This window comes from Pseudovibrio flavus, assembly GCF_009711345.1.
Lineage (GTDB): Bacteria > Pseudomonadota > Alphaproteobacteria > Rhizobiales > Stappiaceae > Pseudovibrio > Pseudovibrio flavus.
This window is the reverse complement of the sequence record NZ_SMMA01000051.1, coordinates 1-57,671: the sequence shown is the minus strand read 5'-3', so window position 1 is coordinate 57,671 and position 57,671 is coordinate 1. Positions and strand designations below refer to the sequence as shown.

The 57,671-nt window shown below is 52.2% G+C and carries 56 protein-coding genes (1 of these 56 running past the window's edge); 23 read left to right on the top strand and 33 right to left on the bottom strand.

Translation table 11 applies throughout. From position 1 onward, the window contains the following. The 11 genes from paaC to E1162_RS03140 form a co-directional block, all read right to left on the bottom strand. Nucleotides 1-278, bottom strand: partial view of a 1,2-phenylacetyl-CoA epoxidase subunit PaaC gene (paaC, locus tag E1162_RS03190; protein WP_155126694.1) — the 5' portion only. The gene continues 478 nt to the left of window position 1, outside the view; 278 of the gene's 756 nt are visible here — the first part of the coding sequence; its start codon is at nt 276-278; its stop codon lies off the left edge, out of view. A 6-nt stretch (nt 279-284) separates the two neighbouring features. After that, nucleotides 285-572: a 1,2-phenylacetyl-CoA epoxidase subunit PaaB gene (paaB, locus tag E1162_RS03185; protein ID WP_155126691.1), complete on the bottom strand. Its 288-nt coding sequence runs from the start codon at nt 570-572 to the stop codon at nt 285-287. A gap of 18 nt (nt 573-590) precedes the next feature. After that, the gene (gene paaA / locus E1162_RS03180) at nt 591-1,592 is read right to left on the bottom strand and encodes a 1,2-phenylacetyl-CoA epoxidase subunit PaaA (protein ID WP_155126688.1); all 1,002 of its coding nucleotides are present in this window, start codon (nt 1,590-1,592) and stop codon (nt 591-593) included. Between the two features lie 265 nt (nt 1,593-1,857). Then, the gene (locus E1162_RS03175) at nt 1,858-2,241 is read right to left on the bottom strand and encodes a nuclear transport factor 2 family protein (RefSeq protein WP_155126685.1); all 384 of its coding nucleotides are present in this window, start codon (nt 2,239-2,241) and stop codon (nt 1,858-1,860) included. Nucleotides 2,242-2,401: 160 nt separating this feature from the next. Beyond that, nucleotides 2,402-3,883: an NAD-dependent succinate-semialdehyde dehydrogenase gene (locus E1162_RS03170; RefSeq protein WP_155126682.1), complete on the bottom strand. Its 1,482-nt coding sequence runs from the start codon at nt 3,881-3,883 to the stop codon at nt 2,402-2,404. Nucleotides 3,884-4,047: 164 nt separating this feature from the next. After that, complete coding sequence (torD, locus tag E1162_RS03165; RefSeq protein WP_155126679.1) at nt 4,048-4,674, bottom strand: molecular chaperone TorD; 627 nt, start codon at nt 4,672-4,674, stop codon at nt 4,048-4,050. Nucleotide 4,675: 1 nt separating this feature from the next. Beyond that, nucleotides 4,676-7,147 (bottom strand): trimethylamine-N-oxide reductase TorA, encoded by a 2,472-nt coding sequence (torA, locus tag E1162_RS03160; RefSeq protein ID WP_155126676.1) that lies wholly within the window; start codon nt 7,145-7,147, stop codon nt 4,676-4,678. 11 nt (nt 7,148-7,158) lie between these two features. Next, the gene (gene torC / locus E1162_RS03155; protein ID WP_371311790.1) at nt 7,159-8,310 is read right to left on the bottom strand and encodes a pentaheme c-type cytochrome TorC; all 1,152 of its coding nucleotides are present in this window, start codon (nt 8,308-8,310) and stop codon (nt 7,159-7,161) included. 75 nt (nt 8,311-8,385) lie between these two features. Continuing rightward, a complete protein-coding gene (locus E1162_RS03150) occupies nt 8,386-8,562 on the bottom strand; it encodes a periplasmic nitrate reductase, NapE protein (RefSeq protein ID WP_155126673.1) in 177 nt (58 codons plus the stop codon). Nucleotides 8,563-8,888: 326 nt separating this feature from the next. Further along, nucleotides 8,889-9,629 carry an amino acid ABC transporter permease gene (locus tag E1162_RS03145; protein ID WP_155126670.1) on the bottom strand — a complete coding sequence of 247 codons (741 nt, stop codon included), beginning with the start codon at nt 9,627-9,629 and terminating at the stop codon, nt 8,889-8,891. 8 nt (nt 9,630-9,637) lie between these two features. Continuing rightward, nucleotides 9,638-10,393, bottom strand: coding sequence for an amino acid ABC transporter ATP-binding protein (locus E1162_RS03140; protein WP_371311788.1), 756 nt, complete (start codon nt 10,391-10,393; stop codon nt 9,638-9,640). A gap of 122 nt (nt 10,394-10,515) precedes the next feature. Between E1162_RS03140 and E1162_RS03135 the strand changes: the two genes are divergently transcribed. Together E1162_RS03135 and E1162_RS03130 are read left to right on the top strand one after the other, a co-directional pair. After that, a complete protein-coding gene (locus tag E1162_RS03135; RefSeq protein ID WP_371311787.1) occupies nt 10,516-11,292 on the top strand; it encodes a transporter substrate-binding domain-containing protein in 777 nt (258 codons plus the stop codon). A 400-nt stretch (nt 11,293-11,692) separates the two neighbouring features. Beyond that, nucleotides 11,693-12,937, top strand: coding sequence for a SulP family inorganic anion transporter (locus E1162_RS03130; protein WP_155126667.1), 1,245 nt, complete (start codon nt 11,693-11,695; stop codon nt 12,935-12,937). Between the two features lie 7 nt (nt 12,938-12,944). On the opposite strand, the gene E1162_RS03125 is transcribed toward E1162_RS03130, so the two are convergent. Then, nucleotides 12,945-14,468, bottom strand: coding sequence for a cryptochrome/photolyase family protein (locus E1162_RS03125; protein ID WP_155126664.1), 1,524 nt, complete (start codon nt 14,466-14,468; stop codon nt 12,945-12,947). A 204-nt stretch (nt 14,469-14,672) separates the two neighbouring features. Here E1162_RS03125 and E1162_RS03120 point away from each other — a divergent pair, with 204 nt between their 5' ends. The 4 genes from E1162_RS03120 to E1162_RS03105 all read left to right on the top strand — a co-directional run bounded on the left by E1162_RS03120 (nt 14,673) and on the right by E1162_RS03105 (nt 17,559). Continuing rightward, on the top strand, nt 14,673-15,149 hold the full coding sequence (locus E1162_RS03120; RefSeq protein WP_257098622.1) for a BA14K family protein: 477 nt from the start codon (nt 14,673-14,675) through the stop codon (nt 15,147-15,149). Between the two features lie 144 nt (nt 15,150-15,293). Further along, nucleotides 15,294-15,743, top strand: a complete 450-nt coding sequence (locus E1162_RS03115; RefSeq protein WP_155126661.1) for a BA14K family protein — start codon at nt 15,294-15,296, stop codon at nt 15,741-15,743. Between the two features lie 229 nt (nt 15,744-15,972). Continuing rightward, nucleotides 15,973-16,872, top strand: coding sequence for a DMT family transporter (locus tag E1162_RS03110; protein ID WP_155126658.1), 900 nt, complete (start codon nt 15,973-15,975; stop codon nt 16,870-16,872). Nucleotides 16,873-17,325: 453 nt separating this feature from the next. After that, a complete protein-coding gene (locus E1162_RS03105) occupies nt 17,326-17,559 on the top strand; it encodes a hypothetical protein (RefSeq protein WP_155126655.1) in 234 nt (77 codons plus the stop codon). Between the two features lie 126 nt (nt 17,560-17,685). Here the strand turns inward: E1162_RS03105 and E1162_RS03100 are convergent, their stop codons facing one another. Continuing rightward, the gene (locus tag E1162_RS03100) at nt 17,686-18,432 is read right to left on the bottom strand and encodes a hypothetical protein (RefSeq protein ID WP_155126652.1); all 747 of its coding nucleotides are present in this window, start codon (nt 18,430-18,432) and stop codon (nt 17,686-17,688) included. Between the two features lie 147 nt (nt 18,433-18,579). Between E1162_RS03100 and E1162_RS03095 the strand changes: the two genes are divergently transcribed. Both E1162_RS03095 and E1162_RS03090 read left to right on the top strand, forming a co-directional pair. Then, nucleotides 18,580-18,858, top strand: a complete 279-nt coding sequence (locus tag E1162_RS03095; protein WP_155126649.1) for a metal-sensing transcriptional repressor — start codon at nt 18,580-18,582, stop codon at nt 18,856-18,858. 34 nt (nt 18,859-18,892) lie between these two features. Next, nucleotides 18,893-20,212: an MFS transporter gene (locus E1162_RS03090; RefSeq protein WP_155126646.1), complete on the top strand. Its 1,320-nt coding sequence runs from the start codon at nt 18,893-18,895 to the stop codon at nt 20,210-20,212. A gap of 43 nt (nt 20,213-20,255) precedes the next feature. Here E1162_RS03090 and E1162_RS03085 read toward each other — a convergent pair whose 3' ends face one another. The 4 genes from E1162_RS03085 to E1162_RS03070 form a co-directional block, all read right to left on the bottom strand. Continuing rightward, a complete protein-coding gene (locus tag E1162_RS03085; RefSeq protein ID WP_155126643.1) occupies nt 20,256-21,071 on the bottom strand; it encodes an SDR family oxidoreductase in 816 nt (271 codons plus the stop codon). Between the two features lie 160 nt (nt 21,072-21,231). Continuing rightward, the gene (locus E1162_RS03080; protein WP_155126640.1) at nt 21,232-21,678 is read right to left on the bottom strand and encodes a GNAT family N-acetyltransferase; all 447 of its coding nucleotides are present in this window, start codon (nt 21,676-21,678) and stop codon (nt 21,232-21,234) included. Nucleotides 21,679-21,748: 70 nt separating this feature from the next. Then, entirely contained in the window at nt 21,749-24,436 is a 2,688-nt protein-coding gene (locus E1162_RS03075; protein ID WP_257098621.1) for an autotransporter domain-containing protein, read from the bottom strand. A gap of 261 nt (nt 24,437-24,697) precedes the next feature. Further along, the gene (locus tag E1162_RS03070; protein ID WP_155126633.1) at nt 24,698-25,195 is read right to left on the bottom strand and encodes a DUF411 domain-containing protein; all 498 of its coding nucleotides are present in this window, start codon (nt 25,193-25,195) and stop codon (nt 24,698-24,700) included. Between the two features lie 571 nt (nt 25,196-25,766). On the opposite strand from E1162_RS03070, the gene E1162_RS03065 reads away from it, so the two are divergent. Beyond that, complete coding sequence (locus E1162_RS03065) at nt 25,767-26,915, top strand: iron-containing alcohol dehydrogenase (RefSeq protein ID WP_155126630.1); 1,149 nt, start codon at nt 25,767-25,769, stop codon at nt 26,913-26,915. Nucleotides 26,916-27,013: 98 nt separating this feature from the next. Here E1162_RS03065 and E1162_RS03060 read toward each other — a convergent pair whose 3' ends face one another. The 3 genes from E1162_RS03060 to E1162_RS03050 form a co-directional block, all read right to left on the bottom strand. After that, complete coding sequence (locus E1162_RS03060) at nt 27,014-28,291, bottom strand: TRAP transporter large permease (protein WP_155126627.1); 1,278 nt, start codon at nt 28,289-28,291, stop codon at nt 27,014-27,016. Then, complete coding sequence (locus E1162_RS03055; protein ID WP_155126624.1) at nt 28,291-28,791, bottom strand: TRAP transporter small permease; 501 nt, start codon at nt 28,789-28,791, stop codon at nt 28,291-28,293. Before E1162_RS03055 ends, E1162_RS03060 begins: the two co-directional genes overlap by 1 nt. 133 nt (nt 28,792-28,924) lie before the next feature. Continuing rightward, nucleotides 28,925-29,905: a TRAP transporter substrate-binding protein gene (locus tag E1162_RS03050; RefSeq protein WP_155126621.1), complete on the bottom strand. Its 981-nt coding sequence runs from the start codon at nt 29,903-29,905 to the stop codon at nt 28,925-28,927. 822 nt (nt 29,906-30,727) lie between these two features. Between E1162_RS03050 and E1162_RS03045 the strand changes: the two genes are divergently transcribed. Beyond that, complete coding sequence (locus E1162_RS03045; protein WP_155126618.1) at nt 30,728-31,969, top strand: alpha/beta hydrolase family protein; 1,242 nt, start codon at nt 30,728-30,730, stop codon at nt 31,967-31,969. Between the two features lie 60 nt (nt 31,970-32,029). On the opposite strand, the gene E1162_RS03040 is transcribed toward E1162_RS03045, so the two are convergent. The 3 genes from E1162_RS03040 to E1162_RS03030 form a co-directional block, all read right to left on the bottom strand. Further along, entirely contained in the window at nt 32,030-32,704 is a 675-nt protein-coding gene (locus E1162_RS03040; RefSeq protein ID WP_155126615.1) for an outer membrane protein, read from the bottom strand. A 131-nt stretch (nt 32,705-32,835) separates the two neighbouring features. After that, entirely contained in the window at nt 32,836-34,068 is a 1,233-nt protein-coding gene (locus E1162_RS03035) for an HlyD family secretion protein (protein WP_155126612.1), read from the bottom strand. Nucleotides 34,069-34,071: 3 nt separating this feature from the next. Continuing rightward, nucleotides 34,072-34,425, bottom strand: a complete 354-nt coding sequence (locus tag E1162_RS03030; RefSeq protein ID WP_155126609.1) for a hypothetical protein — start codon at nt 34,423-34,425, stop codon at nt 34,072-34,074. A 523-nt stretch (nt 34,426-34,948) separates the two neighbouring features. Between E1162_RS03030 and E1162_RS03025 the strand changes: the two genes are divergently transcribed. Next, nucleotides 34,949-35,230: a TraK family protein gene (locus E1162_RS03025; RefSeq protein ID WP_155126607.1), complete on the top strand. Its 282-nt coding sequence runs from the start codon at nt 34,949-34,951 to the stop codon at nt 35,228-35,230. A 473-nt stretch (nt 35,231-35,703) separates the two neighbouring features. On the opposite strand, the gene E1162_RS03020 is transcribed toward E1162_RS03025, so the two are convergent. Then, on the bottom strand, nt 35,704-35,955 hold the full coding sequence (locus tag E1162_RS03020; RefSeq protein ID WP_155126604.1) for a protein kinase family protein: 252 nt from the start codon (nt 35,953-35,955) through the stop codon (nt 35,704-35,706). An 85-nt stretch (nt 35,956-36,040) separates the two neighbouring features. On the opposite strand from E1162_RS03020, the gene E1162_RS03015 reads away from it, so the two are divergent. The 3 genes from E1162_RS03015 to nrdG all read left to right on the top strand — a co-directional run bounded on the left by E1162_RS03015 (nt 36,041) and on the right by nrdG (nt 40,096). Beyond that, nucleotides 36,041-36,946, top strand: coding sequence for a DMT family transporter (locus E1162_RS03015; protein WP_155126601.1), 906 nt, complete (start codon nt 36,041-36,043; stop codon nt 36,944-36,946). 509 nt (nt 36,947-37,455) lie between these two features. Beyond that, nucleotides 37,456-39,573, top strand: coding sequence for an anaerobic ribonucleoside-triphosphate reductase (gene nrdD / locus E1162_RS03010; protein WP_371311786.1), 2,118 nt, complete (start codon nt 37,456-37,458; stop codon nt 39,571-39,573). A 28-nt stretch (nt 39,574-39,601) separates the two neighbouring features. Continuing rightward, complete coding sequence (gene nrdG, locus E1162_RS03005) at nt 39,602-40,096, top strand: anaerobic ribonucleoside-triphosphate reductase-activating protein (protein ID WP_155126598.1); 495 nt, start codon at nt 39,602-39,604, stop codon at nt 40,094-40,096. 60 nt (nt 40,097-40,156) lie between these two features. Here the strand turns inward: nrdG and E1162_RS03000 are convergent, their stop codons facing one another. Continuing rightward, on the bottom strand, nt 40,157-41,281 hold the full coding sequence (locus tag E1162_RS03000; protein WP_257098620.1) for an alpha/beta hydrolase fold domain-containing protein: 1,125 nt from the start codon (nt 41,279-41,281) through the stop codon (nt 40,157-40,159). A 429-nt stretch (nt 41,282-41,710) separates the two neighbouring features. Here E1162_RS03000 and E1162_RS02995 point away from each other — a divergent pair, with 429 nt between their 5' ends. Beyond that, entirely contained in the window at nt 41,711-41,896 is a 186-nt protein-coding gene (locus E1162_RS02995; RefSeq protein ID WP_155126592.1) for a hypothetical protein, read from the top strand. A 197-nt stretch (nt 41,897-42,093) separates the two neighbouring features. After that, entirely contained in the window at nt 42,094-42,351 is a 258-nt protein-coding gene (locus E1162_RS02990; protein ID WP_155126589.1) for a hypothetical protein, read from the top strand. A gap of 292 nt (nt 42,352-42,643) precedes the next feature. Here the strand turns inward: E1162_RS02990 and E1162_RS02985 are convergent, their stop codons facing one another. Beyond that, nucleotides 42,644-43,582, bottom strand: coding sequence for a LysR family transcriptional regulator (locus E1162_RS02985; protein WP_155126586.1), 939 nt, complete (start codon nt 43,580-43,582; stop codon nt 42,644-42,646). Nucleotides 43,583-43,718: 136 nt separating this feature from the next. Here E1162_RS02985 and E1162_RS02980 point away from each other — a divergent pair, with 136 nt between their 5' ends. Then, the gene (locus E1162_RS02980) at nt 43,719-44,270 is read left to right on the top strand and encodes a cytochrome b (protein WP_155126583.1); all 552 of its coding nucleotides are present in this window, start codon (nt 43,719-43,721) and stop codon (nt 44,268-44,270) included. Nucleotides 44,271-44,321: 51 nt separating this feature from the next. Here E1162_RS02980 and E1162_RS02975 read toward each other — a convergent pair whose 3' ends face one another. After that, nucleotides 44,322-45,128, bottom strand: coding sequence for an HNH endonuclease (locus tag E1162_RS02975; RefSeq protein WP_155126580.1), 807 nt, complete (start codon nt 45,126-45,128; stop codon nt 44,322-44,324). A gap of 106 nt (nt 45,129-45,234) precedes the next feature. Further along, a complete protein-coding gene (locus E1162_RS02970; RefSeq protein ID WP_371311785.1) occupies nt 45,235-46,614 on the bottom strand; it encodes a methyl-accepting chemotaxis protein in 1,380 nt (459 codons plus the stop codon). 284 nt (nt 46,615-46,898) lie between these two features. Between E1162_RS02970 and E1162_RS02965 the strand changes: the two genes are divergently transcribed. Next, a complete protein-coding gene (locus E1162_RS02965) occupies nt 46,899-48,326 on the top strand; it encodes an MATE family efflux transporter (protein WP_155126574.1) in 1,428 nt (475 codons plus the stop codon). Between the two features lie 160 nt (nt 48,327-48,486). On the opposite strand, the gene E1162_RS02960 is transcribed toward E1162_RS02965, so the two are convergent. Continuing rightward, nucleotides 48,487-49,989: an NCS1 family transporter gene (locus tag E1162_RS02960; protein ID WP_155126571.1), complete on the bottom strand. Its 1,503-nt coding sequence runs from the start codon at nt 49,987-49,989 to the stop codon at nt 48,487-48,489. Nucleotides 49,990-50,468: 479 nt separating this feature from the next. On the opposite strand from E1162_RS02960, the gene E1162_RS02955 reads away from it, so the two are divergent. Both E1162_RS02955 and E1162_RS02950 read left to right on the top strand, forming a co-directional pair. Continuing rightward, the gene (locus E1162_RS02955; RefSeq protein ID WP_155126568.1) at nt 50,469-51,074 is read left to right on the top strand and encodes a hypothetical protein; all 606 of its coding nucleotides are present in this window, start codon (nt 50,469-50,471) and stop codon (nt 51,072-51,074) included. Nucleotides 51,075-51,081: 7 nt separating this feature from the next. Further along, entirely contained in the window at nt 51,082-52,200 is a 1,119-nt protein-coding gene (locus E1162_RS02950) for a hypothetical protein (protein WP_155126565.1), read from the top strand. A gap of 145 nt (nt 52,201-52,345) precedes the next feature. Here E1162_RS02950 and E1162_RS02945 read toward each other — a convergent pair whose 3' ends face one another. The 3 genes from E1162_RS02945 to E1162_RS02935 all read right to left on the bottom strand — a co-directional run bounded on the left by E1162_RS02945 (nt 52,346) and on the right by E1162_RS02935 (nt 54,414). Then, complete coding sequence (locus tag E1162_RS02945) at nt 52,346-52,915, bottom strand: NUDIX domain-containing protein (RefSeq protein ID WP_155126562.1); 570 nt, start codon at nt 52,913-52,915, stop codon at nt 52,346-52,348. Between the two features lie 136 nt (nt 52,916-53,051). Then, entirely contained in the window at nt 53,052-53,342 is a 291-nt protein-coding gene (locus E1162_RS02940) for a putative quinol monooxygenase (RefSeq protein ID WP_155126559.1), read from the bottom strand. Between the two features lie 67 nt (nt 53,343-53,409). Beyond that, nucleotides 53,410-54,414, bottom strand: a complete 1,005-nt coding sequence (locus tag E1162_RS02935; RefSeq protein ID WP_155126556.1) for a zinc-binding alcohol dehydrogenase family protein — start codon at nt 54,412-54,414, stop codon at nt 53,410-53,412. Between the two features lie 204 nt (nt 54,415-54,618). Between E1162_RS02935 and E1162_RS02930 the strand changes: the two genes are divergently transcribed. Then, complete coding sequence (locus E1162_RS02930) at nt 54,619-55,551, top strand: LysR family transcriptional regulator (RefSeq protein WP_257098619.1); 933 nt, start codon at nt 54,619-54,621, stop codon at nt 55,549-55,551. Nucleotides 55,552-55,712: 161 nt separating this feature from the next. Here E1162_RS02930 and E1162_RS02925 read toward each other — a convergent pair whose 3' ends face one another. Continuing rightward, nucleotides 55,713-56,090, bottom strand: coding sequence for a winged helix-turn-helix transcriptional regulator (locus tag E1162_RS02925; protein WP_155126550.1), 378 nt, complete (start codon nt 56,088-56,090; stop codon nt 55,713-55,715). A gap of 178 nt (nt 56,091-56,268) precedes the next feature. Here E1162_RS02925 and E1162_RS02920 point away from each other — a divergent pair, with 178 nt between their 5' ends. Together E1162_RS02920 and E1162_RS02915 are read left to right on the top strand one after the other, a co-directional pair. Continuing rightward, complete coding sequence (locus E1162_RS02920; protein ID WP_155126547.1) at nt 56,269-57,039, top strand: nuclear transport factor 2 family protein; 771 nt, start codon at nt 56,269-56,271, stop codon at nt 57,037-57,039. Between the two features lie 166 nt (nt 57,040-57,205). Next, nucleotides 57,206-57,671: GNAT family N-acetyltransferase (locus E1162_RS02915; protein WP_155126544.1), on the top strand; the 466-nt coding region annotated here is incomplete at its 3' end.

The window sequence follows — 57,671 nt, the reverse complement described above, 5'->3', positions numbered from 1 at the left end:
AAATCATCGTTCGGCTGCTCAAGCAGCAACAGGTTGGTGAACTCGCGCTCGTTGCGGTTAAAACAAAGGGCATCCTCATCACGGCCCTTGCCTTCAATCTCTCCCGCATAAGCGTAGAGCAGGCGGGCGCAGCCAATCTGGTCCAGCGCGATGTTGGTGAGGGCGATGTCCTCTTCCAAATGGGAAGCATGACCGCACCACCCAGCCAATCGCTGGCTCAAAATCGCGGCATCATCAGCAAGGCGCATGGTGTAGGTGAATAGATCATTTGCCATCATCACACCTCACATATTGCCCACTTCCTCGGGGATTTCGTAGAAGGTCGGATGCCGGTAGATCTTGTCGCCCGTAGGCTCGAACATCATGTCCTTCTCGGATGGGTCACTGGCGATGATTGCCGCAGACGGCACAACCCAGATGGAAAGGCCTTCGCCGCGGCGGGTGTAAACATCCCGCGCCGCCTGCAACGCCATCTCCGCATCGGCAGCATGAATAGAACCGGCATGACGGTGTGACATACCATTACGGGAGCGGATAAAGACCTCCCAAAGCGGTGTATGTTGTTCGCTCATATTCTCATTCCTGACAGGCTATTCGGCAGCTTGCTTGCCCGCTTCGCGGCGCTCGCGCTCTTTGCGGGCATAGGCCAGCGCGGCTTCGCGCACCCATGCACCGTCCGTGTGTGCTTTCACACGGTCTTTCAGGCGCTGCTTGTTACAAATACCGTTGCCTTTAATGGAGTTGTAGAACTCTTCCCAATTCGGCTCACCGTAAACGTAGTGCCCGCTTTCTTCGTCAAAGCGCAGATCAGGGTCAGGCAGAGTAATGCCCAAAACCTCGGCTTGCGGAACGGTAGCGTCTACGAACTTCTGACGTAGCTCATCATTGGTGAAGCGCTTGATCTTCCAGCGCATGCTGTCGGCTGTGTTGACGGAATCCTTGTCTGACGGACCAAACATCATCAGAGCAGGCCACCAAAGGCGATTAACCGCATCCTGAACCATCTGGCGCTGGTCCTCGCTGCCCTTCATCATGGTCAAAAGCAGCTCGTAGCCTTGGCGCTGGTGGAAGCTCTCTTCCTTACAGATGCGGATCATGGCGCGCGCATATGGCCCGTAAGAGCAACGACAAAGCGGGATCTGGTTCATGATGGCCGCGCCATCCACCAGCCAGCCAACAGCGCCCACATCAGCCCAGTTCAAAGTAGGGTAGTTGAAGATGGACGAATACTTGGCTTTACCGGTGTGCAGTTGCTCCACCATCTCTTCCCGCGAAATGCCGAGTGTCTCTGCAGCGGAGTAGAGATAAAGCCCGTGGCCGCCTTCATCCTGCACCTTGGCGAGCAGAGCCGCTTTACGCTTCAACGATGGAGCGCGGGTAATCCAGTTGCCTTCCGGCAGCATACCGACAATTTCGGAATGGGCATGCTGGGAAATCTGGCGGATCAAGGTCTTGCGATAGGCCGCAGGCATCCAGTCGTTCGGCTCGATCTTTTCCTCACGGTCAATCTTGGCCTGAAACGCGGCAAGCTTTTGCGGGTCTTCTTCAGCGCCGTCCCGCTGAACCGCAGTATTGAGTGATTGCGTGTACATCTTTGTCTCCCTCCCAAAAGACAAACAGGTCTCGCTAACATTGCATGTATGTTACCGCAGAAGTGTTTCACAACCAAATCCTGCGCAACATTAGACTATATTAGAATATGCTATCAAAGGACGCTACGTAGCGCGGCACATTCCACCTAAACAGCAAGGCTTTCTGCTATTCTTACGTAAAAGCGGCCCGTGCAGAGCACGTAGAGGCAAGCGAAATTGTTTGGGGAGCACCTGCCAAAACCCGACAGAAATGACGGGTACAACCTCAATACATCAGGTTGCCGTTTTTCGTTTCCTCGGGAATTTCCTGTATCGAATCCCAGTGCTCTACGATCTTGCCTTTGTCGTTGAAGCGAAGGAAATCCATGGTCACGTATTCGTCACCCGCAGGCCATGTCTGGTGGGTATGCAGCGCTACCAAATCACCTTCAGCAATGGCACGTACAAACTCGATCTGCTTATCCGGGTAGTCCCGCGCCATTTCATTGAAATAATTTATAAACTCAAGCTTTCCGTCACCAACTAGCGGGTTGTGCTGAATGTAGTCATCGCCCACGTAAAGCTCTACCGCCTTTTCAGGGTTGCCCTCATAGGCCATTTTGTAAAAGGCGATTGCGTTCTGCTTGTTTTTTTGAAGATCGTGCGCCATGGGGCCTCCTTTTGGGTCAATGCAGGTTACCTTAGGGCAAAATCGTTAAACTCCCAACGCAGGCACGCGGACGGAGATTTGGGAGAGGCTGGTATGTGCAAGAGCCACAAACGAAAACAGGGGCCGAAGCCCCTGTCTCTAAATCCACGATGAAGAAGCCTTAGGCTTCATCAATGCTGGTGCAGATGTACTTCATTTCCAGATAGTCTTCGATGCCATGGCGGGAACCCTCGCGGCCCTGACCGGACTGCTTGATGCCGCCGAACGGTGCGACTTCGGTGGAGATGATACCGGTGTTTACGCCCACGATACCGTATTCCAGACCTTCGCTCACGCGATAGGTACGGCTGAGATCGTTGGTGTAGAAGTAGGAGGCTAGACCGAAGATAGTGTCGTTGGCTTTTTCGATAACCTCTGCCTCGGTTTCAAAGCGAAAGAGCGGGGCCACCGGACCGAAGGTTTCTTCACTCGAGATGATCATCTCATCGGTAACGCCGGTCAAAACGGTAGGCTCAAAGAACGTGCCGCCAAGTTCGTGCGCCGCGCCGCCGGTAACAACGGTAGCACCTTTTGCGCGGGCATCAGCAATGTGCGCTTCTACCTTAGCAACAGCGGCATCGGAAATCAGCGGACCAAAGACCACATCATCTTCCAGCGCATCACCAACAGAAGCCGCTTTGACAGCTGCAGCCAGTTTTTCAGCAAAGGCGTCATAAACGCCAGCTTGAACGTAGATGCGGTTTGCGCAAACGCAGGTCTGGCCGTTGTTACGGAACTTGGAAGCCATTGCCCCAACCACAGCCTTATCAAGATCAGCATCATCAAACACGATGAACGGTGCGTTGCCGCCAAGCTCAAGGGACAGCTTCTTGATCTGATCCGCGCCCTGACGCATCAAAATGCGGCCCACATTGGTGGAGCCGGTGAAGGTGATTTTGCGAACCTTGTGGTTGTCACAGAACTCCTGACCAACACCTGCAGCGTCCAGAGACGGGATGATGGAAAGAAGGCCCTTCGGCAAGCCAGCGCGGTCTGCAAGCTCTGCCATCGCTAGTGCGGAAAGCGGGGTTTCAGCCGCAGGCTTACCCACGAAAGAACAGCCAGCGGCAAGGGCAGGGGCCACTTTGCGGGCGATCATGGCATTCGGGAAGTTCCAAGGCGTGATGGAGGCAACAACGCCGACAGGCTGCTTGATAACGGTGATGCGCTTGTCTGACTGATGGCCGGGAACGGTTTCACCGTAAATGCGCTTTGCTTCTTCGGCAAACCACTCGATGAAGCTTGCACCATAAGCAATCTCGCCGCGCGCTTCTGCCATTGGCTTGCCCATCTCGGCGCAAAGGATCACAGCAAGGTCTTCCTGATTGGCGATCATCAGGTCAAACCAGCGCTTCAAAATGTTGGTACGCTCTTTAGCGGTTTTCTTCGCCCATTCTTTCTGGGCAACGTAGGCCGCTTCAATCGCCTCTTTGGTCTCACTAACACCCATGTTTGGCAGCGTTGCGATCACATCACCCTTAGCAGGATTAAGAACATCGAACTGACCGTTCGAGCCGTTATCAACCCAGCGGCCGGCAAGGTAGCCTTGCTCACGCACAAGAGTAGGGTCTTTCAAGCGGGTTTTGAGATGTGTCTGCGCCATGGTGAAGCCTCCCCTAGCATCATAATAGAGCAAGTCTTTCAGCGACCACCACTGCGCCGAAATACCCGCTGCATAAATAGGTTGTATTACCTATTAGGGGATGCAGGAAGCCGGTGCAAGAGATGCGTTTAGCCTAGACACAACGCAGGTGCAAAAAAGGGGGCTTACGCCCCCCTGATCTCTTCGGCTTCCTTTTGCAAGAACGCCTGCAGAATCTGCAGCACCAACTGATAGAATTGGAACTCTGTCGTCACATTGTTGCAGTGCTTTGTAAACTGCGGCAGCCACGACAAAATGCCTTCTGTGATGAAGGTAGCGATATAGGCTGCTGAATGGCTTTCTTCATAAAGAAGCGCCAGATAGCTCACCATAATCGCCAGATGATCGGCAGGTTCTTGACCTTGCGCATTAATTTGCAGGCCAGCCTTGTTCAGCCGCTCCACCATATCGTCATGGGGTTTGGCAAACAGCCGCCGCCCCTCACTGTAGTAGTAAGAGGCGTAGGGTAGCGGGCCTTCCCGACCATGCCCCAAAAACAACGAGGCATAGTCGGTTGCAAGGATGAGGCGGGCGGAGGTGACCTTTTTCCAGCTTTCGATATCCTGACGAAGCGCTTCTACCAGATCGGCGTCTTCCTCAGGGATAAGGTGGGGCAGACCTTCCAGCAGGGGGCCAAGCTCCCCCTTGCCGTAAAGATCCAGCTGTTTCTCGTCGATCTCGCTGAAAAGAACGGATGCCCACCATCTACAGGCAACCGCCTTGTCTGCCCCCTCCTTAACTGGATTGGTCAAATTAAACCTCCGTTGGTCCGCCGAATGATGTTACCGGTGGCAATGGACCTTCAAACTTCTCCATTTCCACCAGACAGGTGTTGGCACTGGTTGCCTGAGCAAGCTGGGATGTACCAACATCCATAGTCAGGGTGTTCGGGTCACCGTAAGTGTCCAAAGCGCCGATGCTTGCATCGACCGGACCATACCAAGCACCTTCGTGAATGCGCACAACACCTTGCGGGTAGTTGTCGGAAACACGAGCACCGGCAAGGAGCTGGCCACGATCGTTGAACACACGCACCACGTCGCCATCTGCAATGCCGCGCGCTGCTGCATCTTCAGGGCTCATGTAGATTGGCTCACGGCCCTGAACTGCATAGGTCTCACGATATTCGTCAGACTCACACATTTGCGAGTGCAAACGCTGATCCGGATGGCATGACTGCAGCCAAAGCGGATGCTTGTCAGAACCTGGACCGCCGTGGGAACGCTCGGCCTTTTCGAACCACTTCGGATAAGGACCGCAGTCATCGTATCCGTAGCCTTCAATGCGTCGGCTGGTGATTTCGATAAAGCCAGATGGCGTACCAAGGGCGTTCAGCTCAGGGTCCTTGCGGAAGTCCGCATGACGAACCCAAGGTTTGCCCTCTGGGAAGCGTACAATGCCTTCCTCCCAGAACTGGTCAAACTCTGGCATGTCGAACTTGCCTTCGTTCGCCTTCTTACACTCGCCATAGAGGAAGCGGAGCCACTGGCCCTCATCCATATCGCGGGTGTATTCCTTGTTGCGACCAAAGCGATGGGTCAGCTCGGTAAAGATCTCGAAGTCCGTTTTGGACTGGAACAGCGGATCTACAAGCTGGTGCATAGCAAGCACACCGCTGTTGGAGTATGCGCCGTAACCGTCGATATCGTTACGCTCGAACTGCGTACACGCAGGCAACACAAGGTCAGAGTGGCGGCAGGTCGCATTCCATGAGTAGTCAACCGTTACAACGGTTTCCAGCTTGCGGAACGCTTCGCGCATGCGGTTGTGGTCCTGATGGTGGTGGAACGGGTTACAGCCCGTGAATACGCACATCTTGATATCAGGGAAGGTGACCTTGTTACCGTTGTGGTTGATCTGCTCACCTGGATTGAGCAGGCAGTCTACCCAACGGGCAACAGGGATAACGCGGCTTGCACCGTTGAAGTTCTCGCTGTCATGCTCTGGGTACATGCCCAGATCAAGGTTGAGCGGGAACGCACCGGGCATCGCAGCGCCAGAGGTCGGCACGCCAACGCCTGAGTAGTGGTGCGAGTAGCTGATACCGCCGCCCGGCAGGCCGATCTGGCCCAGCATCGAAGCAAGCACAGCGGCCATCCAGTAAGGCTGCTCACCATGCTGCTGACGCTGAAGCGCCCAGCCATACACAAGCTGCGTACGGTTGGCTGCCATCAGGCGTGCAAAGGCACGGATTGTGTCTGCATCAACGCCGCAGATGTTTGCTGCCCACTCAGGTGTCTTTTCGATACCGTCGTCAGCCTTGCCCTGTACGTACTGAATGAAGTCATCAAAACCCAGCGTGTAGGTTCCAATGAAGTCTTTGTCATAAAGACCTTCATTGTAGAGCGTATGAGCAATACCCAGCATGAACGGCACGTCGGTCTGCGGGTTCAGGTAAAGATGCTCCGCACCAACATGGTTGGCGGTTTTCGTCTTTACAGGGTCCACACTGATGACACGGATTTCGCCAGCAGCAACCTTGTCGCGCAGCTCGTCCAGATACTTCATGGAACCGTGGGTTTCACAGGTCCAACCAACCTGAAGGTTCTTCTTAGGATCGTTTGCCCAGAAGACGATAACCTTCGCGTTGTCGAGGATCAGCGGCCAAGATGTGCCCTGAGAATACACCTCGGTAGAGCCGAGCGTATAAGGCAGCATGGTCTGACCAGCACCGGTGGAATAGTCCGCGACCTTCTTCACATAGTTACCGTGCATGCTGACAGCGCGGTTCATATGGTTGGTGCAGGAATGGAACTGACCGGTCTGACGCCAGCCTGTATGGCCAGCATACAGCGCCCAAGGGCCGTATTCAGTCTGAACGCGCTCCAGCTCTTCGTAGAACAGGTCAAGCGCCTGATCCCACGTGATACGCACGAAGCGGTTGTCGCCGCGCTGTGTGCGGTCGCTGTTTTTGCGGTTCTTCAACCAGTCTACACGCGCCATCGGGTACTTAATGCGCGATGGGTTATAGATCAGGCCGTGAATGCCTTTGTACATATCGGTCGGGTTTTGGTCGTCTTCGAAAGGAACGACTTCGGCAACCTTACCGCGGTCCACGCGCGCTCTGATAGCGCCCCAGTGGGAGCCCGTAATTTTCCAAACGCCATCTGCCGCAGGTTCTACAGTGCCCTGCGCCAAAGCGGTTTTTGTGAGAAGCGATGGACCAAGAAGGCCCGCGGCGACACCAGCGGCGGCGCCTTTCAAGAGATCACGTCTTGTTGTCATGACCGTATTCCTTAGTGCGTTCCTTCGGCATAATCGGAGGAATGCAGCTGCAAGTATGTAAGCACAAGAGCCTGCGTTGACGGGTCCATACTGGTGAAACCAACCATGCCGTTAAACTGGGCAGGCCAGCTGTTCGCGTCAAAGTGCGCAGGATCTGGCTGCGCATGGCAGGTGCTGCAGTTGGAAGAGTAAATCTCTCCTGCAGCATTCCAGAGCGTTGCAACATCAGGGATGAATGCACCCTCTTTTGCCCAGAACTCAACTGTAACCTCGCTCCAGTCCAAACCCGTTGCAGGGTCGTTCTGGGAGAGACCAACTGATATCAGATCAGGGTTTTGCGCCGGGTCTTTCTCCATAACCGCGACACGAATGTTCTTGCCGAAGTCAGAGTGGTAAACGCGGCCAAAGCCTTTGTCTTTTCGCCAGCCCTTAAGCTGGAGTTTGACCTTGTCGTCTTTCTTCTCGATCACCTTCACAGGAGCCGCGTAAGAGAGCGTACCAGCCTGTTTTGTGAGGTCTTCATCCTCATAAATGGCGATCGGTTTGACGACGAAGTATTGCTTGCCTTCTTCAAGGGTCTGCGAAGTCGCGCCCTGTTCGACCTTTGCCAAAATCGGGTTCACACCGCTGTCGTTGATTGGCAAGTGGTGGGCGATGCCTTTATGGCACTCGATACAGCCCACATTACGTTCAGAAGCCGGCTGCATGTAGAACTTGGCTGCCGGGCTCATTTTCTCCCAGTCCATGGAGTCGTAGTTATGACAGCTACGGCACTCAAGGGAGTTGTTGGCAGCAAAACGTGCCCATTCGTGCTGGGCCAGTTCCAAACGCTTGGCTTCAAATTTTTCTTTGGTGTTGATGGTACCAAACACCCAGCCGAACACTTCTTTGGATGCCTGCATCTTACGGGCCACCTTGTGGCTCCAGTTGTGCGGCACATGGCAATCTGGGCAAGTAGCCCGAACGCCGGTTCTGTTCGTATAGTGGATTGTGTCCTGAAGTTCTACGTACACATTGTCACGCATCTCGTGACAGCCAATGCAGAACTGCTCGGTATTGGTCATCTCCATGGCGGTGTTGAAACCACCCCAGAATACGATGCCGGTCAGAAAACCACCAAAAGCCAGAACACCAAGGCTGATCTTGGTGGCTGGCTTGCTCATTACCCGCCAGAAGGATAGGGCAAGGTTCTTCAATTTCGTTATCATTCTTATCTCCAACGATGGCAGGACAGGAAATTAACCAACGATTGGAGGGCCATAGATCATCTGGTAGATCCAAATAGCCAAGCCGTAGGAGCCAATGGCTGCTACAGCAATTCCAGGCAAAATAACGAGTGTAAATACAAGAAATGTAAGCCACTCGCTTGATGCGGTTTGTTTTTCTGTGCGCTCGGCGACGTCTTTATTTGTCATTCTTCTAGCCCCAACACGGAAAGGCTTTGTTGTTATTTAAGAATGAAACTATTCCCATAGGGCAGACAGCGTCAAGTTAAAGAAAAGTAAGTCCTTTAAAGAGTTAAGGCCGTGCAGCCACGGTCTGTAGAATTGAAAAACCATAGGTTACAAAGAGTTATGACACGCAAATGTGCCTACAGATAAACCACTAAGGCTCTGCGACAGAATAACTCATCCACGACACAAAACGGATATTCTTAGTTTTACCTACATCTCCAGTAGAGACAAATAATTACTACTACCTACACTCAAGTAAATATATCAACTCTGCATTGCGACTCACTCTATCTTCGCGCGTCCGCGTTCATTCTCCGCTCTAGCCAACGCACGCCAGCAGAGACGATGAGAATGAGCACCAGATACTCCAGCACCAACACGGTGTAGATTTCCAACGGCCGATACTCCACCACCACGAGCTCATTGGCTTTGCGGGTCAGCTCTTCCATTCCGATAACCGAGACCAGCGACGACATCTTGAGCATGTAGACCAGCTGGTTGCCGAGAGCTGGCAGAATGCGCCGGATGGCCTGTGGCAGGATAACGAAACGCATTGTGTCGGCGTAGTTGAGCGAGATCGACTGCGACGCCTCATTCTGCCCCCTATCGACGGACTGAATGCCTGCCCTGAAAATCTCCGCCTGAAACGCACTATCAGACAGCGCCAGCGCAATTACACCTGCCCAGAAGACGGTGATAGTAAGGCCCGACACCTGTGGCAGGCCGTAGTAGATCCAGAGGATGAGCACGAGGATCGGCACCGCCCTTACCAACTCCACATAGGTGCGGTTAAAGCCCCGCAGCAACTTCTTCTCAGACAACCCCGGCAGAGCAACAAGCAGGCCCACCACTATGGAAATGCTGATCGCGGTTAGTGACAGCAGAACAGTGTAGTAGAGGCCGCTAAGCAGGAACTTCAGGTTGGCGTAGCCGGACGCTGTGGTCGGGTCCACCACATACCAGCCCCACTGATCTGAGCATCCACCAAGAGCCAATGCCATGAAAACAAATGCAGAAATACGCAGCATGTGGCCTCTCAATGCCCAAGGATTTTTTCAAGGAAGTCTTTGCAGCGAGCGCTTTTCGGTGCGGAGAAGAAGGTCTCCGGCGGGGCAGTCTCTACGATCTCGCCCTTGTCCATAAACACCATCCGGTCAGCTACTTTGCGGGCAAAGCCCATCTCATGGGTAACGCAAACCATGGTGATGCCGCTTTCTGCCAGTTCCACCATCACGTCCAACACTTCGCGGATCATCTCAGGGTCAAGCGCGGAGGTCGGCTCATCGAACAGCAGGATTTTCGGCTCCATGCAAAGGGACCGCGCAATCGCCACGCGTTGCTGCTGACCGCCGGAAAGCTGGCGCGGATATTTTTCGGCCTGATCGGCAATGTGAACGCGGTCCAGATAGGTCATCGCCAAGGTTTCTGCATCCTTTCGCGTCATACCCCGCGCCCGTATCGGCCCAAGTGTCAGATTGTCGAGAACGGTGAGATGAGGGAAAAGGTTAAACTGCTGAAACACCATGCCAACGCCAGTACGCAGCACCTCTTCACTGGCCTTGCTATCGTTCAACTCAACGCCTGAAAGGAAAATGCGGCCTTCATTGTGCTTTTCCAGCCGGTTGATGCAGCGGATCAAGGTGGACTTACCAGAACCGGAAGGGCCGCAGATAACAACGCGTTCGCCCTGCGCAATGTCGAGACTGACTGACTTTAGCGCGGCAAAATTGCCATAGAAGCGGGAAATTCCTTCGATTTGAACCAAAGGCTGTTTTGTATTTTTTTCTGACACCCGTTAAACCCCGAAGCGAATAAATGCGTAGCACAACCTATGCAATGATGGAGTTTCTTTGCAAGGTGCACTTATTTATACCTAGTGTGTACCTACGGCTCAGCGATCTGAAGGGGTCAATTGTGACTAGATTTATTACGGCACTCGCATTGATGGCAGCAATGGCAGTTAGCGCAGGACAGGCGCAGGCCGAAAGCGCCCTAAAGCAAATCCTCAATGACGGCGTATTGAAAGTCGGTACGACAGGCGACTGGAACCCGATGTCAATGCGCGACCCCGCAACAAACAGCTACAAGGGCTATGACATTGATGTCATGAGCGAACTGGCGAAAGATCTTGGCGTGGAGGTTGAGTTTGTACCAACCGACTGGAAAACGCTTGTGAGCGGCGTCACCTCCGGCAAGTACCACATCACTGGTTCTGCAAGTGTCTCTCCAGCCCGTGCTAAGGCTGCTGGCTACTCTGACAGCTACTTTGCACTGGTAACGGTACCACTGACTTTGAAGAAGAACGAGGGCAAGTTTAACGACTGGGCAGACCTCGACAAGCCAGAGGTTACAGTAGCGGCAACACTTGGCACCACACAGGAAAAGCAGGTTAAGGCCTTCTTCCCCAATGCCAAGCACCAGATTGTAGAAGCGCCAGCGCGCGACTTTCAGGAGGTTCTCTCCGGCCGCGCCGATGCGCACATCACATCCAACGTGGAAGCCAACAAGCTGGTCGCCAAATACCCGCAGATGATGATTGTACCGGTCTCTGCACCAAAGGCGCCAACGCCGGTCGCCATGCTGCTTCCGCAGGATGATCAGGTATGGATCAACTACGTGAATACATGGATCGATTTGAAAAAACAGCGCGGTTTCTTTGATGAAGTCGCAGAGAAATGGCAGTTGCAGTAAATCTATCTAGCAACTGCTAGCGGTATAAGGGCTGCACTGCGCAGCCCTTTTTCTTTGCTTACACTGGAGCAAGCAAAGGGTTAGACCTGCAGCGCCTCAATAATTTTTCGGTAAAATCACGATATTCTGGGGCTCGTGGAGTTATACTTTACTTACCCATGAGGTATCACTTTATAGAATCACACCAATCATCACCAAGATCACGAAAGTAAACAGGCTTGATATAAACTTGTGATCAGCAAGTTATGCAGGAAAACTTGCTTTTATTGGTATTTAGCTTTATTGAAGCCCCGCGACGCACTTACTAATGTGCCGCTGCGTGCTTTCTATGCACCTCCCATGCTTCGATAAAAAACAAAAGCGGCCACCGCCAATCCCCGGCGGCCGAAAGGCCTGTAAAATGCTACGCCCTAAACTGCTCACCACAATGGAGACCTACAATCTCCATACGTTCCTCGCCGACCTGTTTGCCGGTGCCACTGTTGCTATGGTTGCTCTGCCCCTGAGCCTCGCGATTGCCATTGCATCGGGTGCCAATCCTGCTGACGGGTTGGTTACAGCCATTGTCGCTGGTTTTCTGATCTCACTGCTCGGCGGTAGCCGCGTGCAGATTGGCGGGCCAACCGGCGCGTTCATCGTCGTCGTTTTCGGCGTTATCCAGCAACACGGATATGACGGCCTTGTACTGGCAACGTTTATGGCTGGTATCCTGCTGGTTATTGCCGGTTTTCTGCGACTTGGACGGTTTGTCTCGTTCGTGCCGGAGCCAGTCGTAAACGGCTTCACTATCGGTATCGCCATCATCATCGCCACTGGCCAGATCAAGGATTTCCTTGGCCTGAACTTGGCACATGATCCTGCTGAATTCATCGGCAAGCTCGCAGCACTATGGAATGGTGCAAGCACCTTCAACATCGCTGCCTGTGCCATCGGCCTTGGTACGATCGCCGCCGTTATCTTCATGCGCCGCTCGTTCCCACGCCTGCCAGCGCTTATTATCGCCGTAACCGTTACATCCATTCTGGCTTATGTGGTTGGTATGCCGGTAGACACTATTGCATCGCGCTTTGGTGAACTGCCTAGCACGCTGCCAATGCCACATATTCCAACCTTCTCCGTTCAGAAGATCATCGAGTTGATGCCATCTGCCTTCACCATTGCGTTCCTCGCAGGCATTGAATCGCTGCTCTCTGCAATGGTTGCAGACCGCATGATCGGCAGCAAACACCGCTCCAACGCGGAAGTTCTGGCAATGGGCGTTGCCAACATCGGCTCGGCTATTTTCTGCGGCCTGCCTGCAACTGGCGCGATTGCGCGTACAGCAACCAACGTACGCGCTGGCGGCAAAACACCAGTCGCCGGTATCGTCCATGCTCTGGTTATTCTTATCATCATGATGGTTGCAGCACCGCTTGCTGGCTATATGGCAATGCCTGCCATGGCAGCCCTGCTTATGCTCACCGCATGGGGCATGAGCGAACCTGCAAACTGGCCAAAATACTGGCAGGCACCAATTGAAGAACGTGGTCTATTGCTGATCACCTTGGTGCTGACCGTTTTGACAGACCTAACAATTGGTATCGGTGTCGGTATCGCCCTTGGCGTGTTGCTGCAGCGGTTCCGCCCACAGGCCGACGTTCTGTAACAGGGCGTTACAGAGCATCCAACTTGTTTAATAGAGCGGCAGCATGCGAAAGCACTGCCGCTCTTTTTTCGTCTGCCATACGCCCCCAAGTGGCGAAGATTGGGCCAAGACGAGGATTACCCGCCAGCACCTCACGATTGCGCTCCAAAAAGTCCCAGTAGAGAGCGTTGAAGGGGCATGCCTTTTCACCGGTTCGTTCAGCGGGGTCATAAACGCAGTGCTGGCAATAGTCCGACATTCTGTCGATGTACCTGCCAGAGCCTGCATAGGGCTTGGAAGCAAGCAAACCGCCATCTGCAAACTGGCTCATACCAAGTGTGTTGGGCATCTCTACCCACTCAAAGGCATCCGCATAAACGGCGAGATACCACTCATGCACAGCGTGCGGGTCAATGCCCGCCAGCATGGCGAAATTTCCTGTCACCATAAGGCGCTGAATATGGTGGGCGTAAGCTTCCTCTTTGGTCTGTGTAATGGCCTCTCGCAGGCAAACCATGTTTGTATCACCAGACCAGTAGAACTCGGGCAGGGGGCGCGATGCGCCAAAGAAATTACTGCTGCCGTAATCCGGCCCCTGCAACCAGTAGAAGCCGCGAATATACTCCCGCCAGCCTATGATCTGCCGAATGAACCCCTCAGCAGCATTTATCGGCACTCGGCCGACGAGATAGGCTTCCTCCGTCCTCCTGCAGACCTCCATGGGCTCCAGCAGACCAACGTTGAGGTAGAGCGAGAGGACAGAGTGATAGAGGAACCGCTCACCAGTGAGCATGGCATCTTGATAGGTGCCGAACTCGGGTAGTGCCGTTTCGATAAAATGATCCAGAGCCGCTAGAGCTTGCTCCCGCCTAACCGCAAACCAGAACGGCTCAAGGCTACCGAAGTGATCACCGTAGTGCTGATCTACCAGTGACAGAACATTTTGCGTGATAGCATCCGGCGTGAATTCGATAGGGCGCGGCATGAAAAGATCAGCCTTGGCGGGCTTGCGGTTATCTGAGTCGAAGTTCCATTTGCCGCCCGCAGGTTTATCACCCTCCATCAGCAGCCCCGTCTTGCGTCGCATCTCACGGTAAAAGTATTCCATACGCAGCGCCTTGCGCCCTTCTGCCCACTGCGCAAAGTCCTGTTTACTCGCAAGAAAGCGACTGTCCTTTAGGACCGTAACAGGTAGGCCGAAGCGCTGCTCCCAGCTATCTATCTCTTCCTGAACGCGCCATTCACCAGCCTCACAGATAGTAATGCTCTCAAACGCTCCCGCTTGCAGTTCTGCTTCCACCGCAGCGGTGAAGGAGGGAAGCCGCTCATCAGTGGCACGGTAATGCACCGTCCAGCCATCATCCTTTAGCTCCTGCGCAAAGTGGCGCATCGCGGAGAGGATGAACGCGATCTTCTTTTTGTGGTGGCGGACATAGGTTGCCTCACCAACGGGCTCCGCCATCAGCACCACATCATCTGCTTTGCTCGCCTGTGAAAGCGAGCTTATTGAGTGAGTGAGCTGATCGCCAAGAACCACAATAAGACGGGCCATAAATCAAACCTGAAGCTGAGTAACAGATGCTTGAGACTACGACAAAACACACGCGCCAGATCAAAGAGAATGGGCGGCTGGTAAACGGCTTGCGCCAACGCAACGACAAGCTGAACCGAATATGAATATGTAAATCAGAACGTGTTCAGCGGGCTTTGGCTAGAACTCGAGTCATCAAGACATTCTGGTTTGGAGGTAAGGGTGATGAAAAAGGTTCGTAGTGCGGTTTGTATAGCTCTCACAGCAGCCATGCTTGTTCCGGTAGCAGGCGTTGGCCAGTCCTACGCGCAGTCTCAAACGGTAATCGTTAACAAGAATGTCGTGGTCAATGGTGGTCGCCATAAAGGCGGACATCACCGCAAAAAGCACTGGAAGCGCCACAAGCACAAAAAAGGCATTGGTGCAGGTGAAGCTTTCGCACTGGGCGCAATCGGCTTTATTGCGGGCGCGATGATTGCCTCTTCCGCGCAAAGCAACGCTTACACACCGCCGCCGCCTGCGTATGCACCACCGCAGCCGTACCCGTACCCGTATCAGTCGCAGACGACATACAACGGCTATGGCGCACCGCAGCCTTGGAGTCCACAGTGGTACCAGTACTGCTCTTCCAAGTACCGCAGCTTTAACCCTTCCACCGGCACATACACCACGTATTCCGGTGTGCAGAGAATGTGCCAATAACTGAAGAATACTTACCTTTAAATCACCCCATTAAATCATTGATTTCAATGATATTTTAAATGAACAGGCTATGAATAGTCCTCTCACTGACCGTTCAGATGCAGTTATCTTAAATGAAGCTGACATCTGTTCGGGAGGGGAACAATGGGAACCTATTCTTTTAAAAGTCTGGCAGCTGGCACCATAGCCGCTGCATTTATTGGGGCCTCAGCACCTGCACAGGCAGTGGTGCTGGCAAAACCGAGCGTTACAATTGGCTTTGAGCAAAGCAACATTGTGAAGGTACATGGGTGCTACTACAAGCGCGGGCGCTGTGTACCGCACCGCCATTACAAGCCACATCGTCACTCTCACAAGCACAAGCATTACAAGGGAATTAAGCCCAGCACAGCATTCGCCATTGGCGCTATGGGCTTTATTGCGGGTGCTATGATTGCCTCTCAGCCCAAAGCCAAAACACGAGTGACCCACCGCACTGCGCCAAAGCCATGGACGCCGCAGTGGTATGCGTATTGCGCTAGAAAGTTCCGCAGCTTTAACGCCGACACGGGCCTTTACACCACGTATTCGGGTAAAAAGCGCATGTGCCGCTAAGACGGACTGACAGACTAGCAGTAACTGAAAATTATTTTCATTGAAGTTCACAAGGGCCGTGGCTATTACCGCGGCCCTTTTACTCGCCTGCCTTCAGGTGATTGCTTATTTTTCAAAACAAGCGCATTTAGCGACTTACCGAGCCGAAGCAATGCAGACTATACTGCGCGAATAAGGCCGGAACCTTTTGTTCCCATTGCCACCTTATAAAAAATACAAGGCACCGTTTATGTCCACCGCCGCTAACTCACGAAACCTAGGCATCGCCTTCGCCATTCTGGCCACGTTGGTGTTTGCCGTACAGGATGCGGTTACCAAGACCTTGGTTATCAACCACTCCGTCTGGTTCATTCTTATGGCCCGTTACTGGGTGCATCTTATCATCGCGGTTTGCTGGGCATGTGCCAGTGATGCAGGCTTGAAAGCGACCATCAAAACCAAAAACCTGCCGCTTCAGTTGCTGCGCGGCTTCTTCCTGTTTGCCGAAATCGCGTTGATCGCAATGGCGTTCCGCTACCTCGGCCTTGCAGACGTTACAACAATTTTCATGGCTAACCCGCTTATTGTAACAGCGCTTGCTGTGCCTGTTCTGGGCGAGGTAGTTGGCTGGCGCCGTATTGCTGCAATGCTTGCAGGTCTTATCGGCCTTGTAATCATTCTTCAGCCATCTGGCGACATCTGGGGTCCCGGCGCTATTTTGGCAGTCGGTACGGCCCTCAGCTACGCGATCTACCAGCTGATCACCCGCATGGTGGCTAGCCGTAATGACAGCGCGCTGACTTCCTTCTTCTACGTGGGTGCTTTTGGCGCTGTAGTGAGCACCATTTTGGGCATTCAGAACATCCCGCCGGTTGATGAAATCCAGTGGGGTCTGCTGGCTATGGTTTGTGGTTGTAGCGCGCTGGCTCACTTCTCAATCGTTAAGGCACTTTCGCTCACGCAGGCGAATGAAATTCAGCCATTCATGTACCTGCAGCTGGTATGGGCTGTGCCAATCGGCTTCCTCGTTTTTGCCGATATTCCGACTTGGTCTACCATCCTTGGCGCAGTGATCATTATCGGCGCAGGCCTGTTCTCTCTGCGCCGCCAAAAGGTGCAGCTGGTCGATAACCGCGTACCGGCCGAATAAGCTCTACACAGCTACACCTCCCGCTGCGACACCTTCGTGGCGGGAGAATGAGACTTTTTCCAGTTGTTTATTTTCAATGAGTTATGTGCATTTCTACATAACCACAAAGAGATGTGGCCCCCGATATTTTGCTGGTTGAGCCGCAACTATACTCACAGTAAGAACACCGCCGTAGCGCATTCAGCCGCCTTTTCCTAAGGAAGTCGGTGCTCCTCCCAAGCATGCGCGACAAGCTGACAACGCGACATAGATGACACCAAGAGCCGCTTTTTGATCTGGAAAGGGTCATGGGAATGACATGATTTCAGGGCAGAAAGAGCCAAGGTATCTACATGCGTAGTTATGCAAGTAGTCAGAAGATATTTCAGTGAGTACTTTGTCGACAATTCGAGCGACACGCTAGGATATCTCACCACCTTTGAAACCCGATCCGACAAACAGAAACGGGGAAAAATGGAAACTGTTGTAGAAGGCACAATCAAAAACTGGCCCGTCTCCATCATGGTTGCACCACTGGATAACGAAAGTGGCGTGAGCGTATATTGCTCGCCTGAAGAGATCCACGAAGGCCGAAGTACACCTGTAAATGTGCTTGAGATTTGTAATGTCTGCAATGGCGAGTTCTTCAGCCACGCTCTTGCTATGAAGCATCTGCGCCAGAACAATTTCCGTGTGTCTATCGACTAGATTTCACGTGCTCCATCACCACTAAGCCGCGGGCCAATGGTCAACGCGGCTTTTTTATTGCGCTAAAGGCAGACACTAAAAAAGGGCGGATCAACCGCCCTCTAGTCTGCTTATCTATAAGCCCGGTTACGTCTCTGTATGCTCTACCCGGCGGGCCCGCTCTATCCATCCATTAAAGGCGCTGATGAAGGCATGAACTTGCTCTTCATTTGGTTTTGCAACCGCATAACGGGTATAGAGTTCATCCATCGTCTTGAAGCTTCTGGCATGCTCGATCTGCGTCGCTTTTGGTGTGATGGAGAGGGTAGACGTATGCCCGTTCCAATCAGAAACCACCGGAAAGCCAAGCTTTTCTAACGCCGGATCCCACGTTGCATCAACGATGATCCAACGCTCGCCCGTTTTGACCACCAGTGCATTGTGGAACGAACGGGTATCTGTGAGCTTTGAAAGCACTGGAACCGGAACCGGTAGATCGGCCCAGTCAAACGGCACAGTGATGGAATAAACCTCTTCGCCCCATACTTCCAAGATTGCTTTGAGAGCGGCTGCTTTGTGGCGCCCGTCGCCCGCGCCAAGGTTAAACAGGCTGTTATCACTCACCCCACCATCGCCTTGCAGGCGGAAGGGGTAGGAGCGCACAAACTCAAAAGCTGCAATACGTCGTTCAGTCGGGGTGAGCCCTTCGCCCAGAAAGTCCGCAACCTGCTTAGCGGTGACAAGACGATCTCCAGCGCCCTTGTATTGGTCAATAGCCGTCAGGGTAGATGACACGCGGTTACCTATTACGCCTAAAGGCTGCGCAATTGCGCCTGCGGTAAAGACCAGAAAAGCGAGCTGACACACACCGGTGAAAAACAATCTACGGCTCAAGAGGGCACTCCTCAATAGATGATGCTAAGGGCTTCACAATAGACGGGCGGGGGACGCCGCAAGGGAAGGCAAAGGCTCTTTGCTCGCTAATTCGGACTTAAATATGGCGCTTTACAATATCCCCCTAGGGGGGATACAAATATCAGCATGACAGAAGAAACCCAACATCACTCCCATAAAGACGTTGTAAACCGCCTGAAAAGAGCCAACGGCCATCTACGCTCGATCATTGATATGATCGACAATCAGCGGCCACGCGTGGAAATAGCGCAGCAATTACATGCTGTTGAAAAAGCGGTAACGCAGGCCAAGAAGACACTGATCCACGATCATCTTGAGCACTGTTTGGCCGATGCGCTGGACCGGCCGGAGAAAGCCACACGCGAGACATTGGAAGAATTTACAAGGATCAGCCGCTATCTATAACCCCCCGGAGGGGATAGGAGCGCCAATAGATACCATGCTAGAGCCGTTAAAGAACAAAAGCTTCCGCTACCTGTTTGCCGCTCAGGTTACAGCCCTATTCGGGACCGGGCTTGCCACGGTGGCGCTTGGCCTACTGGCCTTTGATCTTGCTGGAGAGGATGCAGGGGTTGTGCTTGGCACCGCCTTTACCATCAAGATGATCGCCTATGTCGGCTTGGCTCCAATTGCTGCCGCCATCGCCGAGCGCTTACCCCGCCGCGCTTTCCTCGTACTCCTCGATCTTGTTCGGGCGGGAGTTGCTGTTCTTCTACCCTTTGTTGACCAAATCTGGCAGATCTACCTGCTTATCTTCGTTCTGCAGTCAGCATCAGCGGCTTTCACGCCTGCCTTCCAATCAACCATTCCGGTAGTACTGGCGGACAAGCAAACCTACACCAAGGCGCTGTCCCTTTCGCGTATAGCTTATGATTTAGAGAACCTGCTCAGCCCCACCATTGCAGGGCTGCTGTTGCTAGCCGTGAGCTATCACGGGCTGTTCTGGGGCACAGCACTGGGCTTTCTTGCCTCTACCATGCTCATCCTCTCTGTTTCCCTTCCCGCATTCAAGCCCGTTGAGAACCAACGTAGCCTCAAACGCATCACTCAAGGGCTGCGCATCTTCCGCCATACACCGCGCCTTAGAGGGCTCTTTGCGCTTTACCTTTGTATTGCTGCAGGTGGGTCGATGGTAATCATCAACACGGTTGTCATCGTGCAAGGGCAAATGGGCCTCAGCGCGGGATATCTTGCGGGAGCACTTGCGGCCTTTGGCGGCGGCTCGATGGTGGCAGCCCTTGCGCTACCTCAAGTGCTGGAGAAACTAAGCGAACGGCTGGTTATGACTACTGGTGGCGCAGTTATCGTTGTTGGCTTGCTGCTTGGTAATTTCGTTTCAGGATACAACACATTGCTGGCGCTCTGGTTCGTGATGGGGCTTGGCTATTCCGGCGCGCAAACACCAACCGGACGCATTCTCACCCGCTCAGCCAATGAAGAAGACCTCCCTGCTGTATTTGCTGCCCAGTTTGCACTGTCCCACGCCTGTTGGTTACTGGCCTATCCGCTTGCCGGAGGCCTAGGCGCACGCTTTGGAATGACGACCGCGTTTAGCGTTCTTGCCCTGATTGGCTTGCTTGGCATCCTCCTATGCCTCCGCCTCTGGCCCGCTGATGATCAAGAGGAGCTAACTCACGATCACCCCGAGCTTGCCAAGGACGATCCGCATATGAACGAAGGCAGAAACGTTAAAGGGCACAGGCATACTCATGTGTTCCATATTGATGACCATCACCCGCACTGGCCTAACAAGTTCTAGCTCACCTGTTAGGCCCTACAGTCATCCATATGCACTTGTCGTCTTACAGATCAAAGATCTGCTTTACGCTGTTAAAGAAGGCAGCATCATCCAGCGCCTTGCGATTAGCGATGTACTCTCGTGCATCCTCGCCCGCAGTGTAGCGAAGCGTTGGTGTGCCGTCCGTTACCGCGGTCCAGATAACCTCTGCTACAACACGGGCAGGGGAGGCAATGTCCAGAATGGATTCAAAGCCTGACATAACCTTTTGCGCAATCGGCTGATACTCAGTCAGGCTCTCATCATTGGTAAAGTCAAACGATCGGCCGCCGAAGTCCGTCGCGATAGCGCCCGGCTCAACGATCTTCACCGCAACACCCAAAGGGGCCAGTTCGTAGTGCAGGGCCTCTGACATGCCCTCAACTGCGAACTTGGTTCCGTGGTAGAGCGTGCCAAGCGGAAAGCCCATTTTGCCGCCGATGGAAGAGATATTGACGATGGTTCCGGAGCGCTGCTTGCGCATTAGCGGCAGCACAGCCTTTGTTGTCTCTAGCAGCCCGATGACGTTGGTATCGAACTGGCGGCGTATCCCCTCCATGGAGAACGCTTCCAGCGGTCCAAATGCGCCGTATCCAGCATTGTTCAGCAAAACATCAATAGTTCCAAAACGATCCACTCCGGCGGAGACGGCAGACTTGATCGTATCTGGATCAGTTACATCAAGCCGTGTAACCAGCGCATTTTTCAGCTGATTAAGCTCCTGCTCGTTTTGCGGATTGCGCATGGTTGCAACCACGTTCCATCCCTTTTCATGGAACAAATGAGCCGTGGCTTTGCCAATGCCTGAGGAGGAACCGGTGATCAAGATCGTTTTGGACATCGCTATTCCTTTCCCTAGCCAGCCTATTACGCAGGCTTTGCAGTTAATAAGGGCCCGTGCGGCGAGACCTTCTAACGTTAGGGAAAGGCTGTCATCAAACCAAGACAATTTCGTGGTGCTGCAAAAATCCTAGCAATCACCATTGTGTCGAAGCGACCGATCAAGCTGGCTTCCGGCAAACAAGGCCGTGCTTTTCATCCTCGTCAAAGCCGAGCTTTTGATAAAACTCCAAAGCATCGCGCTGTTTACCGGTAAGCAGCATCACCTTGTAGGCATCCTTATCCCACGCATAGGCAAGGACAGCACGCAACAAGCTAGCCCCCAGCCCTTTGTTCTGATGCCTTTTAGTAGTGATGACATTTTCGATCAGCGCGTAATGCGAACTGGCATTGCCCAGAGATGGCAACATGTGGAGCGTCGCCATACTGACGATCTTCCCCTCAACCTCTATACCCCAGACGGTTGTGCCTTCATGGTTCAAAACGCTTTCATACCGAGCGCGGTCCGTCAGCGGAAAGGCGTGGTGCGAAAGCTCGGCATAGAGCTCCATGGCATCGTTATAGTCTGCTGGCCCCAACAGCCGCAGGTGTCCGTCAACTTCAATCATTATTGTCCCTCCTAAAACTCAAAAAGGGCAACCAGCCGGCTGCCCTTCCAATTCTTCTTGCCCACAACTCCTAGAAATTCAAAGAGGAAGACAGGTGGCCACTTGCCGCTAACACCTCGTTGGTATCGTAGGCTGCTTCCACGCCAAGGCTCACGTCGAGCCTCTCTCCAAGATCATAGAAAATATCGAACCCGAAGAACGGGCGCACGCCGGAGTCGCTCTGGTCGCTAACAGCCAGCGCTGTGCCGTAGGCGGTGCTTCCCTCGCCAACGGTGGTCGATTTGTAAAGATCGACACCACCGCGCAAACGGGCATTCCATTTGCCAAAGTCTCCTGACTCATATCCATTCCAGTCCATTGCAAGCTGGGCACGAACGTCCACGCGGTGTTCTTGCTGAGCATCTACGGTTATGTTGCTGTTTACCGCCTCTTTATAGCCCTTGCGAGCTGAGTAAGTGTAGCGGGCACCAATGGTTGGAACGAGTGTAAAGCCCTGCGATACGTCTGTGCGATAGCCGAGAGTAAAGGCAGGGGTTACAAACGTACTGCCAATGGTCTGATCATCAGACTGCACTATGCCGCCAAGAACGGTATTGTCGTAGAACACCCGTGCATTGTCCTGCCACATATAACCACCAACCAAAGAAAGGTTGGCGAATGCGGGGCCAAACATACGGCTATAGTAACCGCCAAAGTAGGCAGTTGTTGCCTCAGTCTCTCCGTTCTCGGCTAACACTTCAGAGCGGCTAAAGGAGATACCGCCGAGAAGACCCGCCATGCCGCCCTGATCCAGCGCAGCGTCAATGCCAACTGTATTGATGGACATCACATGAGAGTATGGATTGTCGCTTGTGCCATCTTGTGCCGCTACACGGGAGTTGATCCACCAACCATTCCGGCAGTACGTCGTGCCATCCTCACAGCGCTGAGCGGCTTCAATCCGGCTATTGATATCCTGTTGTACTGCGCCCGTCAGTTCGGCCCGTAAGCGAGCGGCATTGATAGCTGTTGCCGCTGCACCATCCCCGTCTACGGAAATAACGCGCTGGCCATCTACGACTACTTTCTGGCCATCGCCTGTAACATTCACCTCAGCCATGTCGCCGGTGATCGTCATCATGGTGTCCCAACCAGAGCCCATGTGCAGCGTATTGTTTGTGCCAGTAAACTCGATACGGCCCTGAATATGGGAACCAGCGTTGAGGGCTAGGTATGCATCCGCTGATAGGTCACGAAACTCGATAGCAGCATTGACCAAATGATTGTCAACGAAAACGCGGCCAGAATTTACTACCCGCGCGCTGTCACCCGAGACAGAAATGCCAGCATTTTTGGCATGAATAGAGCCGGAGTTATAAACTTCGCCTAACGGGCCAGCCATATTGATACCATCAACTTCAGCCTCAATAGTACCGAAGTTTGACAGGACATTTCCGATACCACCGGCCTCAAAACCATTATCTCCCGCGACTATGCTGCCGTAGTTTGTAAGGTGGTTTCCATCACCGTTCGCATCCAGCCCATCACTGGCCGCTTGAACGAAACCGTAATTTACTAGGGTATTGTCGTGACTACCGATCACACCGCCGCTGTCATTGGCAACAATGCCGTCACTATCCGAGATGACCCGTCCGTAGTTTACGATGAGATTGTGGTCACCAAAAGCGTCGATGCCGTCATCTGCGGAGGAAATTTCACCACTATTGGTTATGTGTGCATGGCTGCCGTTTATATCCAAGCCGTCATCGATTTGGGTGGTGATCAAACCGCTATTTGTAACCGTTACACCATCGCCGTTGATGCTTATGCCATCAGTTCCAGCGTTGATGCTACCGGTGTTTAGCACCGTCGCACCGCCGCCAGCGATCTCAACACCTGCATGGCCAGAGGTGATTTCGCCCGCATTATAAATATGGCTAAAAGCACCGTTCACATAGATGCCATCGACCGTCCCATTTACATGGCCGTAATTGTAGATTTCTGCCTGATCGCCCGAAACATAAATACCGTCGCCGTGAAGTCCGGCAATATTGCCGTGATTTACAATCTGGCCCCTATCACTAAACATCTGAATGCCATCGTGATTTTGGCTGATGATATCGCCAGTATTTACAAGAACCGCATCAACACCGTTTAAAACTATGCCCACGTTATCCGCATCAATCGTTCCAGAATTAGAGACGCTTGCGTTTGTCCCGCTTATAGCAATGCCTGTGTCACCTACATCAATCGTACCTGTGTTGGTGATGCTTGCATTAGCGCCGGTAATCTCGATCCCACTGCCGTCCAAGGTCTTTAAAAAACCGGAGTTAAACACTGTCGCGTTGTCACCGGCGATATCAATCGCATCGTCGTAAGCAATTACATTGCCATAGTTTTTAACAACAGCGCCATCACCTTCGACATCCAGACCATCATCGGATGCCCTTACGGTCCCGTGGTTCACGATAGTGTTGTTGTCACCATCCAACTCAACGCCATTATCGTTGTTACCGCCAATGGGATCCATGGTTCCGGCGAGGATATCGGAGAGGTTCTCGCCGGCGAACAAATCACCATGGTTGATGACAGTGTTGCCATCACCAACTGCTCCGATTGCATCTTCATCGGAGGTAATGTCACCGCTGTTGGTCAACTTATTGCCACTGCCAGTAATGTTGATGCCGCGGTCCGCGCTACTAATATCTGCCGAGTTGGCCCAATTCTGGCTAGAGCCACTCAAGTCTAGGCCGGCAGCCAGTACACCGCCTGCTGACATGAAGAGATATGTAGCTGCTGAAAGATTAATAAAATGAAGGTATTTACTAGTACTTATCTTAACGCGCGGGTACTTAGACATCGGCACCAACAAACCAGATAATTGATCATCAATACTTGTTATTGCATAGGTGGATTCACCTCAATCCAGTTGGCAATACCTAGACAATTTTAATCAATGTTAACCACAACTATTGCGAGATTTTATTATAAAAGAAGAACCACATTGCTAAAATATCAGAGAAAGGTAAGATCACGACTTCTATTTTCTCCACTCAACATTCACCGGCCCGCTGAAATAAGGAACGGGTTCGCTGCCATCTGTTCGAAATGAGTAGACGATATTGCGGCGGCTTTGCCGCTCATAATCATTATCAATGCCGTCAATTGTATTGAGCGGCAGAGCCAACCCGCGTACCAATGGCTTCTCGCGCAGTAAGCGATTAATCACCCGAACAGGAACGTGGCCTTCGATAACGTAGTTCTGAACAATCGCGGTTAGACAGCCCTCAAGCTCCTCGGTCACACCGAGCTGTCTTTTCACGGAACTTATGTCCCGCATCTCTTTGACCTTAAGGAAAAAACCAGCATCGCGCATGTCCTCCTGCCAGTTCTCGCAAATAGTGCAGTCAGGTTCTATATAAACGCGAACAACAGTCGCGGGCTGTGCAACCACAGAATATACCGCGCAGCCTACCAGCACCGCTCCGATCAGGAGTGCGCGAACCAGTTTATGCAGTTTTCCGTTCACTAGAGGCATGGCGGCAGCTAAATTTTTATAGTTCTTGGCACAAACTGCTCATGTTGCAGTTTTGATTTTATTGGCAACGACAGGAACCGCTGTTTTACCAGTCACATCAAATAGGGAGGGCCGAGTTTGCACTCGCACTGGCGTTTTGCGATTTAAAAGAACTGCATCACCATCGAAAAGATAAATCTATCTGTGCGCTATTCTTTTGACTTGAAGAAAAAAGCCGCAGTTTCTCGCCGATCTTTTTCCCTTGCATTTTCCAATCGGAAAAAGTTTCAAGTCTCTCTAGGGGGATCGGGCGCACTATGGCCGAAATCATCATTTTTTTCCTTGTGTTGGGTCACTTATGCTAAACTTTTCTCGCTATTGCAAATCAATAGTTGCACAACTCAAGGTCCATTTTATTTGCTTAAACTTTTAATTATTTCAGGAAACTAGTCACTTCAACGGTCTTACAAAATGAGTAGCAGCACCATTTATTACTATAGTTTGTAGTGTGCGCTGTTTGACTATGAAATACGTATGGGAGAAGTGGCGCGGCACTTTAGAGTTAACCAATTACTGGTAGCAAAGGCGCGCAATGCAGTTTTCCTATTTGAACCCAACCCGTCTTCATTTCGGCCAAGGTCAGATATCCGTTATTTCCTCCGAAATTCCGAAGGACGCCCGTGTCCTACTCGTTTATGGCGGCGGATCTATCAAGAAGAACGGTGTTTACGATCAGGTCGTCAAAGCTCTGGAAGGCTATGACTGGATCGAGTTTTCCGGTATCGAGCCAAACCCACAGCTCAATACGTTGAACGGCGCGGTTGAAGTATGCCGCATGAAAGACCGCAACTACATTCTAGCCGTTGGCGGTGGCTCGGTCGTTGACGGGGCGAAATACATTGCAGCAGCAGCCCTTTATGAAGGGGACGGCTGGCAGATCGTTCTGCGCCGCCACGTACCGGAAGTCGCACTTCCGATTGGTGCTGTCCTCACGCTGCCAGCAACAGGTTCCGAAACCAACCCGACAGCTGTTGTTACCAACACCGAGACCAAAGAAAAACTTGGCTTCAAAACCGATGCCGTGCGTCCTAAGTTTGCGGTTCTTGACCCAGACACTATGAAGACATTGCCGGAGCGCCAGCTAATCAACGGAATTGTCGATGCGTGGGTCCATATCTGCGAGCAGTACATCACCTCGCCAGAAGGCTCTATGGTTCAAGACGGCTTTGCAGAAACACTGCTGCGTGTCTTGATGGCGCTGGCTGCCGACTTTGACGAGCGCGATGATGACAAATGGCGCGCCAACCTGATGCTCGCTGCAAACCAGGCGCTCAACGGCTTTATCGGCATCGGACTACCTGCTGACTGGGCAAGCCATCAGCTTGGCCATGCGCTTACAGCTCTTTATGGCATCGACCACGGCGCATCGCTCTCCATGGTCCACCCGTCGTTGCTGCGAAACCAGATTGAGGTCAAACGCGCAAAGCTGGAACAAATGGGCCGAAACGTATTTGGCCTGCAGGGCGAAGCAGAACTGGCAGAGCACACCATCAATGCCATTGAGTCCTTCTATGAAAGCGTTGGCTCTCCAACACACTTTTCCGAATATGGTGATGATAAAGCCGCTGCACTCGACGCACTTGTAGCGCTGATGATCCAGTGTGAACGCGACAAGCTGGGCGAACATGGCGCGGTAACACCTGTCGAGATCCGTCAGATCTTCGATGCAGCGCTCGTCTGACCTACAGCGCGGATCAGCTGACAGACACTAGACAAAAAGAAAGCGCCGGAGGGGAAACTCTCCGGCGCTTCTTCTTTGCTCGCAAGTAGATGGATAGCTTACGGCATAAGCACGCTTGGCAGCCACATGGACAGGGCCGGAATGTAACTAACCAGGAACAGCGTAATCAGGTTCGTCAGCAAGAATGGCATGATCGCTTTGACAAGCGGTGCCAGAGGCAGTCTTGCAATACTACCGCAAACGAACAGACAAACGCCCACAGGTGGAGTGGTAAGACCCAGCATCAGGTTCAGCACTGCAAAGGTTGCAAAGTGCAGTGGATCAATACCAACCGAAGTTGCCAGCTGCAGCAGCGGTACAAACAGGATGATCAGCGCTGCAATGGTTTCCATGAACATACCGACGAACAGCAGGATCAGGTTGATCAGAAGGATCACCAGGATCTTGTTATCGGTGATGGACATAACGGACTCAGTGATGAACTGAGGAATACGTTCGGAAACCAAAATCCAGCCAAAGACGTTTGCAAAACCCACCAACGCCAGAATAGCTGCAGAAGAAATCGCACTGTCGATGACAATAGACGGAACCTTGGCGATTGGCAACTCGCGGTAGATAAACGCGCCCACAAAGAAGGCGTAGAAGCTGGCGATAATCGCAGTTTCTGTAGGTGTTACCCAGCCGGAGAGCAGACCGCCAACGATAAGGCCGGTCATAGCCATTGCCCAAGCAGCGGTACCGAAGGAGCGGGCAAGCTCACCCCAACCCTGCCATGGCTGGCGCGGATAGTTGCGGCGCACGGACAGGATATAGCAGGTGATCATCATACCGCCACCAAGCAGCAAGCCCGGAATAGCACCAGCGATGAACATCTTGCCAACGGAGATACCGGAGAGCGAGCCAACGATAATCATCGGCACACTTGGGGGAATGATAGGACCAACGGTAGAAGACGCTGCAGTCACCGCTGCGGAGAAGTCGCCCGGATAGCCAGCGCGCTTCATGCCCGGGATCATCATGCCGCCGATGGACGCCGCATCTGCCACCGCAGTACCGGAAACACCGCCAAACAGCATAGATGCAGCAATGTTGGTGAGGCCCAAGCCACCGCGCAGCCAGCCCACACCGGCGTTGGCAAAGCGGATGATGCGCTCGGTAATACCGCCGTTATTCATCAGGTTACCAGCGAGGATGAAACCCGGAATACAAAGCAGTACGAAGGAGTCGATACCTGCATACATTTTTTGCGGCATCACCACGAGCGGGATGTCCATGTAAAGCAGGTAGAGGACGGAGGATACAGCCAGCGTAATAGCGACTGGAATACCGATGATTAGGCCGCCGATGAAGGAGCCAAGAAGGAGAGCGAGTTCCATTAGTATTCATCTCCTTCATTGTGTTCCGGCAAGCCCGGGATGTTGAAATGCTTGACGAGTTCAATCACTCGCAGCACTGCAAACAGACCAATACCGCCAAGGAAAATAACCATAGAGAAGTGGATGATATCCATGCGGATGTTGGTTGCCGGAGAGGTCTGCCACGCACCGATGCTGGTAAACAGCCATGCCTGTGGCACCATGGCAAAGCATACGAATGCGGTGATGCTCATGGCGATGATAAGACAGACTTTGCGGGCTTTGTCCGGCAGGTAGTTGATTACGATATCGACGTTTACAAGGTCACCAGAGCGGATGGAAAGACCAACACCGCACGCTGCCAGAAAGAGGAGGGCATAGCGGGTAAGCTCTTCTGTCCATACCGGAGAGTAGTTGAGAACGCCGCGGCCAAACACCTGCACAACAACAGCGTACATGATGACAGCAAAAGCCGCTCCGGTCGCAATCCGGAATGCTCTGATTAAGATGTTTGAGATCATTCTTTTAAGCCTTAGTCGTTTTTGAGCGCTCTATTTCTTTGAAGGCGCTTCGACCGGTTACTGCACATAGGTAACAGGTACGGCATGTAAGGCACGGGGCACCCGCAAAAGGTGGGGGCGCCCCGTTGGGGTCTTATTTCGCGAAGAGGTCTTCTACGATTGGACGGATGTCGTCAGAAACGCTGGCAAGAACCGCACCGCGGGCTTTTTCAGCAAAGGCGCTGTAGTCTACCTCTACGAATTCCATGCCCTTTTCCTGAAGGCTCTTTGCAAAGGCTTCTTCTTCAGCTTCAAACAGAGCGCGGTGATAGGCTTCTGCTTCTTTACCTGCTTCAACCAAGATCTTCTGATCTTCCGGAGACAGGCGCTGATAGGTCATCTCAGACATTACGATGTAGATCCAGCCGTTTACGTGTGCGGTCTGGTTTACGTATTTCTGAACTTCGTTGAAGCTTGCAGAGCTGATGAGGGCCAGCGGGTTTTCCTGTGCGTCCAGTGTACCGTTTTGCAGCGCGGTAAACACTTCAGAGAACGCCATCGGCATCGGAGATGCACCCAGCTCACGCCATACGTTCACGAACAGTGGAACGTTTGGTACGCGCAGCATCAGGCCGTTCAGGTCATCAGGTGACTTGATCGGGCGGTTGGTTGTCAGGTGGCGCGGACCACGAACCATAACGGTCAGCGGGCGTACGCGTGCCTTTTCTACGATTTCCTTTTCAATTTCTGCGCCGATTTCGCTGTTAGCGACTTCAGCCATATGTTCGATGGATTTGTATGCGTAAGGAACAGCCAGCAGAGCCGCTTTAGGGGCCCAGTTCTGCAAAGACTCACCAGTTACGGCAAAGTCTACGGTGCCAAGCTGCATGCCGTTGATCAGGTCGATTTCTTTGCCGAGGGATTCATTGGCAAAAACCTGAATTTCGATACGACCGTCAGTCCGCTCTTTTACGATTTCAGCGAGCTTCAACGACGCTTTGTGCCAAACGTCGTTTTCATTGGCCAAGTGACCCAGTTTCAGGGTTACATCAGCAGCCAGAGCAGCACTTGCTGTCATGCCAAGAGCAGCAACACCGAACGCAGCGGACTTCAACAGTGATTTTACAGAAAGCATTCAAAAGACTCCCAATTCATTTTTGACCGGAGAGGGATGTCAATCGCGACTTGCTCCTATCGCGTTGCTCCCCGGTGGCTTTCTTTTTGTATTGAGGCAGGACCGATTTTTATGGTCACTCTTTTTAGGCATGCCCAACAGCCCGATTGCCTCCGGCTATTCCTGCACTCCTCGAACCGCAGCGAAGAAACAGCCATTTTAGAAGAGAAGGTGGGAGCTTCATCTCAAGCTTGAAGCTCCGCCCATCAATCCTGTGCCGAGTGAGTAACGAAATCGCCTATCTCCCCCCACGTCTTCATATATTAGCCTCACTCCACTGTCGGCCTTGAAAACTGATCTGGGATATCACTCGACAATTTGGAAGCTAGCAGGCTTTCGCCTTAAATCTATAAGTAGTGCAACTCACTGCCCTTGCTACCATACCAATACAATCCCTATCTGCTAGGGTTTCTCTAGAAAAACCGCTTTTGGAACAGATTGGTTGACCTATTTGAAGCAGTGGATATCCAAAACTCCACAATAGGTAGACCAACACGAGAAATACTTACAGGAGTTGCAACAAGAGCTGTTCGCGCCGTTTCTTACGCTGCGCATTTAGCCACGCCTATTGAAATCTATACTATGCAAATTTAGTGCAAATCTAAATTTTACCCTTGGTAAAATGTATTTAAATTACAACATACTTATCCAATGCATGATGTGAAAATATTTTTCAGCAGTAACACTCCTGATATTCCACCAAATATTCTAGATGTAGCCTTGTCCATGCAAACAACTTCGCAATGACAAGCAATCTCTTTCTATTTGAAGTAAAGGTCTAATATGCGTCTGTTAAGCTTGGCTGTGCTACTAGCCTCTTCCGTTTCGCTCGCCCATGCGGCAGAGCCGAACTACGACGAATCTAAAGTTGGCGACATCACCCTACCGGCCATCACTACAAGTGACAGTGTCGACCAGTGGGAGAACGAGCGCCGCGCGGAAGTGCTAAAGCTCTTCCAGAGCGAAATGTACGGCAAGCCGTATAAGTTTGACAAAGTCGAGGTTGTTTCCATTTCGGATAAGCGCCCGCTGCCGGATGCTGATGCTTATATTCAGGAAGTTATCCTGATGCTCGACAACCAGCGCGTTTCCGTAGTGCTGCAAATGCCAAATGCAGACGCACCTGTTCCAGTTTTCGTGGGCTATAACTTCTGCGGCAACCACTCCGTTATCACTGGCGATTGGATTGAAGTTTCCAAAAGCTGGGCGAACCCAATGGTTTGCGGCAATCAGGTTGACCCAACCCGCATGACCACCAAGGACAACAAGTTCCTTCCAACTTCCCGCAGCATTCGTGAATTCCGATGGCCTGCGCAAGAAATCACCGCCCGTGGTTATGGTCTTGTAACCATCTACTACGGTGACGTTCTGCCGGATGATCCAGCAGCGTTCCAAGAGTTCATGAAGGTGAACCTGCCGGAAGAGGATTACAAAGACTACTCCGCCATCGGCATCTGGGCAGCAGGTCTTTCCGCGGTTGCAGACTATCTGGAAACCCGCCGCGACGTTGACGAAGACCGTATGGCAGTGATGGGTCACTCCCGCCTAGGCAAAACGGCTCTTTGGACCGGTGCAACCGACGAGCGCTTCAAGTACATCATCTCCAACAACGCTGGTATGGGCGGTAACTCCTTGTCCCGCCGCAACTACGGCGAAACCGTTGACATCATCACCACGCAGTTCCCGCACTGGTTTACCGGCTCCTTCCGTGGCTACGTGGGTAAAGAGAACACCTTGCCGATCGATCAGCATATGTTGATGGGCCTTCTGGCACCGCGTCCGGTTTATGTAGCAAGTGCGGTTGATGATCAGTGGGCTGATCCGAAAGGCGAGTTCCTCTCCCTGCATAATGCAAAGGAAGTCTACGCGCTCTACACCAAGGACCTGTTCCCAGAAAGCGAGCAGCCAGCAGTTGATAGCCCGGTTCACTCAGTTTTGAGCTACCACTATCGTACCGGTCCGCATAACGTTCGCTTCTACGACTGGCAGAACTATCTGGACATTGCAGACAAGTACTTCAAATAAGAAATTGAAATAGCGATGAAAAAAGCCCCGCAGAGGCTATCCTCTGCGGGGCTTGATCATTCAAAATTGATAGGCGAGACCAAGGTTGAAACTGCTTGTAGTCACTTGATGGTCTTGAGAATTTGGGGGCGAAGCGCAACAATTAATAATAGTACTTGTCGCCACTGGATAGGTTGTATGCGTGAAGTCGGCGCTAATACGCCAGTTCTCGTTCAGCGCGTGCTCCACACCAAGACCCAATGTCGCTCCAATAAGAGTTTCTGAAAAACCATCACCCTGGGGCAGACCAGTGTCGTAAGGGTAATCAAAATCGAAACTAGTAAGTGTTGCTCCACCTTGAAGATAAAGCAGAGTTCTGTCCGAGGTAACACCAACACGACCCAGAATATGGGCACTGGAGTTTACTTTCATGGTACCATAAAGATATGGATCAGATACGTCCTGCTCAGTTTTGTCAGACCCTACCCAAGAAACTCCGAATTCAGCGCCATAAACAAATTGGTTACGCTGCCAAAGGTACCCAACAACAACCGTAGGCGCTATCTTGTAATCTGTGATAAACCCGTCCAAATCAGCGACAGGGTCAATGTAGTCATCTTCCAAAATTAAAGCATTCGCCTTGACACCTGCATAAAAGCCACCCCAATCAAAATCTGGGCTCAACTCATCTGCGTAGGCTGTTGGCAATTGCACCAAAACTGAGGCGGCCAAAAATAAACAAATTCGAGAAAACATCTTAAAACTTCAATCAATAGGTATTATTACTTACCTATATCTCACTGATCACCAATTGCAACCGCAATCGCATTTCATCCCCGCAGAGACTATCATCTACGGGGCTTATTGTTTTGAATATTCGCGGTGCTTTAGTGACCTGAGAGCACCAGAATATTGACCGGTAGCAAGATCGCTTGCATGCGCAGGATAAGCGCATGGAGGATCGCAAGCGCATCGACCATGTGATAGAAAACACCTGCCCAGAAGCCTGTATCTTCGCTCACAATCTTGTCGTGGTTGTTTGTGTAAGCATTTGCGATACAACGACTTCCCGGAGGAATACCGAGCGCCTGCCCCTTGTAGAGCGGCTCCATTACAGCAAGGACGGTTCCAGGCTGCGCAAGGTCCTTAGGGTCTACAAGCTGATCCGTCGGGCGGAACTGACCACTTGGAATCGTGTCTTGAATTCCGACGATGACCATCGGGATTACCTGAAATGGCTTTGACGCGCAGGTGATCTCGCCGATCATGCCTTCCTTCAGGATATTGGCTGTAATCTGCTGAAAACCGGCCTGAAACCGCTCGATTCCTGACTCTTTGGGGATCAAGATACCAGCAGGACGGAGTAGGGGATTCACGATATCACCCGGCTGTAGGATAAATTGCGTCAGCGTTCCATCAACACCAGCAAAAACAGACTTCTTTGCGAGCTCCGCTTCGGCTTGAGCGAGCTGAGCTTCGGCGCTGGCTTTATCAGCAGGAAGAACGGTATTTATCCGCACTTCGAGGACATTTTTCTCTGCTTGAGCGGCTTGCAAAGTACCAAGACGAGAGCGGGAGAGGTTTTCGAGAGTCTCGATTTCGCGCTCGGTTACAACATCTGCGTTACGCGAACGTAGCTCTTTTTTACGGGCTTCTTCTTGCAATGCCTGATCATAGTTGGCCTGCGCCTGATCGATGGTCCCTTCAGCAGAGGCTATCTGCGCCTGCACCAGCACGATTTCCGCATTCAGCTCTTCAAGCTTGCGCTGCGCAGTCTCTACCTGAGCTTGCTGCACATCATCATTGAGCGTGAACAGCAACTGCCCCTTTTTGACGAACTGGTTGTTCTCTACCACCACCGTTTCAACGCGGCCGCCACCTTCTGGCAGAATGCTGATGGTGCGGAAGTAGGAGGAAACCAGATTGGTGGAGGGGTGATAGAAAAAGATCATCGTGATGAGCGAAACCGTCAGGATGATACAGGCAGTAATCCCCCATTTCAGCTCATACCAGACAGAGAACAGGTTGATCTCTTTACCGATGCGTTTTCCCTGCACATACCTGCGATAAAGGTAGTCTGGGAAAATCGTGATAAGCGAGCAAGCCAGAAACTCGAACATCTATTAGTTCTCCCATTTCCGCAGGTTTTTAAGCGAGCGAGCAATGGACTCGAGCGGCGCAAGAAAGTCTGGGAAGCGAATGGCGGCCAACAATAGCGCGGCAATCCAGAAGTAATTGTTATGAGTAAACAGTGCGATCAAAGACAAAATCGCGACCACCTGTAACTGGCGACTGTCGTAGCCGTGAGCCATTTTTTCCGGAATGGCATGCAACGAGAAATAGAAAACGCCGACCAGTAGAATAGCCAGCACCAGAAAGCCGACGGTGACGTTAAACAGAACGTCCGTTTGGTGCGGCCCTGAAACAAAAAAGGGAAGATGTTTTATCGCCGCTTCGTGGGCTTCTACGGGTGTCATAGACAACTGATGGTCCTCGTAACCAGCGTTACACTTAGGTGGTGCTTTTAAGTTACGGAAGAAACCTCAATTTGCGGTGAGGATAGCCTCGCGATTTTACATAGGTCGCTTAACGTCTTGGCAATAGCAGGTTCTAGCGCTTTGATGGTTGGATAACGTTCACCAACTTCTCTCAATGAGCAATTTACCCACCTGCGATAAACTCAACTGTGGATAGATACTCGTGAACAAGCGGATAATTTCGCCGCATTTCCGACACATTTACGCCACTATTCGGTGATGCTGAAAGTTTTTAGCAATAGGAAGTAAATTCCCATCAAAATGGGCTCAATTATCTTCAATATTCCGCAATTCTTTCAAAAGTTCTAATACTTATATAATCATCTACATAGAGGATAATAGTTGTAGACAATATCATTTTAATAACATAGTAACACTACGAAATTGTGTAACGATTCCTGAATATACGCTGCTAATACCTACAATAAAAAAGTATAGACTCCGTCAAATAAAGCTTAACCTGATGGGCAAAGAAGAAGACAACTCAGATTTTCTGACAGAGATTAGCGAGTGGGCTCAAAGCGAAACCCAGAAACGTAAAAAGATTAAAAACGAGCATCTGGTAGCCTTCAACGCTAACAAAGAAGACATACAGCAGGCCTTACAGGCTGGCTATTCCATGAAAATTATATGGGAGCACTTGATAGCTAAGGGCAAGCTTTCGTGTTGCTACGAAACATTCACCCTACACGTAAAACGGGCGAACCTTCGCGGAACGAACCGCCCGCAAACTACTACAACATAATATAAAACTGCCTAATAGCTCAGTTGTCATCGCAGGGCATGCGAAACCATCAACTGAACGCAACACAATTTGCTAAGCCCGACTTCGGCGTTGAAGGGGTTAGCAAAGTGAAAGGCAGTCTACGGCTCGCAATAGTTCCCCTCAAATAAGAGGGAGCTGCGAGTTCGTAAGCTACTCACCACAAGAACAGCATCACCAACGGTTGCAGGGGCGTATGTATCCCTCCCATGCTGAGCTGTTACCCTGACACTGTGAAATGAAACCTAGTGCTACAAGCATGTAACGCCTGCGGCTACGCCGCCGACAAAACCACTAAAAGCCAGCCGCTAAAGCCATGCGCATGTAACGCTCGGCCGCGCCTCACCCAAAAACAAATTCCTTAGACTTTTCATAACATTAACCGCCCCATCTAATTATCGGCCACCTGCGCGCGCAGGCCCGCGCGCACCCCAAGGCCACGGCCCACTTTTGGCTCACTCGTCTTCTGTCAGCTTGTGAGAGTCTGCTGCGGTCAGATCCAGCCCATAGGCATCACACATCTGGCGGATGAATTTCAGGCTATCTTCTTCAAACAGTGATTTGCCTTCAAAGTTATGCAGCAGAATGCCTTCCAGCAGATCGCCCAGTGTCATGTCGTGCTTGGCAGCAATAGCTTTGAGTACCTGCAAAATACGCTTCTCGATACGAACGCCAGTTTGTACGCGCTCAACCTTCTTTTTTGCCATTCCAAATCCTCACGACAAAAGTGTCTTTACATTTTCCGGTAACTTGGTACCAAGTTACCAATATAACATTTTCAAGGTATAGCCAATGTCTGCGCCCGTTCCAATAGGGGAAACCGGTAAGTATGTGCCGGAGAACATTCAGGGCGTCTTGTGGGCGCTCCTTGCCACCGCGCTTTTTGCGGTAACCGCTGCACTCGCCAAACTAGCGGTGAGCGAGTATCACGTATTGCAGATCCTGTTTTTCCGGCAATTGGTGGTGCTTGCCTCCACGCTTCCGGCCATTTCCCGCAGCTTTCCGCAAAGCCTAAAGACAAAGCGCCCAATCACCCATGCCTTGCGTATGCTTGGGGCGTTCACTGCTCTTTCCTGCGGTATATGGGCCGTTGCAGTTCTCCCGCTAACGGCAGCAACAACGCTTGGGTTCTCGCAGGTCTTCTTCGTGGCTTTGTTTGCGATGGTCTTTCTTGGAGAGCAGGTTGGCAAACACAGACTAACCGCCATCCTCTTCGGCTTTATTGGCGTGATTATCGCCATGCGGCCGGGAACCGACGGGCTTTTTGATATGGCCACTCTTATCCCAATACTGGGAGCGCTAGGAGCAGGTGTCGCCGTTATCTGCGTTCGCAAACTCACCAAAACAGAAACAACCGCCACTATGCTGGTCTACCAAGCCAGCTTTACAGCGCTGCTTTCCGGCATCCCGCTCTTCTGGCTTTGGCAAACGCCAGACCTTTACGGCCTGATGCTGCTGCTTGGCATGGGCATCATCGCAACCGCTGGCCAATGGGTTGGCATCAAGGCGCTGCGAAAAGGTGAAGCGAGTGTTATCGGCACAATCGAGTATACCAAGATCGTCTATGCAGCCATTCTCGGCTTCATCCTGTTTGGTGAGATCCCTGATGGCTACACCGTTATCGGCGCTGTGATCATCGTTGCCTCATCCCTCTATATGTTGCGCCGTGAAGCGCTGAAGAAGCGGGAGCAGAAATAGGAAATAGCAACGTGCGCGCTCTTTGCCTTCCATTAGGGCACAGGATAGCGCACATACAGTTTAAGCTATTCAATTACACGCCCGCAGGTCTTTGGCCTTGCGGGCTTCTTTTTGTGCTGCACAACACGCGCCACTATATTTAGTGGGTGCGACAGGACGTACTGCAAAACGCAGGATTGAATCGGTAGAACCACCAAGCAAATCAATATCTAGTATTTTACAGGGCCTCTAAGCAAACTTTACAGAGTGTTAACTCGAAGTTTAATTTCCCTAGGGGTTTCCTAGGCTTTAGCCCCAAATCAAATCAGTTTCCCACCCAAAACCGACGTCAAGACCTTGTATTGGAGGAAATTAGGGAAAACTCCCAATCCACTATTAAAATGACACCAAAACCTAGGGCTTGTGGGGCATTTGGAGTTATTAGGGTCTACTACATATTGTGAACGCGTACCCATGTGGGACAAAAGGACCACCGAATTTCAACGCAACATTTTCTTGGAGCTTTTTCGGTGAAACCTGTAGTCATCAAGCGCGACGGATGCCGCGTACCCTTTGACCTGACCAGAATTCGCGATGCTGTTATGAAGTCCGCCCATGAAGGCGACGGACTAGATGCAGTATATGCCGAGCAGGTGGCACACGAGGTCCATGCACGTTTTGCGAACGTGGACGAGGTAGACATCAACGAACTGCAGAACTCGGTAGAAGACATTCTCATGTCCGGCCCGTTCAAGCCTGCAGCACGTTCCTACATTGAATACCGCCATCAGCGTGATCTTGTGCGCGAACAGCGCAGCCGCCTGAACGCGGAAATCCGTGGTCTTATCGACCAGAGCAACGCTGAACTTCTGAACGAGAACGCCAACAAGGACGGCAAGGTCATTCCGACCCAGCGCGACCTGCTGGCCGGTATCGTCGCAAAGCACTACGCAACCCAGTACATTCTGCCACGCGACATCGCGCAGTCTCACGAACGCGGCGAGATCCACTATCACGATCTTGACTACGCGCCGTTCTTCCCGATGTTCAACTGCATGCTCATTGACCTTGAAGGAATGCTCACCAAGGGCTTCAAGATGGGCAATGCGGAGATCGGCACCCCGAAATCCATCTCCACCGCAACTGCAGTTACCGCTCAGATCATTGCGCAGGTCGCAAGCCACATTTATGGCGGCACCACCATCAACCGCATTGACGAGGTTCTGGCCCCTTATGTGACCTCAAGCTACCAGAAGCATCTGGCAGTGGCGCAGAAGTGGGAGATCAAAGACCCTGAAGCGTTTGCCCGCGACCGTACTGAAAAAGAATGCTACGACGCGTTCCAGTCTCTGGAATACGAAGTAAACACCCTGCACACCGCAAACGGCCAGACCCCGTTTGTGACCTTCGGTTTTGGTCTTGGTACCACTTGGGAAGCCCGCCTCATTCAGAAGTCCATTCTGTTGAACCGCATGGCTGGCCTTGGCATTAACAAGAAGACCGCCATCTTCCCTAAGCTGGTGTTCTCCATCAAAAAAGACCTCAACCACAAAGAGGGCGACCCGAACTACGACATCAAGCAGATGGCTCTGGAATGTGCATCCAAGCGCATGTACCCGGACATCCTGAACTATGACCGCGTTGTAGAGGTTACCGGCTCCTTCAAGGCACCTATGGGCTGCCGTTCGTTCCTGAACGCTTATCAGGAAGAGGGCGAGTTCATCCACGAAGGCCGTAACAACCTCGGCGTTGTTTCCCTCAATCTGCCGCGTATCGCGCTGGATGCTGGCTGTGATGAAGCAAAGTTCTTCGAGCTTCTGGACGAGCGTCTTGAGCTGTCCCGCCGTGCGCTGGACACCCGCATCGAGCGCCTGCAGAACGTGAAGGCCCGCGTTGCCCCTATCCTTTACATGGAAGGCGCTTGCGGCGTTCGCCTGAAAGCAGACGACAACGTTGCGCATATCTTCAAAGATGGCCGCGCGTCTATTTCTCTGGGCTATATCGGCATTCACGAAACCATCAACGCGCTATATGGCAACCAGCACGTCTATGACAGCGAAGAACTGCAGGCAAAGGCTGTGGCAATCGTCAAGCGTTTGAAGGATGCAGTGGCAGCTTGGAAAGAAGAGACCGGCTACGGCTTCTCCCTCTACTCCACGCCATCTGAAAACCTGTGCTCGCGCTTCTGCGCGCTGGATGCAAAGTCCTACGGTGTTGTCGATGGTGTGACTGACAAGGGCTACTACACCAACTCCTTCCACCTTGACGTGGAAAAGAAGGTGACCCCGTACCACAAGATCGATTTCGAGCAGCCATACCCTGAACTGGCATCGGGCGGTTTCATTTGCTACGGCGAATTCCCGAACATGCAGTACAACGTGGAAGCGCTTGAAGACGTTTGGGATTACTCCTACGACCGCGTGCCTTACTACGGCACCAACACACCAATCGACGAGTGCTACGACTGTGGCTACACCGGCGAGTTTACCTGCACCAGCAAAGGCTTTGAGTGCCCAAGCTGTGGCAACCGTAACCCGGGCCGCGTGTCTGTTATCCGCCGCGTTTGCGGGTATCTGGGCAATCCGGACGCTCGTCCTTTCAACTTCGGTAAGCAGGAAGAAGTAAAGCGCCGCGTCAAGCATATGTGATGCGGTAGCTTTCAAAGGGGATCAAGGTATGAACTACCACCGCTACATTCCTATTGATGTTGTCAATGGACCGGGGACCCGCGCCACCTTGTTTGTTTCCGGGTGCGAGCACAAATGCCGTGGCTGCTACAACGCCACGACATGGAAACCGACAAGCGGTCACCCGTTCACGCAGGAAATGGAAGATCAGATCATTGCTGATCTGTGCGACACGAAAATTCGTCGTCGCGGTCTGTCCCTTTCTGGCGGCGATCCCCTTTTCCCTTCCAACATTGAAGCGGTGGGCCGTCTGGTTCGCCGTGCAAAGGCAGAAGCGCCAACCAAAGACATCTGGCTATGGTCTGGCTATACGCTGGAAGAAATGAGCTCGCAGCAGCTGGACGTTCTGGCCTATGTAGACGTGCTGGTAGACGGCAAGTTCGTACAGGAACTGCACGACGCAAAGCTGGTCTGGCGCGGCAGCTCCAACCAGCGCATTCTGGAGCTGAAGGACATCTTCGCCCGCATGCAGCAAGCAGCGTAAGCACTTATATTCATTCAAATAAGAAAAAGCCGGAGGCGCTGAACCTCCGGCTTTTTTGTTTTACTTCTTTGGAGGTTCTGATTTGGCTTGCGGTTCCGGTGCAACCGCGGCGGCGGCTTTCGGGGTCGCGTGTCTTTCAAGGCCCAGAGCGTCTTTCAAGAACAGTGCAGACTTCTCGATAGCCCGCTGGGACTCCGGCGTATCTGGCATGGTGAGCTGGAAGACGTGCGGCATACCCTCGTAAACATCAATCACCACCGGAACGCCTGCAATATCCATCGCCTGATAGAGACGGACGGCGTTGGAAAGGAACAGCTCCTTGGTGCCTACCTGAATAAAGCTCTTCGGGAAGCCCTTGGTGAAGTCACCATAAACCGGAGAGACATACGGCTTCACATGATCGACAGGATCAGCATATGCGGCAGCTGATTTGCCCAGCACGTTCGCATAGGTGTAGGTCGGCTCTGCGTCTTTGAGAGTGTGGTAGCTATCGCCCGTCTCAGAAATATCGGACCACGGAGACCAGAACACAGCACCTGCCGGCATTGGCATGCCAGCGTCACGCGCCTTAAGCAAAGCACCGCCTAGCAGACCGCCACCAGCGGAATCGCCATAAAACGCAATATCTTCTGGGGCGTAGCCCATATCCAGCACCGCTTGGTAGGCGTTAATCACTTCATCTGTGATCTGCGGCCAGCGCGCCTTGGGGGCGAGGGTGTAATCCACCACGATCACTCGCAGCCCGCTTTTGTCGGCCAGCGGTACAGCGCCAACCAAAGAGGTATTGGCAGAGCCTGTTGTGTAGGCGCCGCCATGCAGATAAAGCACGACTTTGCCGTTTTCCTTCCAATGACGCGGGCGCACATCCAGCGCGCTCACACCGCCCAGCTTAATCTTCTCGATAAACGGATTGTACTGCGCATACAGCGGCTTGTTGTTGGTTTGCTGTTCCATCGCTTCATTGAGCGCCTTCCAACCCGCCAGATCGGTCGGTTCAGGGGCAACCAAAGCATTGCGTGCGGAACGGCTGAACTGGCCAATTGCCTTTTGCGCCTCGCCCGAAACTGTTGGCGGAACGAAAAAGTAGTCATCCGCCGAACGAGGAGCCTCCTGCGCAAAAACGGTCGAGCAGAACAACACAACTGCAGCAGAAGTGCTCGCCACACGACTTGAAAGGGAAACCATTGATAAACTCCAGATCTTATTGGTTTTGTTCCACCGGCGCATCCCAGAGCAAGGACGCTGCCACGTGCTGGACGGGCAGGAGTTTATGCTGCAAATGCGGCAGGTGAGGGTCAACGCAATGGCCAGAAATATCTTCTTTTTGGTATGTGGATAAGCAGGACTTGTCCGTACAACTTATGGATACAATGCGGGAATAACCGCTGCGCCTGATTGCGTTTGGCGTTTCTCAGCGCCGCAGTTCACCGCCATTTGCGTGTAATGCCTTGCGCAACACGACCTAATGCCTATTCCCAATATGCAAAAAGCACTTGCAAAAACCACCAAAAAACATAGTGTTAACTTAGTTAGATAAAATTTTACTAAAATAACTGGGAGTTGCAAACCATAATGGCAAGGTCAAACAAAACGCACAGTCTGTTTAGTGTTTTGTTGAGCACGCGCGGCCAAGCGGTAGCCCAGCAGAATGCGAAAAAGGAAGAGTATCTGGACTTTGTGACCCAGACTCGCTCGCAGATGAAAACCACCGTCGAAAGCGATGAGGCATGCCCTGTCGTGATTGAGATGGCCCGCGCCAAAGGCGTGATCAGAGACGAAAAGCACCGCAAGGTCGCTTAATTCCAGCGCCCGTTTCGCGGCAGCTTTTACAAAAAGAGGGCGCACATCACAAAGAATGTGCGCACAACAATCATCTAGAGCGTTACGGCGTTTTCGTTCCGTCCAAAACGCTCTAGAGTGTGGCACCACAATCGTTTGTGTGCCCCATAAACGGCGTGGCTTTCCTTTTCAAACCCCATCACAAAGCCGCAGCGACTATGCCCCATCTCCTTGATGAAGAAGAACAACACCGTATCCTAGGCGTAATGGGCAGGAACTATCCTGCGCCAACAAACCTTGCCGATATAACGCAAGGGGCCGTTTCCAAGAAAATTAAGATCAACATCGCCGCGCTCTATAAAAAGAAGCTAGTGAGCTATGCGATCACGCCTGTGATGGTCGACTTCAACCCCGCCCCGAACGAGCTACACCTGACAAGCAAAGGCGTCGCTTTTGTAAACTCCGAGGGTTTGTAGGGGTAGGCTGCGTTCAATTCGCAAACGAGTCACGGAGCGTGGGATCTGGATCCCGCATCTATGTGCGGGATGACGAGAAAGAGCGAGTGAAGAGCCCAATGTTCGGAACCCTGCTGGCACTTAGGTCCTTTCAGTCTCGCTGGTTCCCGCTTCTACGTGCGGCTTCGCGCGGGATGACACCCGTTGCCGTCACACCAGGCTTGCCTTTTAAGCTTGTTCCCCACCGTCACACCGGACCTGATCCGGTGTCCAGTTCAACAACACCAATACCCAAACTCGCCCCAGACATAAGTTAGTCTTCTGTTGCGGCGCCGTAGAAGTCGCCCTGCATATCTTTTTTCAAAGCCATCAGTTCTGCCGCCATAAAGTCCACAAAGCGGCGGATGCGAACGGTTTTTCTCATGTCACTATGCAGTACAAGCCACAGGGAATGGCCTAGAAACTGCTTGGCGTTAGGCACTGGCTTAAGATCTGGAAACACCTTGGAGAACACAACGGGCAGATAGGCGATGCCCAAGCCTTCTCGCACCAACTGTAAGCGCATGAACCCATCACCCACCATGAACGATTGGCGGGCGTGCGGGAAGGGGCGCTCTAGCAGGAAGCGACTTTCCTTAGACGGTTCCGGCCAGCCAAGGGTCGTGACACCTTCCCCGCTTGGTTCGGCAGTGGCAAGAACCCCCTCAAGGTAGGTCTTGCTAGCGTAAAGCCCGATAGCCATTGCAAACAAACGGCGGGCAATAACGTTTTCGGTAATCTCCATGGCCCCGCGCAAGGAAACGTCCGTCGTATCGCGGTTGATGTCCTCAACCGTGGAGGTGATGCGCATCTCCACCTCGATTTGCGGGTAGGCGAGGTGAAACCGCGCCAGTATCGGCGGCATGATCGTGTAGGCAAGGATTGGTGGAAGCGAAAAACGAACAAGGCCAGCTTCGCTCTTATCCAGTCCGATCACCCGTTTGCGGGCAGACTCTGCCTTTTCCTCGATCTCCAACGCGTAAGGCAAAAGCGCTTCACCTGCCTCGGTAAGCGTGAAACCTCTGGAACTACGATTGAAAAGAGGAACGCCGTAACTTGCCTCCAAGGCCTGAACATTGCGGTTTACGGTGCCGTAGTTCGCATTGAGAAGGCCAGCACCGCTGCGAAGGCTTCCACCGCGGGCAACAGCCAGAAAGTACGGCATTAATTCCAAATCGATAGAGCGCACCACAAGCCCCTTCGCGTTACACATACGTAACACCATGTTGTATATTGGCACATTCTCGTTGTCACCTAGTAACGTATTCTAGCCTCAGATCACACCGCTGGATTCGCCGGCGACACCCTTTAAGCCGGAAGACCGCCGGCCGCACCGGAGAGCAACCGAGATGACCCGTTACCACCCGCTTCTTGTCGCGCTGCACTGGATTGTAGCAATTATGATTTTCATGGCCCTTGTCGTGGGCGGCCCGATGCTTGCGGAGATTTCCAATAGCAACCCCGATAAGCCAGGCATGATGGCAGGCCACATGGTGTTTGGTGCGGCCGTTGGAGCTCTCATTCTCGTGCGGTTGGTAACGCGCTTCACGACACGCAAACCACCGAAGGCAGATACCGGAAACAAAACACTGAACCTTGCCGGACAAGCGGCACACTGGGGCATCTATTTTCTTATGCTTGCCATGGTTGCCAGCGGTATCGGACTGGCGCTAAGCGCAGACCTGTTTGCAATCGCCTTTGGCGGTGTTGGTACGCTGCCTGCTGACCTCACCATTTATCCGGCTCGCATCGCCCACGGTGTTATCGGCAGCTTGCTCCTAGCAATGATCGTGCTGCACGTACTGGGCTGGGCTTACCACCAGTTTGTGCTCAAGGACCGCCTTTTCAGCCGCATGTGGTTCGGTAAACGCAAAGTGGCAGAGCCAATCGCTGCGGAATGAGCCATTGGATAAAAAGGCACTTGGCTCTTTTTAAAGAAGCAACCAGTGCCTCTAACGTTTTCCGTGCACAGCAATGAGGGCCTTAATATCAGTTACTGATAAAACTTGCTGAGGCTTGTAATGAACAACTGCGTGGCAATTGGCACAGAGAGGTACCAGATCGGTTTTTGGGTCAACATCCACCGGCCCATCTAGGTGGGACAGGGGATTGATATGGTGAACCTGAATGTACCCCTCGGCATATTTGCCATAAAAGTCACCAAAGTTGAAACCACATGCAGCGCAGTTTACTCCATGATGTCTGATTGCGGCAGCGCGAAGGCGCCGATCTCTCTCGTACACCGTCGTTGTGCGCGTCTTTTCCTCACCTTCTCGGTAAATGGGGCTAGTGGTTTCCTCCCCAAAACCATAGCTACTGGTCTCAACTTCCTTGGAGGAATAATTGTATAGACCGGCTGAAGTCACAATTTGGATATATACTTCTTCCGATATTGGTCGAACGCCATCGCGCCAATAATTTGATTTTTTCCGCTCAGGAATGCTCTCCATGTACTGGCCATCTATTTTAATAGGAACCGGATCGAGAAAACGCTCAAAGTTCCTGATTTCAGCAATGAATTTTCGTCCAGCCGAGCCGAACTCTTCATTTACTGCCCCAATTGTAGCTACCCCAAAATAATGCGGCTCGTTTGTTAGACGTTCTTTTTTAAAAACCTTATTCTTCAACTTACCCTTGTAATAAATTACTTTTGTGCCGGGTTTCAAAAAATCTAGGTAACGTTTCGGGAAATGATAGGCCTCTCCGGTAACATCATTCCACTGAGATTCATCGTTCTCTGTGATTACTGTGAATGTCATATTTGCCCCCTTTTATTAAGGAGGCATTTTCCTCTTTAGGTTGCATTTAACAACGAGAACACACGGCGAAGGGTCTAGTTTTCACAGTTTAGAAGAAGGCACCAACTTAGTGGGGCGTCTTTTGGATTAAAACATCAAGATACTTGATGATCTCTTCCGAGTGGACCTGCATTTCAGCAAAGGCGCGGTGGGCTTCATCCACCTCGCCGTTGCGGTGATGCTCTACGGTCTCTTTTGCCCTCTCATGCATGAGCTTATGAACCGGAAGCAGTGCCTTGAAGGCTTCATTGTCCTTCAAGCCGAGATCAGAAACGCCGTCGTACCAGCGGCCAAGACGGCAACCGTGATGATCGGCCAGTTCATGATCCTCTAGCGACTTGTAGTCTACAAGCATTTCAGCAAGGCGTTTCTTCCATAGAATGTGGTCGGCCTTAGCACGATATAGAATGTAGCCGGAAACCTCGCGCTCGGACATTTCGTTAAGCTGCTCGGTAATGACCGGCTCGGACGAAGAAACAAGATCAATAACGCCGCGTGCCAGTTTCGATACGCTGTGGGATGCCTCCGCAATAGAATGAAGACCCTCAACGATATGCACCGAGGCTTTTTGCTGTTCAGCCATCTGGTAGGCAATAGCCTTGATCTGCTCCAGCGAGCGCTCTGAGTCAGACTTCGCTTCACGCAGGATAGTTTCAGCGGCGGCAGACCGTTCAATGCTCTGCCCCACATGGTCTTCGGCGATGTGAACGGCATCACTCATTTCTTCAAGGTGACTAAACAGGCGCTTGATGCGGCTGCGAATATCTTCTGTCGCCTGCTGTGTCTGGGCAGAAAGCGCCTTGACCTCGGAAGCAACAACACCAAACCCTCTACCAGCTTCACCAGCGCGAGCCGCCTCAATGGTCGCGTTGAGCGCAAGCAGATTAGTCTGGTTGGCGATGCCATCAATGGTACCAGCAAAGGTGTTGATCTGCTCGGCTGCTTCTGTCAGTTCACGCACGGCCGCGTTCATCGCCTCAAAGGAGCGGGCGGTATCGTTGTTGGCCTGATACACCGCTTGCGCCGCGTGTTCACCTTGCTGCAATTGCTCATTGGAAGCGGTGGTAACGTCCTCTGCCATTTCAGAAAACTGGGATATTTCGTCAATCGACTGGCACATCTGATCGATTGTTGCAGACATACGATCTGTGTTTTTTTCATTGCGCACCACGTAGTCCGCGATATTGGCAACGGCCGCGATTGTCTGGCTGGCATGCATGGAAAGGTCTACCGTGCGAGACAGCGTTTGCCTGTCAAACTGCTTGGATTGTGCAATCAGCAGCGTCAGCACGTCCTGAAGAGAAGAGGGCAGACCGGTGAGCTCAACGTCCTTGTGTTCGCTAATCGCTTTTATAACGTCTACAACGCGGGCGCTCTCAACCCATGCCTCTTTATCAAGAGGCTCGACTTGGCTCTCAGCGGGCGAGAATAGTTTAATAAAGCTCACGGCTCTCTCCATCCTGAAGGAATGGGCAGCTTCCGCAGTCTAGCGTTGTATTTCTATTCGTTTAAGTTCCTAATCACCTGATATTTTTAATAGTTTTAAGGTTGCATCGCTCACCAACGGGCTACTTAGATATCCGCTACGTTAGCAACTAAGCATTTAAACCTATTTAGTTTCGCTTAGGAACTTTGTAATTTGCGCCCGCTCGCAAAGGAGCGCACCCCACAGCTGTCAATTCCGCCATCCCGCATTCACTGTGGCAGTTCGTATGGGTGTCAGTTTTCTCTATGACAAATACAAGGTTTTCATTCGCCCGCTTTCTTAGCGAAATCGGCGCGCTGCTTACGCTGTCTCTGCCTATCATCATCACGCAGATCGCGACCCAGTCCATGGCCTTCGTCGATACCAGCATGGCCGGACAGGCCAGCGCGGTTGACCTTGCAGCCATCGCTGTTGGCGCAAGTCTTTGGGTTCCCGTCAGCCTCCTGATGCGCGGAACCATTATGGCGCTCACCCCTATTACCTCCCATCATGTGGGGGCAGGGCGCCTTGACCAGATCGCGCATGATCTTGGACAGACCCTCTGGATCGCGCTTATGTGCTCCGTACTGCTGGTGGCCTACATTATCGCCAGCCAGCCACTGCTTACCTACATGGAAGTGGCACCGGAAATCGTACCAATTGCAAGCGACTACATGACCGCACTGGCCTTCGGTGTTCCAGGTATCGCTATCTTCTACTGCCTCATCAGCTTCTGTGAGGGTATGGGCAACACCCGCGCGCCGATGATCGTTGCGCTTATGGGTCTGGTTGCCAATATTCCGCTCAACTACATTCTGATTTACGGCAAGTTCGGCTTCCCGCAGCTGGGTGCTGTTGGCTGTGGCTGGGCAACCAGCTTTGTGTACTGGCTCATGGCGTCCACGCTGCTGGGTTACATTGTGCACCACAAAGAGTATCGCGGTATTTTGAACCTGCGCGAAATGATGCCGTCTTTTGCCCGTATCTGGGATATTCTCAAGCTGGGCGTGCCTATTGGCGTAAACATCTTCATCTGTGGCAGCATCTTTGCGCTTATCGCTCTGCTTATCGGTAAGTTGGGCGCAAACAACATTGCAGCCCATCAGGTGGCGCTTAACTTCTCCGCCATGGTGTACATGGTGCCGATGAGCCTTGCATTTGGTATCACCATTCGTGTTGGCCACATTCTGGGACAGGGCGATAAGGATGCAGCGCGCCTGCGCTCTCTCAGCGGCCTACTGCTGACCGTGGCTTTCTCCAGCATCTCGGCAAGCTGTATTCTGCTGTTCCCGGAAGCGATCATCGGCATCTACACCAACAACGCTGATGTTATTGCAAGCGCCAGCGTGCTGCTTGTATTTGCGGCTGTCTACCAGATCTCCGACGCGGTGCAGACTTCAGCCAACGGCGCCCTACGCGGCTATAAAGATACCCGCGTACCGATGGTTATCGCGTTTGTGTCTTACTGGGTTGTTGCCCTGCCGCTTGGCTACATCCTCGGCCTTACCAACCTGCTTGTTCCTGCAATGGGCGCTAGCGGCTTTTGGGTTGGCATTGTTGTAGGCCTTACCCTTGCAGCTATTCTTATGCTGCTACGCCTTGCTGTTGTGTTCAAGCGCAACAGAACAGCTGGGGAGGAAGAGCCTCAGGCAGAGCCTGCACTGCTGGATACAGTGGTACCGGAGCCAGCTTAACGGCGAGCTCCAGCCTGCCAGCCACAACAGACTGAGAAACGAAAAACCCCGCAGAGCCTGAGAGCGCTGCGGGGTTTTCTTTTATTCTTAGGATCTTATGTTTTGTCCGGTGCCTGCGGTGCTTTGCACTTCGCCTCGCAGGCCCTTCTTTCGTTTTGCCTTAGAGGTCTTCGCGGGACAGTGCGTGCTCTGGAATATGGCGGGTTTCCATCTGCACCATGCCGCGGCCTTCAAGGTAAACCCAGTTGCGGTCTACGCTGGTCGCAAGGAAGGTTTCATCGCAAGGGTTTTCGACTTCTTCCTGCTTGCATACTTTCAGCACCCAGAACTTCATCAGCACGTAGTAGAGCGCAAAGCCAACCGGGAAGGCGACGAGGTAGGACATGTCGAGGTAGATGATACCCAGCACAGAACCTACGATCCAAGCAATCAGACCTGCAGGGTTACAGCCGCCCCAGTAGTTGAACTGACCTTCTTCGCGGTAGAGGTCCGGCACGTTCAGGCGGCGCTTACGGATCACGAAGTAATCGCAGATCATGATACCGCCGAGCGCTGCAAGAGAGCCGCCGTAGAAGGCAAGGTAGGTGAACAGGTGGTCGAGGATCAGCCAAGGCATGGTCAGCGTACCCACCACCGCAGCGATTGCCAGACCCATTGGGTAGTTCACATAAGGCGCACCAGCGTTGATGAAGTTCAGCGCCGCAGGGATGAGGTTTGCAGAGGTGTTAGTGGACCACTGCGCCAGCACGATCATTACCAGCAGGATAACCAGAGTAAGGCCGGTGCCTTCGCCCTGAATAACGGTGATCGGGTTCCAGTCGCCCGTTGCGATGAAGGAGATCGCACCGATGAGGGCGATCCATGCCTGCACTGCTGGCAGCGCGATGAACTGGGCTACGAAGATGTTGCGGTTACGCTTGAAGAAGCTCTTGGTGCCGCTTTCCACTTTCAAAAAGCGGGTGATGTTTGGAATGTCTACCGCCAGAGAGGACCAGAAAGCCATGTTGGCGACCAGCAGCGCTACAACGGTGATGTGTTCGTTACCCACAAAGGTCCAGATATCGTTGCCGCTTGCGGTCGCGATGTTATCGAGGGTGAAGTACATCCACACAGAGATCGCCATGATTGCCGGCGCCGCGATCTTTGCAAGGCGCTCTACCGCGCGCATGCCCATAGCGGAGTTGATTACCTGTACCACCGCAAAGCCGGTGTACCATGCAATCCAGTTATCAAAGCCGGTGAGGTAGGCGAAGATACCGTTAAGCGCCAGTGCGCCAAGGTATGTCTGAATGCCGAACCAAGCCGCTGCGACGATACCGCGGGTGATGGATGGAAGGTGTGTGCCTACGGTGCCGAACGGCGCACGCAGGTAAACGGCGAAAGAAATGCCGTGCTCTGTGCCGATATCTGCTGTCATGGCCATAACAACGCCGAGAAGCAGGTTAGCAGCGATGATGGTGAGAAGCACAACGCTCAAGGGCAGGCCGCTTACACCGCCAGCACCGAGCTGGAAGGTGGCGATGATAACCGCCATGGAGATCCAAAGGCCGATGTAACCCCAGTTACCAATTGCACGCTGGTTAAGCCAAACAGGGAGGATGGACTGCTCCATCAGGCGCGACTGGGCGCGCGAAGCCGTATCCAGAACTTGGGTATTCGCCATTTTCAGATCCTAATAGTATTCGCAATGTCTTGGGCAGATTTTGGAAATAACGGGCCTAGCAACGCGCAAGTAAATCGCGCGCATTGTTGCAGCAAAAAGCGCAGCACTGACCCTTGCCAGTAACTCCACTACCTGTATGCATGGGCCATTTTTCAGGTCCCGTTAAATTGTTCTGCTAAAGCCTGTGCTCTAGAGCTTAACCCTAATCAATGCAAGTGCGTATTTATAATTATGCATGAAAACTTGAGGCCACGCGCCACGGCATCCCCCCAAAGGATGAGGGAGAACGAGTGCACTTTGAAGCTTACGTAGCGTAGGTTAAGCTATTGGCGGGTAATGATGATTCTGGGAGACTTAAAGGGGAGAGTTCTAACATCCGCTAAAACAGAAAGCACTCGGTAACATAGTTTTCTCAAATCCTCCATTTATCGGCTAACACCAATTTCGAACATTTCTTGATTAGATCGCCAATTATTTGAATGAATAAAACGAATGCCCATATTTTCTTTTGGTCCCTCCTGCCGCTTTTAGGGCCCTATCTTTCCCCCTGGCTTGCGATATTCCTCGTTCTTACGCCGGTTGGCATCGTATTGCTTTACTTTCCCGCGTTTGGTCTGATCTGGCTTATAGCGCTGCTCATTGGGCTTCTGCCCTTGAACCTTTCACGCTTCAAACAACAGCATCAGTTGCTTGTCCGTTTGGCGCTAGCCACCGGTGTGTCTGTTGGCTTTGGCCTTTCGGGATATGTTTATGCGCTGGCTTCTGGCAAGGAACTAACAAGAGGTGATTTTTATCGTTTCGACGGAACACAAAAGTATGGGCAGATTGCCTTTCTAGAAGCAGGCGATACCCCAGAAAACTGCGATCAACTTTGTGTACGCTTGCTGCTTTCAGGTAAGGCGGAGCGCGTTTCCTATAGCCGAATAGACAGCTACGACGATTTGAAAAGGGGCTTGATAGGGAGAAGCTTTAGCCTCACTAGCAAAGCCAAGAGCGACTGCCCTTCAAACATTGTGCGCTTGGGCGCTGTTTCAGACCCTTACGCGGGAAATTTTCAAGACATCCCAATGCCTTTTTGTCGATGAAGGGCCTTTGGAGCCTGATCTGCTCATCTATACTCGTCGCATGGGCACACAAAAAACGCACCACAATCTTAATCCCTTCGACAGTTCCCTAACTGGATCACAGCTTCAGGTTTTCGAGGTGCAGGATCGCAAGGGGCGGGAATTACTGCGGCACACACAAGTGACTGCCTTTCCTCCATTTGCACCTCTTTTGCCAGTTAGAACCGAAGTGTTGAACATCAAAGAACCCCGTACCAACAACATAGAGCTACTCAGATGGCAAACCACCATCAACGAAGAACGAAAGCTCTCCGAGCTATTTGATATTCATGAGGGAGATATCTTTGAGCGACTAAAGTTACCGCCGAGTGACATCAAAATTCTCATCAATAAAATCCAGAACGGTCCGGTAGCTGGACCACTACGCGATGAGGTGCGGCTTTATATCCATCATGTGATCGAGAATGGGCAGGACAAATCACCCGAAGCACTGATGCTGTTGCTTACCGCCTTTAGCACGCCGGGTATTCTTGTAGATTATAGACCCGATCAACTTCTGAATGTCTTTGGACCACTTTCGACACAACAGCGCGATGTAGCTTTCAAGCACTTGATAATTGGACATAAAAACGCGGTCGCAGATGGCAAGGGTTATCCGCGCAAAGAGTTGAAAGGCTTTGGTCTAGCGCTATCAAGCTTCCCAAGAGAGTATCAGCTGAGGCTAGAACCATATCTTAGCGAACTCGCCTTGGATGTTAAATTTGTACGGGCTGGCTCCTACATCTTTTCAGGCCTTCACAAGATCGGACCGAAGAGCCTACCGACGATTTACTCAATCCTCGTTTCAAACAAACAGTTTTCCCTCGACATTGGCCGCCGTGCACCAAGCCGTCGTAGCTATGCCTACCTGACGGCATTGGAGAACATTTGCAGGATCGCTAAGGCGCACGCTTTGCCTGATCTATTTTGGAAAGAAATAGCGGCTGAAGGGCTTGTGCATGCGGACAAAGATGTACTGATACGGCTACGCGCACTGGGCATGCCCAATTCAATTGATGCTTCAGTTCTTCCCAGTTTTAAAGGTGAGCCCAAACCTCCATTCCCGCAAAAGGCGGAAATTAGCTGCAAAGTGGAGAGTGGGTTTTAGTTGAGGGTCAAGAACAGACTAGCCCGCCTACCGATGGCAAATCTGGTTTGGTTACTTGAGCCACCAATCGCTCCAGCTCCCCTATAACACTTTGGCAACTGCCAAGATTGGTACTTCAGGCAAGGCGCGGGGAGGCGCGCCTCTATCAAACAGCGGAGAGTTTGATGAGCAGGGCTTGGGTGAGCATCATCAGGCGTGGGCAGCGGATTTTCATTGAGCGGTACTGGTTGATCAACTCGGAGACGGGCATCTCAACCACCTCGATATCCTCGTCTTCATCCTGATCGCGGCTATCAAGCTGCTGCTCTCCGGCGGTGTACTGGGCCAGAAACAGGTTGGCGTGCTCGGCAAGGCGCACAGGGTTCATGTAAACGGTGCCGACGTGTTGCAACTCCGTGGGGGTAATGCCCAGTTCCTCTTCTGCCTCGCGCTTGGCAGCGGTGAAGATATCCTTATCCTCTACCTCGATCTTGCCCGCACAGGCTTCCAGAATAAGCGTGTTCTCGCGCACTAGCGGCGCACTGCGCACCTGCCGAACCAGCAGAACCGTTTTTGCCAGCGGGTCATAGGGCAGTACGGCAATGGAGTCGCCATATGTCCAGAGCATCTCGGTGCTGGTATGCTTGCGCCCATCCTCATGCACGCGCTCTACCGTCAACTGCTCAAGCAGGCCTTTTCCCTCATAGACGGTTTTACGCTCGGCTATTCTTGGCATACTCCACTTTCCTCTCGTCCCCGCACCACGGCCGACTGGCAGTTTTTGCTAGGCCATAAAACTAGCAGGGCGCGGCCCCTTTATGGAACTGCGCCCTGCTTAGAGGGTTAAATCAAAGTGGATTACAACCGAAAGATCAACCGATAATGGACATTTCATTGACGATAAAACTATCAACGGCTCCATCTGTAGCGGCCAGATAATCCTTCAAGTGCTGGTTGCCCATGTGCACCTGCCACAGTTCACGACTGGCCCAGTTTTCATAGAACATGAAGTGGGCAGGGTTTTCGTTATCCTGATGCAGATCATATTGCAGGCAACCTTCTTCGGTGCGGGTCACATCAATCAACTTCATGAGTTCAGATCTGACGAGGTCGATCTTGTCCGCTTTGGCTACAATATTGGCGACGATGGTTAGCTTGGCCATGGGCCTCTCCCTTTATGAGCGCCGTTATAGACAGGCGCTACTATGCTTGTTGGCAGGTGGCTGAGGTCTAGAAACCGGCGAGCACGTTTTTACCGATTACGCCGCCGCTTTCCTGCAACTCATGAGCATGCTTGAGCGTTTCAACGGAGAGCTTGCCCAGATTGCCGGTAACCGTGGAGACGAGCGTGCCGTTATCCAACATCTCAGAAACACGGTTCAGTAGGTCATGCTGCTTTTCAATATCATCGGTCTGGTACATGGAGCGGGTGAACATGAACTCCCAGCTGATAGTGAGCGCTTTTGATTTTGCCGGGTTGATGTCAAACACCTTTGGGTCATCGATCACCGCGATATGGCCGCGCGGCTTGATGAGGTCGATGATTGCAGGCAGATGCTGCTCCGTACCGGTGAGCGCTGCAACATAGCTTGGCTGAATGCCCAGTTTTTCAAGCTGCTCACCCAGTGGCTGGCGATGGTTGATCACGTGATCGGCGCCCATCTTCTTAACCCAGTCTACGGTTTCGTCGCGAGAAGCTGTAGCAATTACAGTGAGATTGGTCAGCTTCTTGGCAAGCTGGGTGAGCATGGAGCCAACACCACCAGCACCGCCAATAATAAGCAATGCCTCACCTTCGCCATCACCTTCTTTGAAAGCGAAAGAGTCAAAGAGAATTTCCCAGGCGGTAATTGAGGTGAGCGGGATACCTGCAGCCTCAACAAAATCGAGAGACTTAGGCTTCTTTCCAGTGATACGCTCATCAACGGCCTGAAACTCTGCATTGCTACCCTGACGGCCAATATCGCCAGCGTAAAAGACTTCATCACCCACCTTGAACTTGGTGACAGCACTGCCGGTCCGGCGCACCACACCGGCAGCATCATAACCAAGAATGCGGGCACCCGATTCAACCGGAAAAAGCTCACGCACCTTCACATCAACCGGATTAAGCGACACACCGCGAACCTCTACCAACAGGTCATGGGGGCCAAGCTCCGGCGTTGGAGCCTCAAACTCAAAAAGGGAATTAGGGGCAGTGATAGGGCCGTTCTTATCGTAGCCAATTGCTCTCATGATCTTTCCTCGATCCAATCGGTTCTGAACTTTACGTCGCCACCTTAGCAGCCGAATGTGGACGCGGGCGTCACATTGCTGGCTAGGGTAAAGGGCGGGTCAGACCAAACTGTCTATTTCAATCTCTTATTGATCTTTCGTGATCTATGAGTATTTATGAGGAAAGCCGATCAATTAGTAAAACGAGTAATTGAAATGGAAACTATGAGCAAAGCAAATAGTTCTCAGTTCAAGTTGGAGACCGATCTCATCAGTCTGCGCTCCCTCGTTGCTATTGTGGAGGAGGGGAGCTTTTCTGCTGCTGCCAAGCGCATCAACCGCACACAGTCGGCTATCAGCCTGCAGATTGCCAAGCTGGAAGAACGCTTAAATGCCAAGCTGTTAGAGCGTACCAGCAGGACTATCGTACTTACTCCTGCAGGTGAGACATTTGTAAGCTACGCGAGGCGCATTCTGGAACTGGCTGATGAAGCTGTATTGGCAGTAACAGCGCCGGAAGAAGCAACGCTGCTGCGGGTTGGCTTTGCCGAGTATCTCGTGCCGGAGCATCTTCACACACTGCTCGCCCGCTTTCGAAGAGCCCACCCAAATTGCGACCTAAGCCTTATATTGGGCACCGGAACCCCAATGCTGGAAGCGCTAGAGCGCGGCGAGCTGGACATAGTATTTTGCGGGCCAGATGGAGAAAACGGACAAGTACTCTGGGAAGAGCCGCTGGTTTGGACCGGTAATGGTGAAGCGCTTCAAAAGGAGAACGCATCGGTAGATCTTGTGCTGATGCATCCGCCTTGCAGTTATCGTCAGGTTGCTTTTGAGGCACTAACAAAAGCTGCAAGACCATGGAAGGTCTCCATTGACGCCAACTCTGTACAGGCGGTGCAGTCTGCCATTCGGGCCGGTCTTGGCATCAGCATCCTTCCAATATCCGCAATTCATAAGGACATGCCAGTGCCGGATGCTGACTTGCCAAAGCTGCCAAACACATCGGTGGTGAGCTACCAGCGGGCCGACAGCACGCACCCCTATGCGCAGCGCTTTGTAGACTTTTTGTTGGCGTGCATTGAAGACAGCGTAGAAACGCGCGAGTACATCACCTTCAAGCATAACCGCCAGCAGCCCGTTAAACTTGCCAGCTAACCAAACGCCTCTTGAAAGGGTGGAGAAGCCATCGTCGCTCAAAAGGTTCTACATTTCCATCCAGTTGCAGCAGAAAGTGACGTCAGCAGGCTAAAGCAAAAAATGCCTTTGGTGGCTCAGAAGAGCCACCATGGAGAAGCCCGTTAACCTTTTAAACTAAGTTACTTCGCCTGCTCCCGCTCGTAGCTTAAACGGGCAGCTTTTACTTGATCCATTTGTTCATGAGACCAGTAGACGAGCGGCTTTAGCATCTCCAACAACTCTTGCCCAAGGGGCGTAAGCCCATAAGAAACCGCAATCGGTGGCCCCGGATCGACTGTGCGCGTAAGATATCCGTCTCGTTGAAGGCCACGCAGGTTCTCCGTCAACACACTCTGTGTCACATCACCAATGCAGCGTTTGATATCGCCAAATCGCTTCGGCTCATCCTCAAGCGCCAGAATAATGATCATGCGCCACTTTCCCGTGACGTTGGAAAGCACGGATCGAATGCAACAGTTCGAGGCTTCAGCCTTACTCGCCACACCAATTGGAAGCATAATTCACACCAGTATTGAGTTGATACCTAGTCGCATAATACTAGCAGTTTCCAGCCATAACAAGCCTTTGTAAAGCAAGCCAGTATCCTCCAGCATACTAGGTCTCTTCAAGGTACCTAATTGCAATGTAGTTGCTTTTCCATACCATGTTGCAAAGCGATACTAAGGAGGATTCGTTATGACACCGAAAGAACTCGTCGTGGCTTTGTTTATGGCAGCATTTTCTGATCACGACCCACAAGCTGCCAGCCAGCTGGTGAGCGATGATTACATTCAGCACAACCCGCAGATAGAAACAGGCGTTGCCGGACTAACCAAGCTAATACCCCTTGTGGAACAATCCGGCATGACAGCGACTACGCACAGGGTCATTGCAGAAGGCGACATGGTTGTGCTGCACAGCACGTTCGAAAACGCCCACGCATTTGGCGCACCGACCCTTGCCGCCTTCGATGTTTTTAGAGTGCAAGACGGCAAGGTGGTTGAGCACTGGGACAACCTTCAGCCGGTGCCGGAAGTAACTGTGTCGGGCAGAGGTATGACCGACGGCCCAACCGAGATAACAGATCGTGATCGCACTGAAGAAAACAAAGCGCTCGTCTTGGGGTTTGTTCGTGATGTTTTGGGCGGTGCGGCCGCGCAAAATGTAACGAACTACATGGACCCAGCCATCTATATGCAGCACAACCCATCAATTGGCGACGGCCTAGCTGGCCTACAGGCTGCTATTGAGGCATATGCCGCTCAAGGCCAAGTCATCACCAAGTTTGAGCCTAAGCTTGCGGTAGCAGAAGGCAACTTTGTCTTCGTTGCATCTGACGCAATTATGGGCGGAAACCCATGGGCGTTTTTTGACCTCTGGCGCGTAGAGGACGGTAAAATCGTGGAACACTGGGATGTGGTATCGCCGATCCCCACTGAGATGGCGCACAGCAACGGAAAATTTTAAGAAACCCTACACACTGCGGTTAGCGAAATGTGTTAAGCGGCTCGCTAACCGCGTCTATCCTCATAAATCCCATTAGAACCAAGCTATTAAGCTTAATAGGCATTTCAAATAGGATTAGGTGCCAAGCAACTTATCCTGCGAAGAAAACAAGAAGGTAAGCAGCCCCATGAAAATAGTCGAAGTGACCGCAAAGGACATGCAAGTCTACGACAACCTTCTTCAGGCCTATGAGGCGGAGTTTTCGCCGCTCACCAAAAAGAAGCCGGATGCCGACGGCCTCTTTGCCAAAGACGTTGAGCTTGGCGGCGATTACAAAGGCTATCTTCTTTATGTGGAGGGTGCTCCTGCTGGGTTATCCGCCATTCGCTGCGGTCCCTCTAGCACCTTTGAAGTCTGTGATTTTTACGTTCTACCGATTTTCAGGAGAGGCGGAACCGGCAGAGCCTTCGCTACATGGCTGTTTGACCAGTACAAGGGCGATTGGGAAGTGAAGCAGATTGAAGGGGCAGATCGCGCCATTGCCTTCTGGCGGGCAACCATTGGCGACTACACCAACAGCGCCTATCAAGAAGATACCTACGAAGATGCGTACTGGGGAACAGTAACCCGGCAACGGTTTAATAACGCGGTGT

Bases quoted from the DNA above. Each gene is read 5' to 3' on its own strand.
- E1162_RS02990 (WP_155126589.1), top strand. From the start codon at position 42,094: ATGCCCCATCTCCTTGATGAAGAAGAACAACACCGTATCCTAGGCGTA.
- E1162_RS03035 (WP_155126612.1), bottom strand. From the start codon at position 34,068: ATGTTCGAGTTTCTGGCTTGCTCGCTTATCACGATTTTCCCAGACTAC.
- E1162_RS03030 (WP_155126609.1), bottom strand. From the start codon at position 34,425: ATGACACCCGTAGAAGCCCACGAAGCGGCGATAAAACATCTTCCCTTT.
- E1162_RS03110 (WP_155126658.1), top strand. From the start codon at position 15,973: ATGTCCACCGCCGCTAACTCACGAAACCTAGGCATCGCCTTCGCCATT.
- E1162_RS03150 (WP_155126673.1), bottom strand. From the start codon at position 8,562: ATGACAAATAAAGACGTCGCCGAGCGCACAGAAAAACAAACCGCATCA.
- E1162_RS03040 (WP_155126615.1), bottom strand. From the start codon at position 32,704: ATGTTTTCTCGAATTTGTTTATTTTTGGCCGCCTCAGTTTTGGTGCAA.
- torC (WP_371311790.1), bottom strand. From the start codon at position 8,310: ATGAGCAAGCCAGCCACCAAGATCAGCCTTGGTGTTCTGGCTTTTGGT.
- E1162_RS03125 (WP_155126664.1), bottom strand. From the start codon at position 14,468: ATGGCCCGTCTTATTGTGGTTCTTGGCGATCAGCTCACTCACTCAATA.
- E1162_RS03025 (WP_155126607.1), top strand. From the start codon at position 34,949: ATGGGCAAAGAAGAAGACAACTCAGATTTTCTGACAGAGATTAGCGAG.
- E1162_RS02940 (WP_155126559.1), bottom strand. From the start codon at position 53,342: ATGGCCAAGCTAACCATCGTCGCCAATATTGTAGCCAAAGCGGACAAG.
- nrdG (WP_155126598.1), top strand. From the start codon at position 39,602: ATGAACTACCACCGCTACATTCCTATTGATGTTGTCAATGGACCGGGG.
- E1162_RS03130 (WP_155126667.1), top strand. From the start codon at position 11,693: ATGCTACGCCCTAAACTGCTCACCACAATGGAGACCTACAATCTCCAT.
- E1162_RS03105 (WP_155126655.1), top strand. From the start codon at position 17,326: ATGGAAACTGTTGTAGAAGGCACAATCAAAAACTGGCCCGTCTCCATC.
- E1162_RS02930 (WP_257098619.1), top strand. From the start codon at position 54,619: ATGAGCAAAGCAAATAGTTCTCAGTTCAAGTTGGAGACCGATCTCATC.
- E1162_RS03120 (WP_257098622.1), top strand. From the start codon at position 14,673: ATGAAAAAGGTTCGTAGTGCGGTTTGTATAGCTCTCACAGCAGCCATG.
- E1162_RS02945 (WP_155126562.1), bottom strand. From the start codon at position 52,915: ATGCCAAGAATAGCCGAGCGTAAAACCGTCTATGAGGGAAAAGGCCTG.
- E1162_RS02935 (WP_155126556.1), bottom strand. From the start codon at position 54,414: ATGAGAGCAATTGGCTACGATAAGAACGGCCCTATCACTGCCCCTAAT.
- E1162_RS02985 (WP_155126586.1), bottom strand. From the start codon at position 43,582: ATGTGTAACGCGAAGGGGCTTGTGGTGCGCTCTATCGATTTGGAATTA.
- E1162_RS02955 (WP_155126568.1), top strand. From the start codon at position 50,469: ATGAATAAAACGAATGCCCATATTTTCTTTTGGTCCCTCCTGCCGCTT.
- E1162_RS03090 (WP_155126646.1), top strand. From the start codon at position 18,893: ATGCTAGAGCCGTTAAAGAACAAAAGCTTCCGCTACCTGTTTGCCGCT.
- E1162_RS03055 (WP_155126624.1), bottom strand. From the start codon at position 28,791: ATGATCTCAAACATCTTAATCAGAGCATTCCGGATTGCGACCGGAGCG.
- E1162_RS03045 (WP_155126618.1), top strand. From the start codon at position 30,728: ATGCGTCTGTTAAGCTTGGCTGTGCTACTAGCCTCTTCCGTTTCGCTC.
- E1162_RS02975 (WP_155126580.1), bottom strand. From the start codon at position 45,128: ATGACATTCACAGTAATCACAGAGAACGATGAATCTCAGTGGAATGAT.
- E1162_RS03080 (WP_155126640.1), bottom strand. From the start codon at position 21,678: ATGATTGAAGTTGACGGACACCTGCGGCTGTTGGGGCCAGCAGACTAT.
- E1162_RS02960 (WP_155126571.1), bottom strand. From the start codon at position 49,989: ATGGCGAATACCCAAGTTCTGGATACGGCTTCGCGCGCCCAGTCGCGC.
- E1162_RS02980 (WP_155126583.1), top strand. From the start codon at position 43,719: ATGACCCGTTACCACCCGCTTCTTGTCGCGCTGCACTGGATTGTAGCA.
- E1162_RS03050 (WP_155126621.1), bottom strand. From the start codon at position 29,905: ATGCTTTCTGTAAAATCACTGTTGAAGTCCGCTGCGTTCGGTGTTGCT.
- E1162_RS03065 (WP_155126630.1), top strand. From the start codon at position 25,767: ATGCAGTTTTCCTATTTGAACCCAACCCGTCTTCATTTCGGCCAAGGT.
- paaA (WP_155126688.1), bottom strand. From the start codon at position 1,592: ATGTACACGCAATCACTCAATACTGCGGTTCAGCGGGACGGCGCTGAA.
- E1162_RS03145 (WP_155126670.1), bottom strand. From the start codon at position 9,629: ATGCTGCGTATTTCTGCATTTGTTTTCATGGCATTGGCTCTTGGTGGA.
- E1162_RS03175 (WP_155126685.1), bottom strand. From the start codon at position 2,241: ATGGCGCACGATCTTCAAAAAAACAAGCAGAACGCAATCGCCTTTTAC.
- E1162_RS03015 (WP_155126601.1), top strand. From the start codon at position 36,041: ATGTCTGCGCCCGTTCCAATAGGGGAAACCGGTAAGTATGTGCCGGAG.
- E1162_RS03020 (WP_155126604.1), bottom strand. From the start codon at position 35,955: ATGGCAAAAAAGAAGGTTGAGCGCGTACAAACTGGCGTTCGTATCGAG.
- E1162_RS02925 (WP_155126550.1), bottom strand. From the start codon at position 56,090: ATGCTTCCAATTGGTGTGGCGAGTAAGGCTGAAGCCTCGAACTGTTGC.
- paaB (WP_155126691.1), bottom strand. From the start codon at position 572: ATGAGCGAACAACATACACCGCTTTGGGAGGTCTTTATCCGCTCCCGT.
- E1162_RS03070 (WP_155126633.1), bottom strand. From the start codon at position 25,195: ATGCCTCTAGTGAACGGAAAACTGCATAAACTGGTTCGCGCACTCCTG.
- E1162_RS02965 (WP_155126574.1), top strand. From the start codon at position 46,899: ATGACAAATACAAGGTTTTCATTCGCCCGCTTTCTTAGCGAAATCGGC.
- E1162_RS03095 (WP_155126649.1), top strand. From the start codon at position 18,580: ATGACAGAAGAAACCCAACATCACTCCCATAAAGACGTTGTAAACCGC.
- E1162_RS03115 (WP_155126661.1), top strand. From the start codon at position 15,294: ATGGGAACCTATTCTTTTAAAAGTCTGGCAGCTGGCACCATAGCCGCT.
- E1162_RS03000 (WP_257098620.1), bottom strand. From the start codon at position 41,281: ATGGTTTCCCTTTCAAGTCGTGTGGCGAGCACTTCTGCTGCAGTTGTG.
- E1162_RS03075 (WP_257098621.1), bottom strand. From the start codon at position 24,436: ATGTCAGCAGGCGGTGTACTGGCTGCCGGCCTAGACTTGAGTGGCTCT.
- E1162_RS02920 (WP_155126547.1), top strand. From the start codon at position 56,269: ATGACACCGAAAGAACTCGTCGTGGCTTTGTTTATGGCAGCATTTTCT.
- torA (WP_155126676.1), bottom strand. From the start codon at position 7,147: ATGACAACAAGACGTGATCTCTTGAAAGGCGCCGCCGCTGGTGTCGCC.
- E1162_RS03060 (WP_155126627.1), bottom strand. From the start codon at position 28,291: ATGGAACTCGCTCTCCTTCTTGGCTCCTTCATCGGCGGCCTAATCATC.
- E1162_RS03085 (WP_155126643.1), bottom strand. From the start codon at position 21,071: ATGTCCAAAACGATCTTGATCACCGGTTCCTCCTCAGGCATTGGCAAA.
- E1162_RS03170 (WP_155126682.1), bottom strand. From the start codon at position 3,883: ATGGCGCAGACACATCTCAAAACCCGCTTGAAAGACCCTACTCTTGTG.